Genomic DNA, 56,409 nt, shown 5'->3' with positions numbered 1-56,409 from the left:
TCTTTTGTTTTTGTCAAACCTTCATTTTGAAATTATATTTACCTCAGAAAGGTACGAGTAGGGTTGCAAATCCACTACATGGTTATTGAAGAATTCCGAATCTAAAAACAAGGAACTGGCTCGGATATTGGTCTGTTTGAGAATTTTTGCAATCAGATCATCCAAAATTTGTAATGACTTAACTTCGTAAAAAAAGGCGTTATCGAGATTGATTCTCAAATTGGTGAACGACCCTCTTCCTCCCAAGGACAACATAAACCGATCAAAGATTTCCTCTGTCGATTTTTTGCCGGGACATCCCTGAATGTCCAAAACCATTTGAGAAATGGAAAGTTCCGTAACATTGACCACTAACGGAAATGCTTTTTTATCAATGATGTTTTCGGGTTTTAGCTGCAAAACTTGCGCAATTTTTTCCAGCAAAGCTTGGTTTGCAATTGGTTTTAAAAGATATGCTGTGACGTGACTGAGAGCCGCTCTTCGCACTTGGTCTTTTTCGCCAACGGCAGTTAACATGATGACAGGGGTCATCTTCAACATGTCTTTTCCTTTCTCCAAAAAACTAATTCCGTCCAAATAGGGCATATTGACATCACTAATGACCAAATCATAACTATTGTTTCTAATTTTGGTGAGTCCCGACATTCCATCCACAACATGAGTGACGTCAAAGTTATATCTTTCCAAGGTATGTAATAGTAGTTTGGCGCTACTTTCATCATCTTCAAGTAATAGGACTTTATAAACTTTTGGTCGGTTCATCTGTATTAGGATTCCTTTATTGTTCTGGAATAGAATCTAAATTTGCATATTTCATAAACCATTTTGGTTGTAAGGCTCTTTGGTAAAGATAGGCATCCACGATTACAAGGTTTACGACAGCTTCCACAATTGGAACTGCTCTTGGAAGCACACATGCATCATGTCGGCCTTTTGCCTTTAAAATCGTTTCTTCATTTTTATCGTTAATTGTTTTTTGTTCTTTTTTAATGGTAGAAGTTGGTTTGAAAGCTGCACGAAGGATCAAATCCATTCCGTTAGAAATTCCGCCTTGAATACCACCAGAATTGTTAGTTCTTGTTTTGACTTTTCCAGTTCCCGGTTCGATATAAAATTCATCGTTGTGAACGCTTCCCGTTTGGCGAGTACCAGTAAATCCAGAACCCACTTCAAATCCTTTACATGCAGAAATTGACAAAATTGCCTTGGCCAAATCAGCATCTAACTTATCATATACGGGATCACCTAGGCCAGGTGGTAAGTTTCTCACAGCAATTTTTACAACTCCACCAACAGAATCTCCTTCATCTCTAAGTTTCCGAATAAGAGTCTCCATTTCGTCATTAGACGATTTTTTTGGACATCTCGTGGGGAAGTTGTCTACGATATCTCTAGAAATAGGATATTCTGATTCACTAATATTAGAATCGATTGGACCAATGGAATCCACCCAACCTACTGTTGAGATTCCCAACTCTCTTTCTAAAATCACTCGGGCAAGGCCTGCCGCAGCTACTCTTCCAATTGTTTCCCGAACGGATGACCTACCACCGCCCACATGAGCCCTGTGTCCGTATTTTTCTGAATATGTATAATCTGCATGGGAAGGCCGAAACACATGAGCCATTTCATCATAGTCACTTCCAATTGTGTTTTGGTTGTTCACTTTCATGAGAATGGGGCTACCCGTTGTTTTACCTTGGAACACTCCTGATTCCACAACCATACGATCCTTCTCATCCCGTGGAGTGGTGAGATCATTTTGGCCGGGTCTACGGCGTGTTAAATCCTTTTGGATTTCTTCCTCTGGAAATGGTAAGCCAGCAGGAACTCCATCCACGACAACTCCAACAGAAGTTCCGTGAGACTCACCAAATGTTGATACTCTGAAAATTTTTCCCCAACTTGAAGGCATATACGGACAATGAAAATGGAGATTGCATTCTCTCCAATAAAGTTTTTCATGAACTTGGAATGCACATCCTCTTTGAAGGTTCGAAATACAAGGCTCTTTCCATCACTTTTGGATTTCACCTCTTGTTAGTTTTCGCTCTATTCGGTTATAACCTTAAAAGGGACATAGATTCGCCATTTTTAAAATGGAAAGAGGGTAGTAGCTTATCCACCATACATTTACAATTTTCCACAGGATTCGGAAATACCACAACTTCCTCCTCCAAAAATCCATCAAAGGAAGAAGGAACAAAAACCGTTGAAGATGAGATCTCAGAATTCCAAAACTGCCTTAGTTATCCGCCACTAGCCTTAGAACAAAAATTGGAAGATGTTTGTGTGTACCGATTGACCGTCAAAGAAGATGGGTCTTTGGAAAAAATTGCAGTGGTCACCCCATGTAGGTATGGTGTCTTTGATTTACAGGTGCGTCGGCAACTCGCCGATTGGCAGTTCCAACATTCCAAAGGTAAAGAATTTGTTCTACCCATTAGGTTCCGTTTAGATGTCCGAGACTAATCCCTCCATAGAAGAAAGTGCTTGGTACATTGTGTATACAAAACCCAGAGCAGAAAAAAAACTCAGTGAACTTCTAAAAAAATATCATCTGGAAAACTATCTCCCCATCCGCAAAGAACGAAAAAAATGGACAGATCGATTTAAGTGGATCCATGTCCCTGTCCTACCTTCTTATATTTTTGTTAAAATTGTCTTCTGGAGAGATAAAAATAAAGTCCTCCAATTACCCGGTTCCCACCATTTTGTCTTTCATAAAGGCCAACCCGCAACGGTGTCCCAAGACGATTTGGATATTTTAGAACTTGGGTTGCAGAAATATGCAGATTCATTGACCACGAGCCCGGAATCCGTATTAGAGAAAGGGAAAAGGGTTCGTATCATTGGTGGTGCCTATGTTGGCAAAACTATGGAAGTTATAGAAATTAAAAATAAAACAAAAGTAATCCTCCGCATCCCGGAAATTAACACTGCTTTTGTTTACCAAGTCAATGTAGGTGATTTGGCCTGGGAGGAATTAATTATATGAAAGAAAAAGATACGATCGCAATCGTTAAACAAGCACTAGATGATGAAATTTCTTCATTGGTACACTTCCGCGACCAACTAGATCCTTCCGTTAAAGATTGTATTGATCTAATTTTAAAATCCACTGGTAAGGTAATTGTCACCGGAGTTGGTAAATCAGGTGATATTGCCAAAAAAATATCCCATACACTTTCTTCCACGGGAACCTCTGCTTACTTTTTACATCCAACAGATGCTTCACATGGGGATTCAGGTATTGTTGGGCCGGATGATGTGGTTCTAGCTATTGGCAAAAGCGGGGAATCCGAAGAACTCAATTATATTTTGCCTACACTCCGTAAAATTGGAGCAAAAATAGTAGGGATTACTGCAAACGCCAAATCAAAGTTAGCTTCTCTGTCAGATATCGTCATTATCACGCCTGTTCTAAAAGAAGCTTGTCCTTTGGATTTGGCTCCTACATCAAGTACCACAATTGCTTTAGTCCTCGGCGATGCCATTGCGGTAGCACTCATGGAATTAAAAAATTTCCAAGCCAATGATTTTGCTTTGTACCATCCGGCTGGAAGGTTAGGAAAACGCCTGTCCTTACATCTATCGGATGTAATGCGGAAAGGGGAAAGAAACGCTTCCATTCCGGTTGATGCCAATCTAGAAACAATTCTCAAAGAAATCACGGAGAAAGGGATTGGTGCCACTGGCGTCGTGGACTCAAATTCCAAATTAATTGGTTTGATTACAGATTATGACATCCGAAAGTTTTTGACTAAAAATACTCTTTCACCGACTGTCACTGCAAAGGAAATGATGAATGCAAATCCAAGTAGTTTCAGACCTGAAGAAAAAGCCTATGATGTTTTAATCAAAATGGAAGGTCGGGAGCGACCAATATCCGTTGCGCCCGTTGTGGACGAAAATGGTTTATTCGTAGGAATGATCTCCTTACACGATTTATTACAAAAAGGACTTTAAATCATTATGCCAGATTCATATAAAATCGTAGCTTCTGTTGGTGAAGATGACCTCCGCCATTTACAAAAAAAAGATGCAAAGGACGTCGATATCATCGAAGTCCGATTGGATCTTTTTTCCAGAAACTACATACAGAAAGAAATGAAAAAAAAGCTAAAAGCTTTAGGCCTTCCTGTTCTTTTTACTTATAGAAGAGCAGAAGATAGCAGTGTTCGCTCCTATGTAAAACTTTTCCATGAAGATGTAGAAGGGATATTAAAAGATTTTAATGATAATGCCAACTATCTAGACATCGAACTCAATCGGGAAGATACCATTTTTCGTAATTACGAAACATTAAACTATCGGATCATTTATTCCTATCATTCTTTTAAAAAGTCTATCCTTGCAAATGAAATGACCAATTTCATTAATAAAGCAAAACCCGTAAAAAAGAAAAACCCCATCTTCAAGTTTGCGATCACACCAGAAGATATAGAAGAAACTGCAGATTTTTTAAACGATATCAAACTACTATCCAAATCAAATACAATGATTGGAATTTGTATGGGCGAACTTGGACTCATCTCTCGAATCTTTGGAGATAAATTCCATTCTTCTTTTACCTACATGACATTAGGTGAACCAAAGGCACCTGGTCAAATTTCGGTGGAAACCTTTAAAAAACTTAGGGCTGATTTGTTTAAAAGTCCAGGTTCTGGAAAAGAATCTAAAGAAGATTAAATGTGATTACCTCGGAGGAATATACCCGAGGTAATTTAGTTTTTGTAACTTGTTTCACTCATCTCTGAATTTGATCAGTTTTGGGGAGTTACCGTTCCCGCCTTTGTTTGAATAAATTCTTTAAAAGAACTATCTTTCCAAATATCTTTAAAATCCTTCTCTAAAGATTCCGAAGTCCAATACTCAGGTTTTAAATCCGCAGCTAACTTAAATTGTTCTTTGGTTTTAGTAACGTCCCCTTTTTTAGAATAACATCGAGCAAGAAGATAATATCCGGAAGAAGAACCTGTTACTTTTTGTAAGATCGAAATGGCTAAATCCAGTTTTCCAGAATAAAAATAATTTCGCCCTCGATAAAATAAAAATTCTCGGGATTCGGACCTGGTTGGATCTTTTTCCAAAACAGAAAAGTAAGTTTCTGCTTTGTCAAATGCATTGGTTTCCGTATAACGTCTTGCAAGTTTAATAAAACCTATTTGGTATTTTTCGGGAGTTTGTTTTAAATCTGGAAATTTAGAATCAATGAATTCAGCATATTTTGCAAAACTAGTTTCAAACTTTTTAGTTCTTTTGCCAACTTCAAACATACAAACAAAACGAAACATATGAGATTCTATTTGGTTTGGATTTAAAGATAGTGCTTTGTCAGAATAAGAAATACAATTTTCCCAATCTGATTTTTGTTCGTACAACCTTGCCAAAGCCAAAAGGGGAGGATCTTTTTGTAATTGTTTGTAAGCTTGTTGGAAAGAAATTTCCGCTTTTTCAAGTTCAGCTAACTTTTGAAATGCAATTCCTTCATTCAAATAAACATAATACAAAAATACATTGGTGTCTTTTGAAAAAGGATTTTTTTTCGCACGTTCAAATGATTCAATCGCAGATTTGGGATCATCTTGTCTAAGTTTGACTATCCCTAATTTGTAATGGTATCTCGATCTGGAGGGATTTTTTTCGATTAGGATTTTGAGATTTGTTTCTGCTTTATCGTATTTTTTTTCTTCAAACAATGCTAGAACATAATCCCAACGAACATCTTCTAGATTCGGTTGGTTCGCCAAAAGTTGTTCATAATGTTCGCTTGGTTTAGTTGCTTCCGAATCATCTGAAACATCTTCATGTTTTTTAACAGAATCTTTTTTGACTTCTGATGGTTTCTGTTCTGCAGGTTTGGATTCTACTTTTGTTGGATGTGAATATGATTGTGATGAAGGATTCCCTTTGTTTCCCACAGCACGATTATAAATCTTTTGAACCTCTTCGTTTTTTGGATCATATTTCAAATATCGAGAAGAGTAAGTTGCTGATAAATTCCAATCCTGGTGATAATTAAAAAAAAGTGCGAGTTTCAGAAGGACAGTTCTTCTTTGGTCTTTGTCCAAATCCAGGTCGGCAGCTCTTCTAAAGTTTTGAATTGATTTAGGATAATCTTTTTTATACTCATAGATATATCCCAAATACATATAGGCCTCACCGTCTTGCGGGTGTGAGTCGGCATGTTTTGTAAATTTTTTAATCGCTTCGCCATAGGCTTTTTTTGAAAAAGCCTTTTTTCCTTCCTTCATCGCATCACTATCAATGGCGAAGAGTGTAGGTTGAAAGATTACAAAGATAAAAACTAAGGAAAGATATTTCCGCACGGATTCCAAACTAGTTGGAACCCATGGGAATGAAAGGGATTTTTGGAAAAAAGTTAGACCTTCGTTCTTTCTTCTTTTTGCGAAGCCAGATTTCTAGATGCTCTGAGAACGATACTCATGGTCGTTATTTGTGGGTTCACCGAAAGTCCTGTAGGATAAACTGAGGCATCCATGACAAATATGTTTTTATGGCCATAAATTTCCAAATTTAAATCAACTGCACCTTTTTCTGGATCATTTGCGGACTGGATGGAACCATGTGGATGCGCTGAACCAACAGTTAGATCCCCTGGTTTTGTACTTTCTTTCAAAATCCAATCAAAGTTGTCGTTTCCTGTCACTTTATATGGTTCTTTGAATCTGGTAAAAGGAAAAATCAATTCTTTAGCGCCAGCCGCCACGGTTACTTCTGCAAGGGCTTTCAAACCTCGTAACATATTGAGACCATCTGTTGGTGTTAGTTCAAAATACACTTTGCGTCTACCCAAACTATACTTCACACTGGCATTGGCTTCCCCGTCTGCACCATCACGAACAAGGACAATCCCAGCGTTGTATTTGGTATAATCTTTCATTACATCAAACTGTTGTTTTCCGTAAAATGGAACGAGTGAAGATGCCAAAGTGGGACGGTAAGGAGCTGCTTCCAACCAATAACCATAACCAGTTCCATTTTGGTTGTGACCATCTTTGATCACAATGGATTGAGGAGGGCCATGGAACATTTTGATTTCTGAATCAAACTTACCAAAAATAGTAGAAGTAGGATGAACTTTTAAATTTCGGCCTACCCAACCATTCCCAATCCCACTCCTCTGTAATAGAGCAGGGCCTTCAATGGCACCAGCACTGACAATCACAACTGGTGCTTTAATTTCCATTATCTGAATGACTTCCGCAGGAGCAGCTTCGTAAGCATCAGGTGTAAATTCGGCAATGACAGTTTTGATTTTGCCTTCTTTAATTTTTGCTGCTCGCATATTCGAAACCACAATGGCACCAGCTTCAATGGCATCTGGAATCCAAGTTAAAAATGCGGATTGTTTTGCATTGATAGGACAGCCCAAACCACAACGACCAAGTCCAATACAACCACGATTGTTATTGCGAAGTACCTGTGGAGTGAGACCTATTTTTTTTCCACCTACACGTAACACATTATTGTTCGCATTGACTAAGTTATCTGGTACTTCATGTACTCCCAATCTTTCGTGCACTTCAGAAACGTAAGGATCCATTTCTTCTCTTGAGTATCCTTGCCATCCAAAACGCTCACTCCATTCATTGGTTACATAGTCGGGTGGATAAAGTGATGTTTGCCAATTGACAGTTGTAGACCCCCCGATGGACTTCCCTTGTAAAATCGATAAAGTTTGTTCTTCTGTTACAATGAATCCAGCATCTCGATAAAGTCTTGCTTGCGAGATAAATTCATCGGAATTAAATTGCGCAGGTGTGAAGTAACTCCCCTCTTCAATGAGGACGACCTTCCAACCATTTTTTGCTAATTCACTCGCAGCAACTGCACCGCCTGCCCCTGACCCAATGACCACAACATCTGCAGTCAGTTCCCATTTTCCATTTTGGATTTTATTTTCTTGGATGATATTTGAATGATTTTTTGGAGTAATGATTTTTTGATTAAAAATAGAAATTCCCATAAATAGTCCGCCTTATTGAATATAACCGACAAATTTTTGGTATTCTTTGTCAGAACTTAAAAGGAAAAATGAAATTTGTCTTAGGATTGCATAAACTCCACGTTTGAGTCCGAGAGAGGAATGTTTCCATTCCTGCAATCGTTTGATTCTTTCTTCCATAGGAAGTTTCACAATCGGAGTAAAAGAAAAATCAAGAGCCATTGCTGTCAAAATGGAAGATGGAACACTGGCTAACAACTGTATGACGCTCTCTGTCTCAATGGGATAAGGGTGTCCATATACATAATTATCCAAAGCAAGACCCAAATCAAAATTCGGAATGGGATTGTCGCTTAGGAAGACTTCTTGCAAGCTACGAAAACTATGGTATTGTTCTGGAGAAATTCCCCGGAGAGCGGGTGTGTTCACTCCAGGACCACAATTCACTCCATGAATCGAAACTGCGGTTAGGGCAAAACATTTGAGAGAAAATTTTAAGAAACGATTTCGCGACAGAATAAAGGGTGTATACGGCTCCAAGTCTCTTTTCCTTGCTTTGATTTTGAACCCATTGTGTCAGAATCTTGTAAAATTATCACTCATTTTCCTTATTTTTACTGGTTGTATTGGTATTTTTCGAAGAGAACCTGACTATCCATCCATTGCTATCAAAGGTTTGGTGTCTTATAACGAACTTGAGTCGACAAGAAATGTAAAATGGAACTTACTTTCTAAAATTAGAGACCCTAAATCGATTTCTGCCATTGTCATACACAATTCTGGAAAACGAAAATTACCTGAACTGCTAAAGCTTTCTGTTGAGAATCAATTTATGTTTCACATCTACGTGGACTCTGAAGGCAATATTTATGGTGATCCAAATTTCTTAAATCACGAATGGTCAGCCGCTCCTGGTATTGATTTAGAATCTATACATTTAGTCTACGAAGGGACACAAGAGACTCTTTATAACAACCGGAAACAACGTGGAGTTTTAAATCAGATCATTTCTTATCTGACAGAGGAACTAAACATTCCCAAATCCAATTATGATGTTATCTCAAAAAAAGGAGTATTCACTCACAATCAAACCAAACGAAGGTTTGGTGGCTTTGTAGATTTTTCGCCTTGTGGAAGTGAACTCGCACTGAAACAAATCCTTTCTGAAATCGATGGTGAATTTTTCGAGGAAGATGATTGGAAAGATCGATTTGTTACAGGTTGGGTCTTAAAAAAAGAAAACAAAGAAATACTAAAAGATACCTTTAAACCCACCAATGGAAGAGGAATCACCAAAGCAGAAAAAATCAATATTACCAGTATAGAAAAAGATGAAAAGGGATTCCCTCCTGAAGAATATCGCGTTAAATACACATTCCGCGGAAAAATCAAACCAAGTTGTATTGTTTTGCATTATACAGCGATATCAGAATATTTTAAATCCTTACGCACACTTGAAGCACGTAACCTAACAGCATCGATAATGGTGGACAACAATGGAAAAGCCTACCAATTAGTCGATGTTTTAGAAGACCGAGCCGCTGCAGCGACCGGAACCAACGACAATTGTATCCAAATCGAAATTGTAGCGAAAGACACTGAAGAACTATTTAAACAACCTGACCAAATCAAAACAGTGAAGGAACTTGTCATCCAATTGGCTACCAAATACAAAATTCCTCTTTCGAATGAAAAATTAGAAGATTTAATGGGAATTTTTAGCCATACCCAAGCAAAAAAAAAATGGGGTGGTTCGATTTTCTTAAACGCAAAAGACTTTGATCCAGGCGAAGACTATATGGAAATGATTTTAAATTCGATTGGTGGCAAATACTATAGTGAACCAGAATGGAAAAATCGAAAGTCGATCGACTGGGCTATTTTATATCGCAATTTTCAACCATAACGAGACGGAGCTTCTATGAAAAAACTTTTACAAATTTTTACCTTAATTTCCCTTGTTTTGCTTTTGGATTGCCGTCTCAAAAAATCGGTTTACCATCTAACACAATCTGAGGCAGAAACTCGTTTTGAAATCATTGAAGACATTCATTATGAAATGGATGTTCATTTAACATCAGGAGATAGTTTTACGGGAAAGGTCAAAATCCAGTTTTTGGGAAAAAAACTCAACGATCTACGATTAGACTATTTCCAAGGAAAAATTAATAGTATTGTTTTAAATGAAGAAAGTCTAACTAACCTTACTTACGAAAATGGTCATATCCAATTGCCAGCTAACAATCTGATGATTGGTAACAACACACTCACGGTTGAATTTGAAACTCCTTATGCAAAAACGGGAAACGGTCTGCATAAATTCACAGATCCTGATGATAAAGAAGTGTATTTGTATTCTCAATTCGAAGCTTTCCATGCAAACAAAATGTTTCCATGTTTTGACCAGCCTGATTTAAAAGCGACTTTCAAACTAAATGTTACTGTTCCTAAAAATTGGAAGGTAATTTCCACAACTCTTCCCAATGGCCAATCCAAAGGAACCAACACAGACGAAATTTCTTATTCATTCCCTGAATCAGCAAAAATCTCAACTTATGTTTTTTCTCTCCATGCAGGTCCTTATCAAGTTTGGGAAGATCATTTTGAATCCATACCTTTACGGTTATTCGTAAGAAAGTCTCTAGCAAAATATGTAGATCCCAAAGACTGGTTTACCTTTACCAAAGAAGGATTTGCTTTTTTTAATTCTTATTTTGGAATTCCTTATCCGTTTTTAAAATATGATCAAATCATCGTTCCTGAGTTTAATTTTGGTGCCATGGAAAATGTTGGGGCCGTCACTTTTTCAGAACGTTTTGTATCTCGTGCCCCAATGACAAGATCCCAAAGAGAAAATCTTTCTGACGTTGTTTTACACGAGATGGCACATATGTGGTTTGGAAACTTGGTCACCATGCGTTGGTGGAATGGACTTTGGCTTAACGAAAGTTTTGCGACTTATATGGCGAGTTTGGCCCAAGCGAAGAATTCCGAATTCAAAGAAACCTGGATTAGTTTTTTTGAAAAAATGAAACAATGGGCCTATGAAGAAGATAGTTATATCACAAATCATCCTGTAGAAGCAAAGGTTTCTGATACTGAAGAAGCTTTCACACAATTCGATGGAATCACTTATGGAAAGGGTGCTTCTGTTCTTAAACAACTAGTTTATTTTATCGGAGAGGAGTCTTTTCAACGTGGAGTTCAAAATTATCTAAGAAAGTATTCTTATTCAAATTCTACACTCACTGACTTCTTAAAGGAGTTAGAATTTGCTAGTGGTTTCCCAATGAAGAAATGGTCCAAAGATTGGTTAGAAACCAAAGGAACCAACCAAGTGGAACTAACTACCATTTGTACTGAGAACCAATTCTATTGGAAAATTGTACAATCTGCACCAGGATTAGAAAATAAACTCCGTGATCATAAAACTATCTTAGGTCTTTACTTTTTTGATAAACCCAACAAACAACTTTCCTTTGAAGAAGTTCCTGTCGTTTATTCAGGCCGGTCCACAAATGCAATTTTTCCGGTAAAAGCCTGCCCCAATTATACTTTTATCAACGCAGAAGACCATGATTTTTCCATTTGGAAATGGACAGAATCAAACAAAGATAATTTAGAATACGTTTTAGAATTTGACACAGATCCAATGCGAAAACTCATCTTGTGGACTGATTACTTTAGACAAGTACAACTTGCAAATATTACCTTTGATGAATTTAAGGATACGACAATTCGTTTGTATTCCTCCGAAACTGATATCAAAATCAAACGTTGGATTTTATCTAGAATAGCTGGCGATAACGGTTCAACCTATTTCACCAGTCGTTTTTGGTTTCCTGAAGAAAAACGAATTCGTGATTTAAATTCCTTACAAACATTCATATGGGAAGAACTTCTAAAGGCAAAACCGGGAAGCGATGAACAAAGATATTTGTTTGTGTCACTTGTTGATTCAACTTATACCGCCCATGCAAAAAAAAGATTGTATGACTTTCTGGAAAACAAACTTTCTGTTAACGGACTAAAAATCGACCAAGATTTACGATGGAATCTCATCGTAAAATTGAGTTCTCTAGAAACAGACAGAACTCAAATCCAAAACATCATTGATCGTGAGAAAAAAACAGATCCTTCTAGTAGGGGGGTTAATTCTAGTTTGGCGGCAGAAGGTGCCGAACCCAATCGTTCGGTAAAAGAAAAATGGATTCAAATCTTACTCAATCCCAAATCGAGTCAATATTCCTCCTCTACTCTTCGAGTGGTTTCCTATTCTCTCTTTCCTGAACATCAAAAAGATATCCAACTAACTTTTTTAGATACCTATTTGGATGCGTTGGACAAGTTTAACAACGGAGAAGATGAAAACTATTTGGATGCGTTTGCCAAAAGTTTGGCACCTGATTTTTGTACAGATGAAACTCTTCTGATCATCAAGAAGTTTACAGGAAACCATCCCCGTCTTCCTGCCCCTGTCAAAAAAACTCTTTTGAAACAAATTGATTCGGAAAAAAAATGTGTCGAAATGAAGAATAAACATAAAGATCTAATCGCAAACTAAGGAACTTCATTGAATCGAACTTTGCATTTTTCTATTCCCTTTCTGATTTTTTTGAGTTTGTTTTTTGGAAACTGTGCTTCCCCCGGGTTTGGGCCAAGGGGGTTTTTATACACCAAAACAAAAATTGGAATTTTTGGAACGGGGGAATTTTCTAAAAGAAGGGCTACATCTTGCGTACACTCTGTACTTGGACTAATTTCTTTTGGAGATGCTTCTTTAGAGTTTTTGAAATCTAGATCTAAAATTCAAAATGTAACCGAAACCAATTGGACCACCTTTGCCCTTTTGGGAATGTATGCGAACCTTTGTGTAGAGATTTCAGGTAACGAATGAAAATAAATTCCAATTCAAAAGGGAAAAAATTCATAGCTGCGATCCTCGCAATTTTCTTCAGTCTTTGGATGAATAATTGTGCTAATTTTGGACAACCACAAGGAATTGGGCCTACAGGCCTTCTCTATGCATCCTATTCCTTAGGTTTATCAGAACGGAACCTACCCAAACTACCTTTAAAAAAAGGAAAGTCCTGCGTGAAACGATATGGATTCTTTTTTACTAGCGGAAATGCAAGCATTGGTTCTGCCGCTAACACTTCCGGGATTGTAGAGATCTATCGAATCGAAAAAGAGGCAACAAATTACCTCTCTCTTTATTCTTCACTCTGTACAGTAGTTTGGGGAATTTAAGGTTTGGGGCGAACAACAGAATCCAATAAATCTGGATAATCAGAAATAATTCCATCCACTCCGCATGAAACAAGTCGTTTCATTTCTTTTTCTGTATTCACTGTCCAAGGAATTACAAACATACCTCTTTCGTGCGACTCTTTTACAAACTTAGGTGTGACATACAAAAAATATGGAGAAATAATATCGGCTTGTTTGTCTTTTGCAGCTGACAGAATTGTTTCTCTGTACCCATTCCCAAGTCCAATCGTCATTAAAAAACCTTGGAAGTAAGTTGGAACAAACAATGCACTAGTTTTGATTTTTGCATTTTTTGTTTTGGAAAAAGTTAAGGTACGAAGATCAAAAGACTGGATAGTGGAACGTTCCACTACTTTATACTTTTCAATGATTTGAATCAATTTTTCTGTATGTTCTTTTACTAAATTATCTGGTGCAGAACCATCATCAGGAAATTTGGTTTCGATATTGAATTCAAAAGCCTCTTTTGATTTTTTTTCCGCAAATAATACTTTTTCAAAAAATTCTTCTAAGGAAAGAAGTTTGGTTCCAGGAACAGGAATTTGTTTTGGAAAATTTGGATTTTTTTTGGAACCACAATCGTAAGATTGTAATTCAGCCAAAGTTAATTCATAAAGGGATATTTTTTTTAATTCATTACCATTTGCATTTTGACAAATGATAGGATTGGTATCGGAATCATGATGAATGACAATTCTTTTGTCTTTGGTAAGAACCGTATCCAATTCCAAAGTGACCATCTTATATTTGATTGCCTCTTCAAAAGCTGGCCATGTATTTTCTGGTTTGAGTCCTCTCGCTCCGCGGTGCCCTTGTAAATCTATTGTCTTGCGCAAACGATTCGGTGCCTCCACTGAAGCACAGTTACTCAAAGTAAAAGTGATCATACTCATCAAGATTAAACTAATTCTAATTTTTTGGTTTTTGCTCATCAATGATTTCCTTCCAGGAGAATTCTATCTTATGATATTATTGCATCATAGAAGAAAATTTCTTAAAATTTGGATAAAAAACTGAATTTAAAGGAAGTCACTTCTACAGATTTTCGATAGAGCAAAATTAGAAAAGAGTGGAAAAAACGAGCACACCACCTAGGCTAACCTCGGTGGCGGGCTCCAGAAAGGAAATTTAGCGTAACCCGAGTCTAATTGTACTTTCCTTCTGTAAGTCAACAGAATCCATGAGGATCTTATTCTTCCAAACCGTTCAAAACGTTTTTGGGCCCATTTCAGACCGTTAATAACGGTAATTTTGAATTTTTTTTATAAAACATGGAAAAAGTAAATCATTTCAGAACCTACCGAGAGAAACGAAAGCTGACAAGGGTAGAACTATCAGAAAAATTGAATATACCTCGCTCTGCTATAGAACTTTTGGAATCAGAAGATTGGGTTCGATCTAAGTTTGATTATGTCGTTATAGTTGCAAAAGAACTCGGACTATCTCTCATTGATCTCATCAAACAAGAATTCGATTATGATTTGGAAAAAGAATTTTTTAATGAAGAAGAATTCGAAGAAATCGTAGCTCGTTATGCCAACGCTAGGGTCACATTAATTTTATCCGAACTCAAACTATTCTGTCGAAATGCAAAAGTGCGTTTGGATGATTTTGATATCACAGAACTTTCCTTTTCGATGGGAAACTTGCACAAACTCATCACTCTAAACCAAAAACTAGAGAGAAATGAAATTACAGCCAAAGATGCACTGGCAGAATTTCCTCCCAAATGGGGAAAATTCAGCAATCGCCACAAATAGATTTTTCCAATATTAGAATTTTCTAAAAACTAGAAAAGTAAAACTCGTGGATTAAACCACAAGTTCGTCTTCTCCTGCACGAGCCACAACGATCTCGCCTGCTTCTTCCAGTTTACGGATGATGTTTACAATCTTCTGCTGTGCATCTTCCACGTCTTTCAAACGAACAGGACCCATAAAGTCCATATCCTCACGGAGTAAGTTCGCCGCACGTTTCGACATGTTTTTAAAGATTTTATCTTGTACTTCGGAATCCACAGACTTTAATGCTTTCGCCAAATCTGTGTTATCCACTTCACGCATTACTTTTTGGATTGCACGGTCGTCGAGTAGAACGATATCTTCGAATACGAACATCCGTTTTTTGATCTCTTCTGCAAGTTCCGGGTCTTCTTCTTCTAAGGCTTCGATGATGGTTTTTTCTGTTCCCCGGTCGACTAGGTTTAGAATTTCAACCACAGAATCAATACCCCCAGCAGAAGTATAATCTTCAGATGCAAGAGTCGAAAGTTTACGCTCTAATACTCGTTCTACCTCACGTAGTACGTCCGGTGATACACGGTCCATAGTTGCAATTCGTTTTGCCACTTCCGCTTGGATTTGGTGAGGTAAGTTGGAAAGGATGTTGGATGCTTTTTGCGGATCCAAATAAGAAAGAATAAGAGCGATGGTCTGCGGATGTTCCCCCTGGATAAAGTTAAGGAGGTGAGCCGGGTCTGTTCTACGAATAAAGTCGAATGGCCGTACTTGCAGTGACGAAGTGAGTCGATTGATGATATCGATGGCTTTCTGGTTACCGAGTGCCTTTTCGAGTAGGCCACGGGCAAAGTCGATACCACCATTGGTGATAAATTCTTGGGCCATCATGAGTTCATTGAACTCAACAAGCACCTTCTCTTTGTCTTCTGGTGTGATTTTATCTAAACGAGCAATCTCGAACGTAATTTGTTCGATCTCGTCTTCCCGGAGGTGTTTGAAGATTTCGGAGGCCACTTCGTTTCCAACCGCAACCAAAAAGATGGCGGCCTTTTGTCTTCCTGTCAGCGATGGCTTCTTATTGATCATACTTCGTCCCGAAATCCGTACTACTTAGTTTATCGGCGGAGTCTTAAAAAAACAATGAGATTTATTCTCTTAGAAAAAACGATAGAGTCAGTCTCTCCGACCAAAATTTGGTTTCCTACCTCTTCCTCCCACACATTGGAATTTCAGAGAATCTTTCCCAAATCCCATTTTTATGTTGACCGGTCTATTATTTTCTAAACCAATGGATTTGTGGGTAAAAAAGGATTAGAAACCAAACAGAAAATGATCGAAATCATGTCCGGACTTTTGGAAGAGTCTGGCTATGAGGCAACAGGTCTTACCGAACTAGGGAAAGAAACAAATACTCCGAAAGGTTCTCTCTACTTCCATTTTCCCGGTGGAAAAGATGAACTCACAAGCCTTGCTCTTCTCCATTCAGGTGATCAATTGAATTTGTTTTTCCAATCAGTCCTCTCCGAAACAGAATCCCCGATTCAGGCCATTAAACAGGTGTTTCATGCTCTTGAAGAACGAATTGTTTCCAGTGATTACAAAAAAGGATGTCCCATAGCAATCACAGCAATGGAAACGGCAAAGTCGAATATATCTGTTTCCGAAACATGTAAACAGATATATTCGCTCTGGTTAAAAACATTTGAAACATATCTTGTAGGAAAGGGATATACTCCGCGAATCGCTAAAAATCTTTCTATATCCTTACTCTCATTATGGGAAGGTGCATTGTTACTTGCTAAACTACAAAAATCACCAGAGCCACTACGTGTGGCCGCAAAAACTGCTGAATTACTTTTCAAACCAAACTAAACTTAGATAGGAAATCAAAATGAGACTGTCATCCAAAACAAAAATATTTTTATCAATCAGTGTAACTTCTATCATTATTTTTTTTCTATATTTCCTTGGATATCCGAAGGAAGAGATTCCTTCCTACATCGCTGAAGAAAAAATAAATTCTTCTCGCATTCCAAAGCCGACGGAAAAATCAAATTTGGTTTTTTCGATTCTAAAAACAGGAGAAGCCAAAACTTTAGAAGGATTTGTCATAGAGGGTGGGTCCGTATTCAAAACAGTCACAGTAGCCCATTCCGCTTTTTATATCCAACATCCGAAAGGAAATTTTTTATTTGATACAGGGCTCGGAGCCAAAGTAAAAGAACAGTTTCAAGTTTTTCCTTTGTATTTAAAACTTTTAATGGATTACAAACCTAATCAAACAGCATACGAACAATTAGATTCCAATGGTGCTGTCCCAAATTCCATTCAGGATGTATTTTTTTCCCATCTTCATTGGGATCATGCAAGTGGATTAAAAGATTTTCCTACAGCAAAAATTCACAGTTTACCAGATGAGTTGAACCACCCTAAAATTGAATTAGGATACATTCCTTCTCAGTTTGATGGGGATTCTGTGAATTGGAGTTATTTGGAGTTCAAAAATAAACCTTATGCATCTTATGCGAAGAGTTTAGATTGGTATGGTGATGGAACAGTAGTTTTAGTTCCTATGAAAGGGCATAGTGAAGGGTCGGTGGGTTTATTTCTACATACAGCAAATGGAGATACCTTCTTTCTCACTGGAGATATAGTTTGGCGAAGAGAAGGTTTTAAAGAAAAAAAACACAAACCAAGAGGGGCAAGATGGATTGTTGACTTTGACACAAAAAGTCTTGGTGAAGAGATCGCTCGTGTTAATGATTTAATTCAAAACAATCCAGAATTACAAATCATTCCGGCTCATGATCATGATGTGCAAAGTAAACTTGGATTTTATCCGCAACTTGTTGGAAAGTAATAATTCCATTATTCCATCGATCGGAACAAAATGAATGAGACAACTCGCTAGATGTTTTGAAATTAAATATGAAAATCCTCTTTCTTGATTTTTTACTTTGGCTTCTTTCCTTAGCGAGTTTAATTATTTATTTCACTAAAAAAGTGAATCTCTTTCTTTTGTACGGAATTGTTTTTTTAGCTTTAATTTCCCTTTTCCGATTGGGTTGGATTTTTTTTATGATTACTTATAGAAGGAAAAAGGAAATTTCCTTCTATATCATTTCGATGATTTCTTTACTGATGAACGGAACCAATCTAAGTTTTTTATTGTTTTTATTTCTTTTAGCTTTAGGTTTTACTGGTACTCACTAGTTAGCCTGAATATTCCAATTTAGATTCTAGAATGTTCCGCCTTTTTCTAAGCAACACAAACTTAGTTTTCTTCTAGATTTTTGATTCCTGCCACTTTCTCTTTCAAAAGTAAAGATTTGATTCCCTGGATGGATTGTTCTAAACGTTCCATTTCTTCTAACAAACCGCTCCGATTTTCTTCAATTTTTCCATGATACAAATGGGCTTTCCCTACCAACTGATGGTAATCCAGAGAAAGTTGATGAAGTGCAGAGTCCCATTGAATAGGTGCGATTCTTCTTTTTTTCCAATAGACTTTTTGTCCAAGGCCATAAATCCACTGAATTAGGCCGAACGCATGTAAGGGAAAAAGGATATAGAGAGAAACCAGGAACACTCTTCCGTAAGAAACTTCTTTCGAAAACAATCCCCAAAAATAGATCCAAAGTACGGAAAGCAACAAAACGGCGATGGTAAGGTTGGCCTTTGGAGTTTTGGGAGAAACTGAATTGAAAATGGAAAGGAGGATGACAGAAAAGATCAGTAGAAGGAGAACTTCCCAAGGGACTAAAGTAAAAAACAAATCCCAAAACTTTTGAAAATTCTCCCAACTGGTTTTGATCTGGTTGATGGTAGTTTGGATTTCAAGAATTTGGTTTTGGATTTTTTGAAAGAAGTCTGTAATCGCCGACATGTTGCAAATACTAGCCAAAATCAAAAATCATGCAAGTGGTTTCTTTACCACATTCTTGGTTCCTAAAACCTCTAGAAACTTACTCTTACTCTATTCCATCATAGCCATTCCCTTTTTCATTTACCATGAATCTCATTTGCCTTGGCACTACATTTTTGTTCTTTGCCTCATTTCACTGATTGTTGGACTTTTCATAACTTATGGAAGTTTATATGTGATTCAACGATATTGGGCTGAGACGTTTCATCCTTTCATTGAATTAGGTGTCGTTGTATTATTTATATTTTCTCTATGGCTTGCAGAGGTTTTGGTTTTTGAGGCTGGAACTGTTTTTCTATTTTTATTAGTGGCGGTTGCATTTCTCATTCGTGTGTTACGCCTCGAAGAATATGCACGTCTTTTGGTGGCGGCATGCCTCATCGCAAGCAACGCCCTCATCGCCTTCAAAGCTTTACAAGGTGCAGAAGTTTTATCCGCTTATCTTCTTTTTAAGAATAAATACCAAATTGAAGAAAAAGATCTAAATGGTTGGGTAATCACAGACAACAATCAATATTGGAATGAAGAACTTCAGTTTGGATTTACACTTCCTCAAGGTTTTTATTTTTTTAAACCCGAAGACTTATCTTTGGAAAATAAAACGGGCGCAGGACAAATTGCGGGTCTTCTTGCTTTCAGTGACCAAGATGCGGAAAGATATCCTTTTGTAAGAATCTTTTACTTTCCTGACTACTTAGGTTTCCAAGAAAATCAAGCAATTGCCGAATTTTCTGAATTCCTCAAAATACAAGTGAGTAAAGGAGATATTGAGGACATTCAAGAAATCCAACAAAAAGAATTAGAACCTTCAATTGTCACTTCTAAGTTTTGGACTTTTTTTGATCTCCTAAGACCGCGTTATGCGAAAACTGGTTTTATCTTAGTGGAAACTTCCAATCATGATAAACTTTTGTTTCATATCACTGAAAATTTAGAGAAAGGCGAAATTCACGAACAAGGCATTCGTGAATTTTTGTCATCAATGCGATTCGGAAATCGACTGCAAAGCAATTAAAGAAAGTGGATCCACTAAAGTATCATTTACCTTAGCGCCTAAGTGTAGGTGAGGACCTGTCGACATTCCTGTTGAACCAACAGTGCCAATTTCTTGTCCCTGTTTTACAACATCTCCCACCTTCACCTTAATTTCATCTTGGTGCATATAAAAAGAAAATATTTTATTCCCATGATCGACGATTGTGAAGTTTCCTTCATAATAAGTTTTTCTAGCAAGTACAACTATCCCATCTTGGATCGCAAAAATTGGCGTACCTACTTTTCCACGAAAGTCTACACCACCATGAGGTCTGCCTTGTTTATTATTATAATCTCGCCTAACATAGAATTTACTGGTAATAAATATTTTATTCAATGGATTTTTGAAATTATTTACAAATTGTAATTGGCTTTGTTTTGCAAATGCTGCTTCTTTTGCAGATTTACATTCTTGAATAAAATCTAAAGTTTCTTTAGGCAATTCTTTGGTAACAAACTTTTCATCCACCTTGATCTGTTGATTTTTTTTGATTACTTGGAATTTGGTCGGTTCTAAAATGATTTGATACTGTTTTTGTCCACGTTTAACAAAAAAAATTTTTGAAACAATTTCTAGGGTCATTGCACCGGCAGGTGTGTCGGGAGAAACCGGTAAAAAAGCAATCATACTCTTTTCTCTTTTGGTAAGGATCACATCCTTTCCTAACCAACTAACTTTATATGATTCGTTGATCCACTTTTTATCTTTAGGAGTCAAACGCAGGAAGATGACTTCTCCTCTTCCAAATCGCCTTGCTTCCATTAATAGTGAAAAATTTTTTTCTTCTTTTTTGACAAAGTAATTAGTAGGAATTTCACGAGCGGCAGATTTTTTTTTGACCTCTCGGGATTCGGCAGGGACAGGACGTACAAATGATAAAATAAGAACCAATAAAGACAAAAACCGTATCATCATTTTCAATTTCGGCTATTTTGTTTGAGTAGATTCGTTAAATTTTTTAACGAATTCCACAAAATCATGAGCGGGGAGAGGTTTGCTATAAAGATATCCTTGGATCATATGACAGCCTAAATCATGGAGCAAATCCCTTTGAGCTAGATTTTCAACTCCTTCCGCAATCACTTCCATACCCAAGGAATGTGCCATATTGATAATTGCCTTGCAGATGGCTCGGTCGTCTTCATTGAGTTCCAGATCGATCACAAAAGACCTATCAATTTTTAAAACATCTGCATTGATTTTTTTAAGATAACTTAACGAACTATAACCAGTTCCAAAATCATCAATAGAAACTTTAATTCCAAGTCCTGATAAATATTCAAAGGCTTCTATACTTTTTTCAGGATTTTCCATGATAGAACTTTCAGTTAGTTCTAACTCAATTTCCTCTGGATTTATCTCGTATTGCAGGATAGTTGATTGTACACGATGAGACCAATTAGCCCGTGCTAGTTGCTTTCCACTGACATTGATGCTGACAGGAAAGGCAGGAAGATTTTGTTTTTTCCATTCTTTTTTTAACTGGCAGGCTTCTTCTAATACCCAATCTCCAATCCTTTCAATAATGCCAGAATCTTCTGCAACAGGAATAAATTCTACAGGAGGAACCCATCCTCGCTCCGGATGTTTCCAGCGGATGAGAGCCTCTGCTCCACAAACTTGATTTGTAACAGTGGAAATTTTGGGTTGGAAAAAGAGCACTAACTCTTCATTTTGAATGGCCTTCCGCAAAGAATTTTCAATGTACAAACGTTTTTCGGAACGAAGAATGAGTTCGTTTGTGTAGAATTTGTAGTTGTTTCGGCCTAATTCTTTGGCCTTGTACATTGCCATATCAGAATTTTTTAAGAGTTCCGAAGAAGAAATTCCATCATTGGGAGAAAGGGCGATTCCCATACTGATCGTTGTAAATAAATCCCGACCCATAATGTGAAATGGTTGGCTAAGAATATCTAAAATCTTTTGTGCAAATTCAGCGGCCGCACTTTTGTTGGGAACATCAACTTTTAAAATAGCAAATTCATCTCCACCAAATCGTGCAACGGTGTCAACTTCTGTCATCACTCGTTTGAGTCTTGCTCCAACCATTTGTAAAAGGATATCTCCTTTGGTATGACCCAGACTATCATTGATAAATTTAAAATTATCTATGTCAAAAAAATAGAAGGCTAGCAAAGATTCTGAAGATTTATGATTTTTTAAAGCCTGGTTTGCATGATCTATGAATAATGTACGATTTGAAAGGCCAGTGAGAGCATCATAATAAGCTAAGTAAGTAATTCTTTCTTCAGATAATTTTCGTTCGGTGATATCTACACCAAAACTAATGATCCTTTTTTGATCCGTCTCTGTATCATCGATAGGAATGTATTTTCTTAAAAGGTAAGTAACCTTATCGTTACTATCTTGGATGAGTTCTTCAAATTGAACAATTTCGTTTTCTTTAGCTGCTATTTCTAAATACTTTTTTCTTTTTTCATAAAAATCATTCGGTAAATCCAATCGTGCCGCTAATTCTTCATCGGTTTTTTTGAATATCCATTTGCGAATATCTTTGTTTGATAAAAATACGGGATTTGTATATTCATATTGAAAATTTGAATTCAACACTGCAATATCAGAATCAAGATTGTCTAGAATGAATTCATAAAACGCTTTTTGATTTTTGACTTGTTCTTGAGAGCGTTTTCGTTCTGTGATATCGCGAAACGTGGCCCAAATTGCCATTTTACCATTCACAGGAAACAACCGGAATGAAGATTCTGTAGGAATCAAATGACCTGATTTTGTTTTTAAAGCCGTACTTTCTATCAAATTCCCTTGGAACTCTTCATCTTCATCCACTTCCACGGGAGGCATAAAGAAAGAAAATTCTTTCCCTACAATTTCTTCCAATGGATATTCTAAAACAACCACTGCTTGTTTGTTTGCATTGATGATCTGTTTAGTACCTGGATCAATTTGCATTAGAATGTCCAAAGACTCTTCAAAGACATTCTGAAGGACAATGACCTTCTCTCTAATTTTGTCATAAGCAATCGAACGATTCATATCTTCTATCAATCGCTCTGCAAAATTTAGTACTAAATCTAAGATACCAACTGTATAAGTTTGTTCGGCAAGGTGTAAAAATGTTGGATGAGCAGCTCTTGCTAATTCCGTCGGCGATAAAGGAGCAATCGAAAGTAAGATATAAGGAGATTCAGGAAATTGTTCGAAGATAAATTTTTGTTTTTCTAAAACAGTAGAATCATTCCAAAAAAGAAAGACTGCCGACTCTTGGATTGTACCCGGTTTGATATCTAAAATAGAATGAAAACTATGTACGTTGCATGTCTCAATGTTTGTTATGTCACGAAGGATGCGATTATAAAAATCATTACCAGATTCTTCTATATAGATGGTAATTTGTTTGAGTGACATGACCTTGGCATAGTAGACGAAAAATCCTTTTCCTTACAATTGATTTTTTTGATCGTAGATTTCTCTCATTGATTGCGTTCAAAACGATTTGTATGTAATGAAATTCACCAGATTGGGTCTGCACCCGGAACATCTGTCATCCAATTGTCAGAGTTCGAAAAAAAAGGGAAAACTATAAAATGAATTTGATTCTCATTTCCAGTACACAAGTTTGGATAAAAAAGACCGAGGTTCTATGAAATCTTTCCAAAATAAGACAAAATTACTAATCGTTTTGAGTATAATCGCAGGATTTACCTTCCAGTGTGAGAAGAAAAAAGAGGATGATAACACAGCAACTCTCATTGCCCTTGCAGGACTCACGTCTTCTGCTGGTGATTGTTCTGTTTCCGCTTCTGGAAAAGCAACCATCAACACTTGGACAACAGATGTAACAGGAACCACTGCCGGTACTATCTCCAAATTGGGTTCCGTACCAATTGTGGGACATACGACAGCAGCAATTAAGTTAACTTCTGATGCAGGTACGACTCTCAACGTAAACGGAAGTGCATTTATCATCGTCTACAAATCTTCCGCTTGCCCTTTGACAACTTCCAATATTGCGGCAACTCCAGCCAATTTTTCCATCACTGGAGCGACTGATTCCAATAGTGAATTCCCAAGTTCCTATAAAATTACGAACCAAACAGCAGCGATTACTTTCAATGGTGCTCAAGGCGCTGGTGATTATTATGTGTTTATTTATGCGATTCCAAGAAACGGACAATCTGCTGCTGTAAACTATACTTTTGCTCCATAACAGTGATTCGATTCCTTAGCATTGGTTTTATTCTTTTATTAACGAGTTTCTGCGCAAGGCAAGAAAGTGCCTTGTCAGACCAGGAACTTTTTGTAAACCAATTGGTCACTAATTTGATCAATGCGGGGAATCCCAATGCTTTGGATAAAATTGTTTTTTCCCGCGCCAACGGTGACGGGAGTTATACAACCAGGTTCAATGCAACCAATTTAGATTTTTATATATACTTCCAATTTGAAGGGAACAAACAAATCCCATTTTCAGAAAAAGATAACTTAACTTGGGACATCGCATTTAACAGATACAAGGCGGCTACAAACTCAGGAGAAACTAATCGTTTCGGACTCGGTGGTGCTTGTACGAGTAATACCACAAATTTTGCTGTAGCAAGCTCTAATTCCGCTAGTAGCCAAGGTTGTAATAGTTTCACCGTAGATGTGGCTACAACCACACAAGGAATTGGTGGAGCCGGTGCTATTTATGTAGGTAATGCTCTTGTTACTGAATGGTACTATTATACAATTGGAAATTTAACTCCAAAACCTGATATCTTTCTCATCCGTTCTGGAACAGGCCTTGCAACTTATGCCATTCATATTGAAAATTATTATAGTGATGCGGGAACTTCAGGTTATCCGACCATCCGATGGAAAAAACTTCCCTAATGTATTTTTTTAACCCGTTTCTATTGCCTATCCTTTGCCTGTTTTTATTATTTATTGGCGAGGTCCATTCCCAAACTCGACCACGCGAAAACGGAAAAAATCCAAAAACCGTTGAAAAAACACCTAACATAACAACGGAAACAACTCCAGCAGATCCAAACCAACCAACTCAAAATCCGACCGCCGTTCCAGAAGAGGGAAATAAAGAAGAAACTCCTACGGAAGAAGTGGATCGTTTCAAAGATTTGGATAATAAAAATGGGATTGTGGTTACAGGATCGCGCGGTGAACGCAGACTCAAAGACTCTGCAGTTGCTACAGAGGTTATTTCTAGAAAACGAATTGAACAAACAGGTGCGCGTAACTTAGGTGAGGTGCTAGATACTCAAACAGGTATCAATGTAACTCCGTTTTTTGGTGGGTCACAGGTCCAAATGTTGGGCCTTGATTCCAAGTATGTACTGTTTCTTGTAGATGGACAACGGATTGCAGGCCGATTGAACAATACAATTGACCTCACTCGATTCAAAGTTCAAAATATTGAACGAGTTGAAATTGTAAAAGGCAGTTCCTCTTCTTTGTATGGTGCTGATGCCATTGGTGGGGTCATCAATATCATTACCAAACAAGCAGAAAAACCAGAACACTACCAATTCCGAACAACTTATGGAAATGGAAGACAAACCAATTTTGGAACCCAAGGCGAAAAAAATATGATCGCTGATGTTGGTTTTAAAAATGAATTTGTAGCTTCCAATTTTTTCGGTGGCTTCAACCAATCAGCCGCTTATGACTTAGATCCAAAAACTCCAGCCACAACAGGGAATGCATTCCAGGATAATAACGTTGGTGGGAATATGACTTTTAATCCCGATGGAAAATTTAAGGTCAAAACTGGAATCAATTATCTAAACCGTAATCAGGCCGGTGTTGATTCCAGAAGCAATGGTGGCGTCTTTGATAGAACCAATCTCACGAACGACTTTCTTGGATTAGGTGCGATTGAGTATGCTTATGGAAAACGAAATATGGTTTCTTTACGTGGAAATTTCTCTCGTTGGGAAAATCATTATAAATTAGACCAAAGAAATTCAAATGAATTGGACGTAAAAGAACTCACAAACGAATTCTCATCACAGGGTGTCGCACAAATCGATCATGAAATTAACAATGATCATATGATCACTGCAGGTGTAGAATCCTATTCAGAAGAATTACAATCAGACAGATTACAAAGAAGAAACGCATTCCGAACAAGAAGAGCCGCATTCATCCAAGATGAATGGGTTGTTTGGCGCCAAGGTTTTGTTTGGCGATTGGTTCCAGGAGTACGTCATGACGTGGATTCCCAATTTGGAGGACAAACCACACCAAAAATTGCAACCAAGGTTGATATTACAAGTAACCTCGTTTTCCGAGCCAGTTACGGAAAAGGATTTCGACCTCCTTCTTTTCGAGAACTTTATTTACGCTTTGAAAACCCAGGTGTGGGTTATGTTGTGGACGGAAATGACAAACTGAGACCTGAAAGATCCACAACAGTAAATGCAGATATTGAATATGCTCCTTTTAAATTTTGGACCCTATCTCTCAGTGTGTTTCGAAATGACATTACCGATCTCATCCAATATAGTTTCGGAACAAGAACCAGTGAATTTGCTAACTTCCAACTAAAAAACATCCAACGTGCCTATACAAGAGGGGTGGAAGCTGGGTCCCGGGTTCGATTCCTCAAATACTTTGCACTGGAGTTGGGTTACAACCAAACCGATACAAGGGACCTAACAACAGATAGACCTTTAGAAGGGAGAGCACTACACCAAGGAACAATGAACTTTTTTGTAAATGCTCCTGGCGGTTGGGAATTTGCCCTCCGTGCCAAACGATTGGACAAAAGGCCTTTTTATAGTACAACCAATGAATTTACTGCCGGTTCCAGTACCGCTCTTATTGACCAACAAACCAAAAGCGTGGAAGAAAATAACAAAGTTGTGTATGGAAAACCCTTCACGTTACTAAACGTACGGATGGAGAAAAAATTCTTTGATGGAAGGATGTCCCTGTTTTTAGGAGTAGACAACGTCCTGGACCAATACGAGCTTACTTACAATCCTATTCGGCCCAGGTTTTACTATGGTGGACTCCAAGCCACTTTTTGAACTCAATTCGTATAAAGCAGTTTTTATTGTTTTTGTTCTCTATTGGTTATCGGGAGTTCCTGTGTACTCCGATGAATCAAAGTTAAATGCAAAACAATCTAAAATTTTAAAAGAATCGTTTTCTTATTTAGAATCTCTCGAACCTAAACGAATCAAAATCGATAAATCAACGTACAATCACCTTACACAATTTGAATCCATTTTTAAATTTGGTTTCTCAGGGAAAAAGTTATCTCGTTGGATACAATCACGGATCAAAAAATATTCTTATGGATCCACCGGTGATTATGTTGCTATGTACCATGACGGTGATGTTTTACTTGGTCGTACTTTCTTTAATTTAAATCGATTGGATCGAGTTCTTGTTTTGTTACATGAAGCAAGACATGCTGATGGCAAAAATTATAGTCATGTGGTTTGCCCCGAAAATTTTCAGTTTTTAAACCCTCGTGATTGGAAAATTCATCCTGCGGGAAAAAAAGGGTGTGACTCTGTTTCAGATGGCGGTTACGGAATCACTGCAGCGTTTTTGTTTGAATTAGGTGCTTATGGTTATCTCAACCAAACAGAAGCGGCACATCGTTATAATTCCGAAATATCTCGGGTGTTACGCGATTAATACAAACAAGCTTGTTTTAATACAGAATCTTCAGCAATTTTTAACTTTAATCTAGATAAAATGATTTTAGATCGAACACTCGATTCAATGTTTTTTGAATGATCAAAAATAAAGGAATGTTTTTCTTTCATTAACTTCCCTAACTCAATGCTGTGTGTCGGACAACCTAACAAAGAAGCAATGGCCTGAATCCTTTCTCCATTTCCGCGAGTTGTTTCTAATTCCAAAGGTCGTTCATTATAAGTAACAAAAACTTCTTGGGCACGATCAGCCCTCACAATTCCATCTGTTGTACAATTGGATGTACCTGAAGTAATTCCAAACGTTTGCGAAGATAAACTTCCATTGGTTGTGGCAGCAAGAACTTGCCCAATATCATTTTTCCAAACTGGGACCATAGATCCAAGCCCACATCCTGCCATCCCATACGGCTCTGATAATACGGACACGGGTGCTGAAATCAGCGAAGCAAATAAACTAACAATCGTGAGTTGAGTTTTAGAATAGGAATGAAAACTTCGGGTGAACATAGACCCTCCGTAATTAAATTGAAAATAAAGAATCTGAATTACGATCTACTTGTGGCAACCGATTGCCCTGGGCTAAAATTTCTCCAGACATCGAAAGAACGGCCCAAGATCTTTCCTCTTTTGATTTAGTCTGTAGAGATTGGATCATTGTATTTGTGAATGATTCCAATTTATGATGAAGAACGGTATTTGGAAGTGAAGATGGTTTCTTTTCTTTTGCTTCAGTCGATCTCATGCAGTTTGTTTTCCCGGTTGTCTTTAGGATCGGCGAGGGGGCCGGAATGACTAAAGTTTAAAAACTCCAAAAAAGGAGTCAAGAAGAGACATAATTCCGGGAAGGAAAAATGAAAACTCTAACTTCTCCTTTTCCCGAACCATCCGAATGCCAAACTTGACCAAAAACCACGTGTTACGAGGACGACCTTGCTTACCCCTCAAATCAATCTTTTTAAAAAATCCAATCCCATCCTAGCCCAAGTCATTGCCAACACCCGTTTGACTCCTGAACCAGGAAAGGGAAAACGTCCAAAAAAAGAAGGTGATTCTGCCGTACACCGAATCACCATTGCCGTCGACCACAATACTTATCCCTATATGATTGGGCAAAGTGCTGGAATCATTCCTCCAGGAGTAGATCCAGAAAAACAAGCAAAGGGCTCGGCTGACCCATCGTATACCATCCGTTTGTATTCCATCGCCTCACCATCGTTCAGTTTTGGACAAACCAAGGACAATATTGAATTCGTTGTCAAAAGGGACAATGTATACGATGAAAATGGAAACCTTGTTCATAAAGGTGTTTGTTCCAATTACCTTTGTGATTTAAAACCAGGAGATACCGTAACCATGACTGGTCCTGCTGGTAAAAAATTTCTATTACCCCAAGTGGATTACGTAGGAGATATTTTCTTTTTTGCAACAGGAACTGGCATTAGTCCTTTTTTGGGAATGGTGGAAGAGCTCCTTGTTCAAAAGTTGATTTCATTCCAAGGTAATGTTTGGTTGGTTTACGGGGCCCCTTACTCTGACGAAATTGTACTACGTGATTATTTTGAAGATATGGCAAAAAATCATCCAAACTTTCATTTTTTAACAGCTATTAGTCGAGAGGAAAAAAATTCTTTTGACGGTGGGAAAATGTACATCACACACCGAGCAAAAGAAAATGCGGGAGCTATTAAAAATGCTGTCAATGGAAACGGTAAGTTTTATATTTGTGGCGGTCCGAAGGGAATGGAAAAAGGAGTGATACAAGAGATCATGTCAGCTTGCGGAACTGATCTTTCGTATGATGAATTTAAGAAAGACCTAGAAGAAAAAGAACAACTTTTTGTAGAGACGTATTAAAATGGCAAAAACAGGAATCATTCGAGACATTGACAAAGGCCGGGGAGAAGTCATACGAGTAGAAATCTCCGAATATAAGGGCCAAACTTTTTTTAACATTCGAGTTTGGTATACAGATCCCAATGGAGAATTGAAACCAACTCAAAAAGGAATCGCCATTGCTCCAGCACTTGTTGGTGATTTAAAAGAAGCAATCGAAGAAGCAGAACGCTGGTTGGCTTAAACTAACTAGGTTTTTTATCTCCTTCGTTTGCATAAATAATCCTCTGTAAAATTTCTTTAGCAGAGGAAAGACTTTCTGCCACGCGGATGTGGTTGTACAACCTTGTGATTTCGAATATCTTTTTTACAGAATCATGGATGTTGGCAACCACGAGTTCACCACCACGCCTTCTTAGCCAACCAACTATCTGGATCACCATTCCAATTGCTGAAGAGTCAATATGAGAAGTATTGGCAAAATCAAAAACCACATACCGAAACCCATCAGACATTTTTTGCTCTAAAAGAAGTTTAATTTCAGGGCACTTATACAAATCAATATCGCCCGTTGTACGATACTCAAAAATTTCATCGTGAAGGATAACATCCTTTAGATCCAACTTTTCTGGACCTTTCATCATAATTTGTGAATTCATAAATAAGTGTTTGTTTAAATCATCTGACTTCGTTGTGATTTTCGTATCCAAAACTTGGAGACGGTTTAGGACTGAACCAAGTGCATTGGGAGCAAAGTGTAAGTTATTTTTAATATCTTGAATAAGGCCGAATAACAGTGCCTTGGCGTCTTCTATATGACCTTTTTTAACAAAATCAGTAATTTCTTTAATCCCTGTCGTTGCATTGGCGATCAAAATCTCTACCAAAACATCTGGATCTTGTTTTCCTTTGTTATTTCCTTTGGGAAACTGGAAGAATTCTTTTACAGATTCTAAAGTATTTTGTTGTAATAAATTATAATAAGATACGTTTACTTCACAAAAAGGAGATTCCGTTTGATTCACACGATCATCTATTTCCAATCGTAGCACTAAGTTACGAATGTCATCGGCCCTAAGATCACCTAATTGGAGATTGATTTTTTGCCGGGAAATGGTTTTGGAATCTCCCAAAAACTCATCAAATTCTTCCAACACTTGGTGGGAAGTTTCTGACAAAACTTGTTTCAATCGAACTCCAGGAGCTAGTTGTAATTCCACATCGATGGCTTGTGCATACAATGCTCCAATGTCTCCAAATTCATCAAAGAAAATATCGGAAGCCTTTTCTGGGTTGTCGATATAATGAAAATTTCCCCCACCTGCTTTGGCAATTTCAACTAGGATCTCTTCATTAAAGTCATTACCAACGCCGATCGTTGTGGTAGAAATTCCCATAGCCAAATGATCTTCTGCAATTTTTACCAATGCTTCTTTTTCTTTGATTCCAGAAGTGGGATTTCCATCAGTGAGTAATAAAACTCGTTTGTAAGCATTTGGAATTTTTGATTGGGTCAGACTTTTTAATGCGGACAACCATCCACCACTTAAGTTTGTCGAAGTGGCTACTTGGATATTTCTAATTTTATCAGTAACAGAAACTTTTTCTGTTAGGTGAGTAACTGGTTGGATGATTTGTACATCAGCAGAATAGGCAATAATGGCAACGGCATCATGTCTTGTCAGCCAATTGACAAGAGCACAGGAAGCATCAATCACTGATTCCATCTTTTCTCCCTTCATGGACCAACTTTTATCGATGGTTAACCCAATAACCAATGGTTTACGTTCATTGATTTTAGGATTGGCCGGAGTCCGAAACCTCAATAAAAGATGGTTTTCCTGTACCTCTTTTTCGTGGATTAAAGGGAATTCCAATTTAGCGTCTACAAACATGACCATAAAAAGCAAATTCTGAATAAATGTTTTCGCAAGAACAATTTACTTTATTCTGACATAGAAGGAATCATCATTATGTTTGGAAAAATTCACGAAGTCTATTCTTCCATTTCTGGCGAAGGAATTTCGCAAGGAATCCCTACTGTCTTCATACGATTTGCAGGATGTTCCTTACGATGTGGCAAAACAGAATCAAGAGCCTTGTGGTGTGACACAGCATATGCTCTGGGGCCAAACCAAGGAACTGAAAAAAATTTAGACTCAATTTGGAACGAATTAGAAAGTTTAGATCCCCATCATGGATACCAAGTTTTACTTACCGGTGGGGAACCCTTAGAAGGGAAAAATCGAGACCTTTCCCTTTCAATCGCAAACAAGATCTACCAATATAGAACCAAAACCGGTTTGCCCTACCCTGCCTCGCGTGTAGAAACAAATGGAAGCGAACGAATCACTGAAGATGCATTTTTTATTTTTACAATGGATTACAAACTTCCTGGCTCGGGGATGGAAGACAGGATGGATGAGGAAAATTTCCAGATTCTAGAAAAGAGACATAATTCACTTGACGAAATCAAGTTCGTTGTGCGAGATAGAATCGACTTTGAAAGAAGTATCGAAGTCATTCGCGAAAAAAAATACACACAAATATATTATATTCGCCCGTCCACGGTGAAGTGGATGCCAAAGAACTGGTCGAATGGATCAAAGTAGACAATCCGCCTAAGTGTCGTTTGTCGCTTCAAATCCACAAAGTGCTTTGGGGAAATCAGAAAGGAGTTTGATGGAAGTCCCTACTCAATTAAGTTTAGATTTTGAAACAACGGTTGAACCAAAACAAACAAACGAGTATGGGTTTCTTATCGATGAACCAGAGTTAGGTCTTGCAAAAGTCACAAAAGAATCTCCAAACTCTGTAGAACTATTCTTTGAATCCAAAGAAATTTTTCGAACTGTAAACAAATCAAACAAAAATTTACAGTTTTTAAATCAATACCCAGAATCTCTTCGTGATTGGGAAGAATTTCCAAAGGCAATGGACTTAAGTCTAGATGCAAGCCAACTCAAACTTACATACAATTTTAATAAATTATCCTCTCTTTCTAATTCGAGAACTCGTTTGCTACCTCATCAAATTGAGTCCACCTTCATTGTTGCCAATAGTTTAAAACCTAGATTCATTTTAGCCGATGAAGTGGGACTTGGAAAAACCATTGAAGCTGGTCTTGCGGTCAAGGAACTTATGTTTCGCCGTGGTCTTAAACGTGTGCTTGTGGTTGCTCCTTCTCCTCTTCTTGTCCAATGGCAACAAGAGATGAAGAACAAGTTCAATGAAGAATTTGCGATAGTTCGTAGAAGAAATTTCGTTACAAACGGGGTCGACCATTGGAGAAATTTTAATAAAATCATTACCTCAATTGATTTTATTAAAAATCCAAGATATGCTGAAGAAATCCTGGGAACCAAGTGGGACATTGTGGTTTTTGATGAAGCGCACAGGCTTCGTCGTGACTATTCCAAAATCACCCGTGGATATTTGTTCGCTGAAAAAATAGCAAGAAAAACCGAATGCCTCTTGCTTCTCACTGCGACACCATTTCGCGGAAAACTAGAGGAACTTTTTTATCTAATGCATTTAGTCGATCCCAATATCCTTGGGCCGTATCATACATTCGTAAATGATTATGTGGTTGGTCAAAAAGGTGACTTAAAGGAAAAAATCTCAAAAGTTCTACTTCGTCGTCGAAAAGTAGAAGTAGGAGGATTTACTAAACGATTTGCAAAAACAGTTCGGATTGATCTTTCTCCCATAGAACGTGCGTTTTATGATGAAACCACGGACTATGTAAAACGAGAATACAATATGGCAATGGGAACCAAAAACCGTGCCATTGGTTTTGTGATGGTTGTATTCCAAAAACTTTTGGATTCATCAGTAATTGCACTTCTTTCTGCATTACAAAAACGTAAGTTTATGTTGGAATCCAAGTTCCATTATATGAAGGAACATGAATCCACTCTGGACGATTGGGATTTAGATGAAACAGAAGGTGTTGAAGACTTCATCACTGAATTAGAAGACGAAGAAATGTCAAGTTTCCAAAGGATCAAAAGAGAGCTCTTTACTCTCAACCGCCTCATCCATTTGGGAAAACAAATCAAAGAAGATAAAAAAACCCAAAAACTAAAAGAAACTCTCTACCGATTAAAGAAAGAAGGTCATAAAAAATTCATTATCTTCACTCAGTTTAGAACCACACAGGACCATTTACAATCAGTTCTCGAACCTGACTTCAAAGTATCGCCCTTCCATGGTTCTTTGAGTATGGATGAAAAAGAAGTTGCAATCCAAAAATTCAAAGAAGACTACGAAATCTTAATTTGTACAGAAGCTGGTGGGGAAGGCCGTAACTTACAGTTTGCTAATATACTTTTTAACTATGACTTACCGTGGAGTCCACTGAAGATCGAACAACGAATTGGAAGGATCCACCGTTTTGGTCAAAAAGACAATGTATATATCTTCAACTTTGCTTCCAAAGATACAGTGGCCGAAAGAATTTTAGAAGTACTCACAAATAAAATTCGTTTGTTTGAAGAATCCATTGGTGCTTCAGATGATTTACTCGGAACCATCGAAGAGGAACTTGATTTCAATTCAAGCCTCATGAAGTTTGTGACAGGAACCAAAACCAAAGAAGAATTAGAAACCGAATTTGATCTTCGCATCCAGGTCGCTCAAAAAGGATTTGAAAAGCTCAATGCTCTTGTTACTCCAAAAGTTTTAGATTTTAATCTAAAAGATTATTACGACCATACATTAGAAGAACGTGAATGGAATAACAGTCATCTCGAAGAAGTGGTTGCCCAAGGTTCAAAATTTTTCCAATCTCACCTACCAGGAACTCTGACTTCCATAGGCAAAGGATCTTACGAATATAAAAATACCGAAGGCAAAATCAAAAAAGCGACTTTTGATTCAGATTTAGCCCTTACGAATGATTCTCTCGAATTTATGGCTTTTGGACATCCCTTTGTTGAAAAAGTAACGGAATTACTCACACAAAGTGATGTAGGACGTAAAAAGAAATACCTACTCTCAAGTGCTTTAGGTCAAAAAATTCTTTTTGTTTTTCAAGTTGAATTTGATTTTTCGCTAAAACGAAAAGACCTTTTTTTCGTTGAATTTGATTTAAAGAAAAAGAAAACTTCAGTCCTGACTGAAAAACCGGCGGAATGGGCAGAAGCCAAAACATATGTTCCAGAAAAAGAACTTCCACTTTCAAAACTAGAAGAAGCATTTATTCATTGTTATCCGGTTGTCGAAACGGAAGCAGAAACTAAAAAAGAAATCCTAAGAAAGGAAACCTTGTCTATTTTTCAAAAAGAAGAATACAAAGTGGAACTTTCTCACCAAAAAACCATTCGTCAGTTAGAAGAAAAACTAATGCGCCAAGAGGCAGCTTATAAATGGGACAATCGTCCTGAAAAAAAAGCAGTCCTTCATAAAACAATGAAAGAAATTCAACGTGCAAAAGATGAATACACTGTAGAAATTCGAAAAATCAAAAACGGCGCAAAAATTTTCCACAAAATCCGACTCTTCCAAACCTACGTAATCATTTAATTTCATTTACATAGAATTTCCAAAAGATATAATTTGGGAATGTTCTTTCCCAAAATTCCTTTTTGGATCCAAATTCTCGTATCTTTATTGTTAGGTTTAGTTTTCGGAATTTTTTTGAATCCCGAATCTGGGTTTGTTTCTGCTCTTAATTTAAAACCTTATTTACCATGGATGAAACTACCTGGAGATATTTTTTTAAATCTACTACAAATGATTATGATTCCACTAGTAATTGTTTCAATTGCATTGGGAGTCTCTAGTCTAAGAAACTTAAAAGATCTTTGGAATTTAGGAAGTAAAACATTATTATACTTTATCTTTACAACAGTAGTGTCAGTAAACATTGGAATTTCCCTCACCCTCATCATCAAACCAGGAAATCAGATCCAGAATCAAACAATCACTTCAAACCAAAATAATCCGCCTGCTGCTTTAGACACGAAACAAGAATCCATACCGGAAATCATAGCCAATATTATACCAAAAAACTTAGTAAACGTTTGGTCCAAACAACAAATGTTATCTGTTGTTTTTTTCGGAATGATTTTAGGAATATTTTTTCTGACTTCCCGTGACTCAGGTGCTGCCTTAAAAGCATTCTGTCATTCTCTAGAGAGTTTTTGTTTATGGGTCGTTAAGGTGACAATGAAGTTAGCTCCTTTAGCTGTTTTAGGTCTTATGAGTTATGCTATGGTACAAATTGGGTTTTCATTAGTAATGGGCTTAGTTTCTTATATTGGAACCGTTCTCCTTGGACTTATTTGTATTTTAATTTTTTATGGAATCTTGGTGTTTCTCTTCACTAGGAAAAATCCGGCTCGTTTTCTGAACCAAGTTCGTGAAATCCCTTTGCTTGGTTTTTCGACTTCTAGTTCCAGCTCAGTCCTACCTTATTCCTTAAAAGTGGCGAAAGAAAAATTAAAATTAAAAGAAACAGTCGCTGACTTTGTTCTTCCTCTCGGTGCTACGATTAACATGGATGGAACTGCTTTGTACCAAGCAGTAGCCACGGTATTTCTTAGCCAAGTGTATCAAGTTGACTTAAATGGTTTAGACTTATTTTTGTTAGTTGGAACGGTAACGGCAGCTTCAATTGGAACGGCAGCTACGCCGGGTGTTGGCCTTGTTATTCTCGCATCCATCCTTTATACCTTTCAAATTCCAGTCGAAGGAATCACTATTCTTTTTGGAGTTGACCGGTTTTTAGATATGTGTAGAACTTCAGTAAATCTGACCGGCGATCTATCTTGCGCATTTATCATGGACCATATCTGGAAGGAAACAAAACCAAATGAAAAAACTTAAATACACACTTTTGTTAGGAATAACAGCATTCCTCATCCATTGTGATACAAAAAAGGATTACTTCGAAGATGTCGGTGCAAACCTTTTATGTACAACGTATGCCATTTGCAATGGAGAAACACCTGCAAAAACGGGAATCATTGGTGACAGTTGGACAGACATTCTTCTCGGATTCCCAATGGTTGAAACTCTAAGGCCACAACTGGAAAATCGATATCATTATAAATTTGCTGGTGCCACCTTGGGTGGAAAAACCTTACAAGGAGTCGTGAGCCAAGGCCTTCAATTCCAAGTGATTGATCAAGGTGGAGCCGATATGAAAGTAGTTCTTCTTTCATTGGGTGGAAATGATATCCAAGCAAACCTTTCTGAATATATTGGAAAGATCGATACGGTACAAGCGCAACGTTTTGCTACAATCAAAGCAAATCTCAAACAATTGATCATTACCGGGAACGCATATAAAATCGCTCGCTTTGGCGGTGCGCCAATAAAATGGATCATTCATGGTTATGATTATCCCAACCCATACATGCCACCTGTGATTGCCGGTTCTGAGGAAGGTTGTAAAACAAAGTTTGATAAAATTGGTTTAATTGTTCCTGATGCTGCTGTGTTTACTTCAAACCAAGTTGATGCATTCAACAATCTTCTCTTAGAAGTGACTCGCGAGGAACCTTCGTTGATCTATGTCGATTTGAGAAGTACACTGGGGGGAAGGCCAAATTCTCGTGCAGAATTAATGTTAGATTGTATTCATGCAAATAACTTAGGTTATACACTACTTGCTGATAAGTTGGCAAGAATTATCTACCCAATCACTAATATAGGATTGTAATATGAAAAATAAAATTATCGCTCTCTTTTTTCTTTTTGTAACTTCGTCTTTGTTCTCTCAAGCGGCAAACAATGGATTTGCACATCCGCTTCAAATTGAACCGGTTGCTGTTTATACAAAACTCAGAGGAAATCTCAGTTATTGGGACAAAGACTTCAACCAAGTCAAAGAAATAAACAAAAACCTAAATATAGAAGGGGAATATAAACTCACCGAGTCATTTTCAGTTGTTACTTCCATCGGCAGAAACCAATATTCGCAAACTGATACTGCAAAGGAAATCACTTGGGATCGTTGGAATGCTGGAATCAAATATGGCAAAATTTTTGAAAATGGTTCTTCCCAATTTTTAATCGGAGCGGGATTGAGACTCTATGATAAGAAAAGAAATACAGAATTCAGAGAAAGAGAAAATCCAGATTTCTATTTAGTCCGACCAAACTTCGGATTGGGTTATAAATATGGCATTTTTCAAATCATGTCAGAGTTTCGTTTTCAAACTGAAACAAACAGGCATGGGAAAGAATCTAGTTTGGAAGAATTCAAACGTTATTATCAAGTTGGAATTGCGCCATCTTTTGCTATTGCAGACTCAGTTCGAATTTTTACTGAACTTGAATATAGGGAACCTTTGGACAAAATTGCTGATAAAAACCTACGATATTTTAATCTTTATCCAGGAATCTCTATGAACACAGAAAGTTTTGGAACTTTTAGTTTTTCGGTTTTATTGGGTGTTCTGCCAAAAGCAGACAATGCGATGGATCGGGGAGTTCGTTTTTCCTATTTCTATTTTTTCGATACAAGTCAGTAGTATGAAACGTTTTTTGTTTTTCCCAATGGTTCTCTTTATACTCCAATGTTTGAGTATTCAAATTGGAAATCCTTCAATGACTATATTCAAAAACAAAGGTCAAGAAGGATGGTACTCTCCGGGAAAAGTGCCATTACCAACCGATACGTTTGTTGAATCCTGTATTACAAATTATTTCGGTTTGGTAAGCATTGGAAATGCAAGTTTAGATTTCATTCCTCGCCAAGCTCGCCCAAAAGAAATTCATAGTTTAGATCATTATTACAAAAACCAATATTTCTTTTTCCAAGAACTTTGTTTGCACATCGTAGGCCGATGAAACAGAATATTGATTCACTCAAAGAATTCGCAAAGAAAATAAAAAGCGGATTAATCTACGAAGAGATAGATTCCAAACTAAAAGAATTTCATTCCAAAAAAAACAATACTTCCAATAAATCATTGGATGCACTAACGGACAAGATTCGAAAAAAAGAAGAACAAATTGAAAAACTATATGACGACATCATCCTCTTACAAAACAAACTATCTAAAATTCTGGACCAGGAACTTAAAAAATAAAACCATCGAGCAAAGGATCTACGTTCTAATTCCATTCTTTTGTTCTTTTTTTTTACTCACGTGCGCTAGCTCAGGTTTTGGAACCCAAGGCCTCTTATACGAAGACCAAAGGATTGGGATGATGGAGACTGGCATCTCCGGAACGAAAGAAGGAACCTCTTGTGCCAAATCCTACCTTGGCCTTCTCGCCCTCGGTGATGCTTCTGTAGAAATGTCACAAAAGAATGGAAATATCAGAGAAATTACGTCTATTGAACTAGAAAGTTATAATTTCTTGGGGATTTACGCAAAACTATGCACAATAACCAAGGGAAATTAGTCGAAACTAAATCTAGAATCAATGAAAATGTGGAAGAAAATTCAAATTTCAATCTTGTTTGTTTTTTCCTCCCTGGCCTGTCTCCCTGAGCCACAACCTTCGCTATTGGGAGTTCTCGTGCTTCCACTAGTCACGCAAACCTCAGCCAACTTTACCATTGAATCAACAAACCCCAGTAATGGAGCCACAGGTGTTTCCTTAAACCCCACAATCACCATCGTGATGACCCAAGCCATTGAGTCCACCTCACTCAATACCAATATTAGTTGTTCCCCTTCTTGTCCAAGTCTTAGTGGTGGTGCTTCCAACAGAACCATTACACTAACACCGGCGAGTGCGCTAACAACAGGAACCACTTACACCATCACACTAAACCAAAACATCCAGTCGATCTTTGGGCTAACTCTAGGCACCAACACAAGTTTCAGTTTTACAACCCTATAAAAAAAGCCGACGTTTCCGCCGGCTCTATTTCATTTTCCATTTTGGAAAATCGAATCTAATGTTTGTGGAAAATTTCTAAAGAAATTCTCCACAAAATTTTTGTGTTCTCAAATTCAATTTCTTATCTAAAGAAATTTAAAATGATTCCGCCTTTTGTCACAAAAAACTCAGCAAACACAAGTGATGTGATCGCCATTAGTTTGATGAGAATGTTGATGGCAGGACCAGAAGTATCCTTGAACGGATCGCCTACTGTATCACCCACAACGGCAGCTTTGTGTTTTTCTGAACCTTTTCCACCAGCTGTTTTTTCGATGTACTTTTTAGCGTTGTCCCATGCTCCACCAGAGTTAGCAGATGAGATCGCAAGAACCACACCAGAAACTAGGGCACCAGCAAGAAGACCAGCAAGAGACTTCACACCAAACAAGTATCCAACGACAATTGGGCTAAGAAGAACGAGAAGGCCAGGAGGAATCATCTCACGAAGAGCAGCAGAAGTAGAAATATCTACACATTTTGCATACTCAGGTTTCGCTTTTCCTTCCATAAGGCCAGGGATCTCTTTGAATTGGCGACGAACTTCTTTTACCATATCAAGAGCAGCCTTTCCTACAGACTTCATAGTCATCGCAGAAAAGATAAATGGAAGCATGGCACCAAATAGAAGACCTCCAAAAACCAAAGGATCCAAAAGTTCAATCGAAGTGAGGTCAATCGCACCTTCTCCCAGTTCTTTAGAAGCATTTTGTGTTCTTGTGATAAAAGCAGCAAATAGTGCAAGGGAAGTTAAAGCCGCAGAACCAATCGCAAAACCTTTTCCAACGGCCGCAGTGGTGTTTCCCGCTGCATCCAAATTGTCAGTTCTGTCACGAACTTCTTTTCCGAGTTCCGCCATCTCAGCAATTCCACCAGCGTTGTCAGAAACTGGACCGTAAGCATCGATCGTAAGACCAATGGCAATGGTAGAAATCATACCAATAGCTGCGATTGCGATCCCATACATACCAGCAAGTATATTAGAAATTACAATTACGATCACAAGTAAAATCACTGGAACTACTGTTGATTTGTAACCAAGAGCAAGTCCGTAGATGATGTTCGTCGCAGCACCAGTATCACAAGCATCGGCCACTTCGCGCACAGGCTTGTAAGAATGAGAAGTATAAATCTCAGTGATCCAACCAATGAACATACCAGCAAACAAACCTAATGCGACTGAAGTGTAAACATTCCATTTGGTGATGGTTTTGTCTCCGATTTGGAAACTATCGATCATAAAGATGTCAGTTACAAAATAAAGAGCTGCAGCTACGATGAACGTAGAAATCCAAAGTTGGAGTTTGAGAGCTTTTTCTACATTTCCACCTTCTTTCACACGAGCAAAGAAAGTAGTGATAAGAGAAGCTGGAATTCCAATAGCAGAAATTAAAAGTGGATAGAGTAGAGCCGAGTTATTGTCAGCAAGAGCAGATGCTGTTGCACCTATGACTAGAGCCGCACAAGTTGCTTCCGCTGCCGAACCAAAAAGGTCAGCACCCATACCAGCAATATCACCGACGTTGTCTCCCACGTTATCAGCAATTGTTGCTGGGTTCCTTGGATCATCTTCTGGAATTCCTTTTTCTACCTTACCAACAAGGTCAGCACCAACATCAGCAGCTTTGGTGTAAATACCACCACCCACGCGACCAAAAAGTGCTACGGAAGATCCACCGAGACCAAAACCAGCAAGTGATTCCATAAGGATGTGTTTCGCAACTCCCACGTTTGTTCCTGTGAATAGAAGGAAAAGTCCAATCATTCCAAGAACCGCAAGACCTATAAGACCAAAACCCATTACAGCTCCAGAATCATAAGCCACGCGGAAAGCTTTCGAAAGCGAAGTTTTAGCAGCTTCTGCAGTGCGAACGTTACCAGCAGTCGCAATTTTCATTCCAATAAAACCAGAAAGGCAAGAAATGAGGGCACCGGAAACAAAAGCAACGGCAGTATAAATTCCTTCGTTGAACTCAGTTTTTGGATTATCCAAAAGTAAATAGATGAGAACCGTCATGAAACTGATAAATAGCAAAATGACTCGGTATTCTCTAAGAAGGAAGGCCATAGCCCCTTCTGCGATCGCTGCGGAGATTTCTTTCAATTTAGCGGTTTCTTTTTCGCTTCCACCGCCTGCGCCCACTTGGATGCGAACCACCCGAGCCGCGTAGAATATCGCCGTGACAATGGAAACTAGTGCCATGACGATGATGATTAACTCTACATTCATGAGATCCTCTTTGAGATTGTTTATTTGAATTTCTAAGATTATTTAGAAGATGACCGATGAGAATCCATAGATGATACTTCGGTCTAGGAGAATATGGCAATTTGGTGTTCTGGTAACAAGTCTATTTCTAGTTTCCAATCCAAATTTAGCAGAAACAGAGGTTCTGAACCCCGTTAAAGTTTTTTATGGATATGAAGATCTTTTGAGGATGGCAGAAGACAAAATTGTCCAAGAAACCCCAGCCAAAGCCTTCGATTTTCTCATCAAAGCCAAAGAATTAAATCCAGATCCGGACTTTCGGTACTATAATTTAGCAGCACGTGCCCATATGAAGCTTGGACAAATCTTCGATGGAATTCATGCCTATGAAGAATCCATCAAAAAGAAAAAAGACCAACTCGATTTGGTTCTTTATGTTGCTGATTTTTACGAAAAGGAAAGAAAACAAAAAGAAGCTTTGTTCTATACGAAATTGTATTTAGAACAAAAACCAAATGCAAAGTACAGATTGTTTACCGCTGCCATTTTATCCAGACAACTTGGATTGGAATCCGATTATGAATCCTATATCCAAATATTAGAATCAGACAAAACCTTTGTTTCGGAAAAAGAAGCCTTACAAACAAGCCTTTTGAAAAATATCAAAAACAAAAAATGGAAAGAAGCAGATGATTTAAGTTTGCGATACTTGGTGTACTTTCCTCGCGAAGAAACTATGTATGAAACTCTTATCTTGGCACGTAGGGGAAGAGAATCCGAACTTTTAGAACAAGCCTACCAATGGACAAGTACTGTTTTTTTAAATGAAACCAGATACTTCACGCGTTACGGAGTGTACCTCCAAGAAAAACAAAGATACCTAGAGGCTTTATCTTTATTTCGAAGAGGTTTTTACAATTTACTTAAATTTTTTCCCGATTCGGATGCAGGAGAAATTTTATTTCTCATTCGTCAAAGTTATGCGAATCTTGGAAAAGATAGAGACACCCTTGCCATCGATTCATTGGTAAAAGATTTTAAAAATCAAAACAAACTCACTGCCACTGAACTCGAAAACCACCAGTACACTTACCGCAAAAATAGAGAATATTTACTATTTTGTATCTCTTGGTTTTCCAATCGAGATGTGACAAAGGCTAACGAATACCGGCAGAAATTAAAAGAACGGGATATGGAATTTGAAGAATCAGAATTCCTGCGGGTAATGGGAGTGTTTTCTGCCCTCCCGCAGGATCTTTAAAATAAGAGACTAAAACCGGTCTTAACTATGGAACTTTTTCTTATCGTCAATTAACGACTGTACTACGGATGGATCGGCAAGTGTGCTAATATCCCCTAAAGTATCAAATTCGTTATTGGCAATTTTTCTTAAAATTCGGCGCATGATTTTCCCTGACCTGGTTTTCGGAAGTCCTGGTGCCCAGTGGATGACTTCTGGTCTTGCAATTTTACCAATCACTTTTTCTACCATAGCAATGAGTTCTTTTTTCAAAGCGTCATTGGTAGTGACACCATGTTTCACCGTTACATAGGCATAAATCCCTTGGCCTTTGATATCATGCGGAAAACCGACGACTGCAGCTTCGGCAACGGATTTATGTTCTACAAGAGCACTTTCCACTTCAGCAGAACCAATTCTGTGTCCCGAAACATTTAAGACATCATCGACTCGTCCTGTGATGCGAAAGTATCCATCTTTGTCTCTGTTGGCACCATCACCTGTGAAGTAATACCCTTTGAATTGAGAAAAGTATGTATCAAAGAACCGTTTTGGATCTCCGTACACTCCTCGCATCATGGAAGGCCAAGGTTTGGCGATGCATAGGTTTCCAGAAATTTCGCCTTTGTCTTTGATCTCCACACCTTCATTGTCCACAAGAACTGGTAGGATTCCATAAAATGGCCAACTTGCCGAACCTGGTTTTTGGGGGATGGCTCCTGGAACTCCAGAGATCATAATGGATCCAGTTTCAGTTTGCCACCAAGTATCCACAATTGGGCATTTTGATTTTCCAATATTCGTATGATACCACTCCCAAGCTTCTGGGTTAATGGGTTCACCCACGGATCCAAGGAGTCGTAAAGAAGCTAAAGATCTTTTTTTGATGGGTTCGATTCCCTCTCGCATAAGAGCTCGGATGGCCGTTGGTGCTGTATAAAACACAGTGACTTTGTATTTATCAATCACATCCCAAAACCTTCCTGCATCGGGGTAACTTGGCACTCCTTCAAACATCAGAGACGTGGCTCCATTCGACAAAGGCCCATAGAGAATGTAACTGTGACCCGTAATCCAACCAATGTCTGCCGTACACCAATAAGTATCCGTGTCCTTATAATCGAAGATGGTAGCAAAGGTAAGATTGGCACCGAGTAGATACCCAGCTGTGGTATGAAGAACTCCTTTTGGTTTTCCCGTCGAACCAGATGTATAAAGAAGGAAAAGTGGGTCTTCCGAATCCATCACGACAGGAGGGCATTCTTTTTTAATGTCGGGATCTTTCATCAGGTAGTGGTACCAGTGGTCTCTACCTTCTTTCCAATTTAAATTTCCTTCATCGCCTGTTCGCTTAACAACAATTACATCTTTAACTTTGTATTTACTTTCATCTAGAGCGATATCTACATTTTTTTTGAGTTCCACTGGTTTGCCACCACGATAGCCACCATCAGCAGTGATCACAATTGTGGGTTTACAATCTTCAATACGACCAAGAAGTGCTTCCGGAGAAAATCCTCCAAACACCACTGAATGGACGGCACCAATACGAGTACAAGCTAGCGTTGCAATGGCAAGTTCCGGAATCATGGGAAGGTAAATGAGAACTCTGTCTCCTTTTTTCACATGGAACTTTTTTAGAACGTTTGCAAAATGATTCACCTCGCGGTGGAGGTCATGATAAGTAAGAACTTTGGATTCGTCAGGGTTGTCCCCTTCCCAAATGAGAGCAGCTTTGTTTTTTAAAGGGGAATCTAAATGTCTGTCTAAACAATTATAAGAAACATTGAGTTTTCCACCTACAAACCATTCTGCTTTTGCCTTAGCAAAATCGTGTTTTAAAACTTTTGTCCATTTTTTAAACCATGTTAGGCGTTTTGCTTGTTCAGCCCAAAATTTTTCCGGTTTTTCTATGGACTCTTTGTATTTGGATTTGTATTCTTTTAAGCTAACGTTCGCTAACTTTGCGAAGTCTTTGGACGGTGCCACGATTCTTTCTTTCGGCATAGATTCCCTCTAGAGAAAGAATGCTGAACTTTTTTTGAAAAAAGTCCAGCATGAATCTGAAAATTTGAATTTAAAAATTGAACTTAATGGGAACCGGTTCGGATCAAATCTAAAAACTCACTCCGAGTAGTGGGATCTGTTTTGAATAGGCCAAGTAGACTAGAAGTAAATAGTTCTGAATTCTGTTTTTCCACACCACGCATCATCATACATAAATGTTTGGCCTTAATGACTACACCTACACCTAAAGGATCTAAGGTTTCTTGGATGGCTTGGGCAATTTGATCGGTGAGACGTTCTTGGACCTGCAGTCGACGTGCAAACACATCGACAATCCTTGGAATTTTACTAATTCCTATAATCTTTTTATTGGGAATATAAGCAACATGGGCTCTTCCATAAAAAGGAAGTAAATGATGTTCGCACAAGGAATACATCTCGATATCTCTTACCAAAACCATGCCGGTTGTGCTTTCTTCAAAGATCGCTCCATTCACAATTTGATTCAAATCAGCCTTATACCCACTGGTCAAAAAGTCATAAGCCTTTTTCACACGGTTGGGCGTTTTCACAAGACCCTCTCTTGAAGGATCTTCACCAATTTGTTTTAGGATTTCTTCGATTAAGTTTTCCATCCGATTCCTTTTTGAATGATATGTTCCACCTATTCTACATCCCAAATTATGAATGCAGAATAATTACTACTAATTTGACTAGACTTGACTTTAAAGGAAAAGATACATTTCCTTTTTTTAAATTAATTCTAAAGGACATAATCAATTACGGATGCGGCTAAAAATTGGATACGATGCACGGATGATCGAAAATTCTGGGATTGGGATTCGGATCCAACATATTTTAAAATTTTGGCCCATTTCGACTGAGAGTGCAGAATTGTTTATCTTTGGTGATCCTACCGTTTTAAAAAAATACAATCTTCCCAAACACGCAGAAATCATTGAATACAAATCTAGTATCTATTCCCCAAAAGAATTTTTAGGTCATCGCAGAATGGGTGAAATGGATCTTTTGGACATCCCTCATTTTAACATTCCCTTCCCATACATTCGGAAATGCATTGTTACCATTCACGATCTCATTCCTTATCATTTTAAGGCAGCACATAGTTCTCTCGTTAAACGTATATATATGCAAATTGTCTTTCGATGGATCAAATGGTTTGCTCGTAAAATCATTACAGTTTCCGAATACACCAAACAGGATTTGGTGCAATCTTTTGGGTATCTGGAAGATAAGATTTCTGTGGTGTATAACGGAATTGATAGAAAGATTTTTTTGAAAAAACCATTAGCGAATTTAAACGTTTTTTTAAAAAAACAATCCCTTCCAAAATCTTATCTTTTCACAGTTGGAATTGGAAAAGCTCACAAAAACTTTCCTTTTTTATTAGAAACCATAGAAGAATTATGGAAAGAAAAAAAAATAAATCTTCCGCTTGTGATTGGAGGAATCAGCAAAGAAATTCCAACAGAACTACGAGCATTTAAAGACAAATACCCAAATTTAATTTTTTTTCTTCCGCACTTGCCGTATGAAGAACTACCTCTTGCATATCAAGGAGCAAAACTTTTTATTTTCCCTTCTTTGTATGAAGGATTTGGATTTCCAGTATTGGAATCACAAAGTGTTGGCACAGTTGTCCTTTCTTCTAATGTTAGTGTCCTACCTGAAGTTTTAGGATCTACAGCAGAATACTTCGATCCCTACTCTAAAGAAAATTTAAAATCTAAAATTCTCTTTTTATTATCGAATGATAAAATACTAAAAGATTACCAAAAGAAAGGTCTAGTTAATGTAAACCGTTTCCTTTGGCACAATGCAATTCAATCGTTAGCTAACGTTTATAAATACTTTTCTATTTAAGTCCGTAAATATCTAGATTAGAACGGTCACACTGATACTGGTTGTGTCTTATAATAAAAAACATAAGAGACAGTCAATATACCAAATATAACGATAGGTGCAATTACTGTAGATACAGAATCTCCACTTCGCAAATGTGCAATCGCAGCCGAAATAAAAGTAATTCCAAACCCGACATATGCCCATTCCTTGAATCGGCGGGAAATTTGTGGAACAAGAATGATTAACGATCCAATCAGTTTCGCAATTCCTAATTCCACTCTAAAATAATCAGGGAAACCTAATCGATTAAAACCGACTGCGATTTCGGGATTCATAAAATAACTAACGGCACTGAAAAGCATTAGAAAAGAAAGGATCACTGTTGATACTCAATAGATGATTCGAAATAGATTCATGAGAAACTCCTAATTTAATGTTCATGTAACTATACTTTTTATAGTTACTATTATTTAGATATTAATTGTTGTGGCTTAGCTAATAAAAAATTTGGAAATATGAGAATTTTCGTTCAGTTGACGTGGCTTAATAGATCCAGGATCGTAGAATTGAACTGCAATGAAGGGAAAAGATCCAAAAAGCAATCTCGATCATAGTGAATGTGCTAATTTGATTTTACCACTTCGTGAGGCTCTAGAAATATTAAGCGGAAAATGGAAGTTGCCTATTATTATGTCTCTATCGTTTGGAAAGAAACGGTTTAAAGAAATTGCTGAGGAAATTCCAGGAATTACGGATAAAATGCTGTCGAAAGAACTCAAAGATTTAGAGAAAATTCAGTTAATTGAAAGAACTGTGATCGATTCCTTCCCTCCGGGAGTTGAATACTCAATCACAAAGCACGGAAAATCATTAGAAAAAGTGATTCATGAATTAACGCAATGGGCAGTTTCTCATTACCAAAAAAACCACTCGGACTCCATCACCTAATTACTAAAAAAATGCTTTAATAAGACAAAAAAAAATTCTTGTCGTACCGCTTGGAAAGCTAGAGACTGATTCTCAGAACCATGATCAAGTGTCACTGTGCAGAAGTTTTCTTTGAATCTATCTTAAATGTTGTCAAAGAATCCAATCGCCCTATACTAGAAGTCGCCCGCGAGATGGGAGCGGCTGATACTTGTACGGCTTGTGTTCCGGATATGTTAGCCTTCATTGAGCAGGAATTGGAAGGTCAACTTGCTGGAAATACAAGTCATTGATTCCGACTTAATCGGAACCCTAATTACAAAAGCCCAAAACGCCGAAAGAAAACGTACCAATTTTAACTTCCACGAACAACAGGAAGTGTACCAAAGGTTTCTAAACGTTCTTTCTAAAGATACGTACATTCCACCTCACAGACATTTGTCGGATCCTAAACCGGAAACCTTCATTATCCTAGAAGGGGAAATTGGTTTTTTGATTTTTGATGAAGACGGAGAAGTAAAGGAATCCCATAAACTTACAGCCAATGGGCCAAAACGTGGGATTGATTTACAGCCTGGTGTTTGGCATAGTTTGGTTTGTTTGTCCGAAACAGCAGTCTGTTTTGAAGGAAAGTCCGGACCTTATGACCCCACAGTCGATAAAGAATTTCATCCGAAATATCCACTGGAAGGTAACCCGAAGTTTATCGAAACCATCAAATCCTTTGAATCTTTATTTCTATGATTCGGTTTCTTGTTAGAATTCAGTCGTACCTACTTTTGATGATGGTTTCTTTTTCTTTTTTCTGTAAATCTCTGCCGTCCATTGTTCCAGTCAAAGAGCACAAACTACAATCAATCTCATCTGATGGATTATTACGCTCCTTTCGATATTACATCCCTAAACAAATGAAAGAAGATAAATTGCCCGTGGTTTTTTTATTACACGGAGGTGGTGGGACAGGTGAGGGTATGATTTACCTCACTCGGATGTCAGAAAAAGCAGAAGAATATGGATTCATCGCAGTTTATCCAGATGGTTATGCAAACCGATGGAATGATGGAAGGAAAATTCCTCATTCTATCACAGACAAAAGAAATACAAAAGATGTCGATTTTTTCCGGGATATCATTCGACATTTGGATTCTGAATACTCTATTGATTACAATCGAATTCATGCAGTGGGAATTTCCAATGGCGGATTTATGACACAACGTTTGTTATGCGAAGCACCTGATTTATTTAGTTCAGGTTATTCTGTGGCAGCAGTGACATCCCGAGGATTGAAAGAAATATGTTTTCCTCCGCCCCAAAAATCGATGGGTTTCATCATGGGAATGTCCGATGATGTAGTTCCTTTCCAAGGTGGAACTGTTTCAATCCCTGCAGATCCTAATAACCAATCGCAGAGAATTGCAGCAGGAGATGTTCTTTCCTATTTAGAATCATTAGAGTATTGGACCTCCAGTTTCTCCTGCAAAGAGGAGACAAAATCCAGCAAAAGACATTTGAACAAATTTTGGAAGAGGGACATCCAATACACTAAATTCACAGATTGTTTATCTGACCAAATTGTAGAAGGTTATTTGATCCCTGGCGGTGGCCATATTTGGCCAAATGGTTTTTATTACCAAAATGAAAAACAATACGGATACTTAAGTAAGGACTTGGATACAAGAGAGATTGTGTTACAATTCTTTCGAACAACGTATAAAAAAGAAAAGTTGGTAAATAACAATGCACCATTCGGAAATTAGAAATTCATCCACTGTATTTACCACCCTAGAAACGGGAAAAGGAGAACCTGTTCTTTTCCTTCATGGATTCCCGGATAACCATAAAACCTTTGCACCAATTATGGAAGTAATTGGGAAAAAAGGATTTCAATGTATTGCTCCAGTTATGCGAGGATACGAACCATCAACTATATCCCATGCTCATAAATTACATGTGGTGGATCTGGTAGATGATATTTTAGGTTGGATGGAAGACAGACAATGGGACAAAGTTCATCTAGTTGGACACAACTGGGGAGCAGTCATTGCTTATGCAGCAGGAATGTATTATCCCAACCGCATCAAATCAATCACAAGTCTTGGTGTACCTTTACTCCGAACTTACCAAGATTCCTTTCTTTGGGCTCCACAACAAACAATTCATTCGTGGTATGTTTTGTTATTCCAAATTCCTTTTTTAGCAGAACTTACGATTCGAACTAATGATTTTGCTTTGGTTGATTTTTTATGGAAAGATTGGTCTCCGGGTTATACACCAAACCAAGACCATTTAGCAGAGATTAAAGCTAATTTCCAAAATCCAGGAATTTTATCTTCTGCCCTGTCCTATTATAGAAACTTAAATGATCTTTTCACTGAATCTGGTCGGGAAAGTATTTTAGGAATTTTGGATTCTAAAATTACGGTTCCAACACAAATTCTCTATGGTTTAAACGATGGTTGTTTCCATAAAAATCTCTTCGAACATCTGTTGGATGAAACGGACTTTCCTTGTGGGTTTCGTAAAATTGGTTTCGATCATGCTGGACATTTCTTACATTGGGAAAAAAGAGATGAAGTGACTAAATTGATTTTAGAATGGTTACAAAAAAATAATTAAGAATCAATTCACTTTCTTTCGTCAAACGTTCTTTAAGGAGATTGAATATGTTTCAAAATATGGGTCTTTATGACAGAATCATTCGAGTAGTCGTCGGCTTGGTATTAGGTGGTCTTTATTTAGGCGGGGTTGTAGAAGGAACAACAGCAATCGTTTTGTTTGCTATCGGCCTTGTAATGATCGCAACTTCAGCCATCGGATTTTGCCCAGCTTACCTTCCATTTAAAATCACTACAAAAGAAAAATAATAATCACCAAAATTCGATTCTTCCAACTCACAAATTTAGGTTTGTGAGTTGTTTATTTTTTTTAAACTCACGAGAACTTCATAATGTTGAGTTCTTGGGAAAAAATCAAACAAACCTAAATATTCCAATCGATACCCTATCATTTCTAGTTTTGTAATGTCTCTCTTCAAAGTACTTGGATTACAGCTAGAATAAACAATTTGTTTTGGTGAAAATAAAGAAGCAGATTCAACAATTCCTTCAGAAAGACCTGCTCTCGGTGGATTCACAACCCAAATTGGAAACTTTGCCGTATGTTTTGGTAGATGTTTTTGATACAAATCACAGACTTCATATTCAAACTGCAACGCATTGTTTATCTTCGCATTTTCTCTTGCATAACGAATGCTTTTTTCATGTGATTCCATTCCATACAAAGATGCGATTTTTTCCCGAATTGAAATTCCAATGGTACCACAACCACAGAAAAGCTCTAAAATTTGAGCCGAATCTGGTAAGAGGAATTTGATTTTTTCAAGCCAAGGCTGCAATAGAAACCTATTAATTTGAAAGAAACCTCGTTCGGGAACTTTTAGTTTTGTATTAAAAATATTAACTTCTGTTTGGTCTCGTTCATAATTAACAACTGATTTGGAAGAAAGTCTAAGTTGGATCGATTTTTGTTTTGCTACAGATTTTTTAATTTCTTGCGGGACCCCTTCCCATAACAATCGTTTATCGACAGTTTTACAAACAAATTGAGATTCATTGACAACTCGGTGGCTATTTTTTGCGAAATATCCAATATCCTTCCCATTGTTTTGCCATTGCACATTGTTTCGATACTCGTTTTCTGGCCCGGTCACTATTTCTAGTTTCCCTTTCCATTCAGGAAACATGGCTTCTAAAAGAGTTGTTTTGATTTGGATTTCGTCCTGGTAGGAGATATGGCGGTAACTGCAACCACCGCATTCCATAAAAACGGAACAATCTGAGGGAATTCTCGCTTCAGAAGATTCAATGACCGCCGAAACAGTTCCAAACCATTCTTTTTTTCCTGTTTTGTAAAGACTTATGTCTACCAATTCTCCAGGAATTCCGCCCTCAACAAAGACAGCATGACCATCATGGTGGGCCAAACAAAAACCACCATTCACCCACTTTTCCAGTTTTATCCGCAACTTTTCCATTCTCTAGAACCATTCATTGAATATTCATTTGACACTGCACTCGCATTTAACATAACGGATAGGTACTCTTGGAGAAGTGGCTGAGTGGTCTAAAGCAGCGGTCTTGAAAACCGTCGTGGTAATCCCACCGTGGGTTCGAATCCTACCTTCTCCGAGTCGCTGGAGACGTGCCTGAGTGGCCGAAAGGAGCGGTTTGCTAAACCGTCGTACGAGCAATCGTACCCAGGGTTCGAATCCCTGCGTCTCCGTAGTTACTGTCATGAATACCGCCCAAATCAAAGAAAAAATCCAGACATTCAAAGCTTACTTACTTACCGATGAAGCTGCAAAAATTTTGGCTGTAATGCCTCTGTATTTTTCTTGGGTTCCCGTATTTACTTGGAAACGAAGTGTTCCGGAATTTGTGACTGTTTGTTTGTATTCCGCGGTTAATACTTGTTTGTTCTTGCTCATCCTTTTGTTCGCACAAGTAATCTCGGTTTTACCCTTCATTGGTCTTTATTTGGCAGCAACCATTCACTTACTTTCTGTACTACTTTATCTAGGAATTTCTGGATTTTTGATTTACTCCATCCGCTTGAAAAAAACCATAGAGATACCCGTTCTTTTGGACTGGGTAAAAATGCTTCAAGCATTCATTGCGCCCATAGCTCAACTGGATAGAGTATCTGACTACGGATCAGAAGGTTAGAGGTTCAAATCCTCTTGGGCGCGCGTGGAAGCTTTCGAATCGTTTCTTGGCCGCTATACAGAAGCCATTACTAACCACCCAGAAGAAATTCCCTCATATTCAGAAATCATCACTCGAGATGGAAACCTAGTTTCTTCTGCGTTTAATTCCGTCGAACAAACATTAAATCCAACAAAACACAGCGAAATTTTAGCAATCGAAGAAGCTCTTTCAAAAACAGAAGGTCGATATCTTTCTGATCATATTTTAATTACAGCTCTCGAACCTTGTTTACTTTGTGCAGGTGCCATATTGAGGGTAAAAATTCCAGAAGTGATTTATTTTGTTCCGGCAAAACCAGGGGAAGGAATTTCTTCTTATACCACCGAATCTATTTACTTGTTGAATCACTTTCCAAAGTGCACCCTCATCCCGAGATCCCACATAAAATTTGAATTTCTTAGTTTTTTCAAAGAGAAAAGGTAGAATTCTTTTGACCATTTCATTTTATGGAAGCCAGTAGAAACCATTGGAGAGATGTCAGAGTGGTCTATTGTGCATGCTTGGAAAGCATGTGTGCCAAAAGCACCCCGGGTTCGAATCCCGGTCTCTCCGCCAGGTTCTACACTGACTTTCTTTCCAATCCTAAGTTCAATTTCCACTCTGAATTGAACTCATTGGAAACCTCTCCAGATCCTTCCGCTAGACTTCGTATCCTGTCTTCCCCAGTTCCAGAAGAAAATATCCATAACCGTGATAAATATTTCATTGCCTCCAACATACGAATTCCCAAGATCAAAGTGATTCTCGAATTTTTTAATTCTCATCTTTTGAAACACGGACCTACATGAGCGAAAACCACCAAGTACTCTTTCGAAAATACAGACCCCAATTCTTTCGCGATGTAATTTACCAAGACCTTGCTGTCGGTTCCTTACAAAATGCATTTAAATCAAAAAAGATTGGTCATGCCTATATTTTCATTGGACCTCGTGGTGTTGGTAAAACAACCATTGCGAGAATTTTGGCCAAACGTCTGAATTGCGAACGCCCGGATGGAGTAGAACCTTGTAACGAATGTACATCTTGTTTAGAAATCACAAAAGGAAATTCTAACGATGTATTTGAAATTGATGCCGCATCCAATAGCGGGGTAGATAATATCCGCGAGTTACGTGAAAATGTAAAATTCAATGCGATGGGCGGAAAGTACCGTGTTTATATTTTGGACGAGGTCCATATGCTAAGCGGAGCTGCTTTTAATGCTCTGCTCAAAACATTAGAAGAACCACCGGCTCATGTTGTTTTTATTTTAGCAACTACCGAGTATCATAAAATTCCAGAAACAATCCTTTCACGCTGTCAAGATTTTCATTTTAGAAAAGTTCCTGTCACTGTTTTACAAAACTATATTGAATCTCTCTGTGAAAAAGAAAGTTTAAAGTATGATTCCGAAGGATTGTTTTGGATTGCTAAGAAAGGCGATGGTTCCGTTCGCGATACACTTTCCTTTATGGAACAAGCTGTTATTTTTACCGATGGAAATTTAACAGGCGTCAAACTAAGAAAAATGATTGGTTATCATGGAATTGATACCTTCACTGATTTTTTAAACCAAATACTAGATTTTTCCCAAAGTGCACAGATCTTTGAAACACTTGAAAATCTTTTCCAGGCAGGTATTGATCTTGGTAAGTTCGTTTGGGATTTTATTGAATTTTTAAATTCCCTCCTTCTCATCAAAGATAACTTAGCAGATCGAGAATCTATCAATATCCCTCAGGAAGATCTCCAAAAATTAAAACAAAATTATAGAGAATTAGATCGTGAGGTTTTAGTATTACTTGCCGAGCGGATTTTTGCTGTTCATGAAAAATTGAATCTAATGAAACTAAGAAGCTCCTACGAGATGAAAGTTTATTTAGAAATTCAATTTCGAAAATTAATTTTGGACAGAGAAAAACCGAGTGTATCGGGATTGTTGGCTAAAATATCAGAGCTCACCAAACTTGTCCAAGGTGATATCTCTCATATCCCTGACAGTTTAGAGACTCCCAAAAAAGCGGTTACCACAACTAATACTGAAGTTACACAAAAACAAGTTACTGTAACGAACACAGATCCAGGACCAACTAAAACCTTTTCTGATAAACCAGTAGAGAATCGGGAACCGGAAACAAAACAGCCTTCCCAACCAAATCCGAACTTGGATGTAGAAACAAAACGGACTTCGGAACCAAAGCCAAATCCTCCAAAACCCGCAGCTACAAGTCCATCTGCTCCAGAGGATATGGAAAAACTTTTGAAAGAAAAGTTTTCTGGGATGGAAGTTGATCCCAACCAATTTAAGAATTTATAAGTCCAAAGGTACGTATGGGAATTTTTGACCAAATGAAACAAATGCGAGAAGCTTTTTCGCAACTCGGCAATATCAAAGAAAAACAAGAAGAACTGTCTAAACGTCTCGCTCAGATTCGGGTTACTGCTTCTGCTGGTGCAGGTATGGTAGAAGTAACAGCATCTGCAGATGGCACACTCACTAATCTCAACATCAATCCCATTATGTTTAATGCAGATGATAAAAAGATGTTAGAAGATTTAATTCTTTCTGCCACCAATGAAGTACAAAGAAAAGCAAAAGAAACTATGGCACATGAAATGAAAAATGTTCTCGGCTTCAATCCCAGTGACTTCGAGGGAGTATTCAACCAAATCCAAAAGGATGGAGGATTTCCTCCTGTCTGATCCACAATTTCAAAAACTAATCCAATCCTTTTCTAGTCTTCCGGGAATTGGAAAAAAAAGTGCGACAAGAATCGGATTTCATATTTTACGAATGGATCCTACTACCTTTCGCGCTTGGTTGTCCAATATTGAAGAAGCAAAAAACAAACTTCGATTTTGTGATGAATGTGGTGGTCTTACTGAAGATTCTGTATGTTCCATTTGTCTATCGGACAGAAGAGACAACGGAATTCTCTGTGTCGTAGAACAACCAGAAGATATTTTCTTTATCGAAAACACAAAAGAATATGTTGGTAAGTACCACGTTCTCAATGGTGCCATTTCACCTTTAGATGGGATTGGTCCGGACCAATTACGAATTCGCCAACTAATGCAGAGGTTAGAGGATGGGGGAATCAAGGAAGTTCTGATCGCTACTAATCCGACACTTGAAGGTGACGCTACTGCATCCTATCTTTCCACTGTGATCAAACCAATGGAAATTAAAATTACAAGGATTGCTCATGGAATTACGATAGGTGGCACTTTGGAATATTCTGATCAATACACTTTGGGAAAAGCAATCAAATCCAGACTTACGCTTTAATTGTTATAATGCGAATATTGTATTAACTTTCTGCTAATTCTTTAATTTTTACTTTGGCCGTTTCCAACCATTCGATTGTACTTTCGTGGTAATCTTCAGCGTTAGGCAGTGGCGAAAAATCACCAATTTCAAATTTTAAAACGATATTTTCATTTTGTGTTAGAGTATATTGATAACTAACATCATATTCGGAAGGATCTAATTTGGCTTTTGGTAAAAATAAGTTAAGTTTCAGAGTTTTCAATTCATCAAACTCAGTGACTACCATCTTGGCGTGCCCTTCCCATTCTATAACCGAATTCAACCTTAAAAATTCTCCCGAATTATTTTCAGGAATATCGTCCCATTCTTTGATAAACTTTGGATTTGTGAGTATATCCCATATCTTATGTATCGGAGCGTTAATGGAAATTTGATCTGCTACTTTAAGCATAATTTTCTCCAGTAATTTTCAAAGATACACATCTATTAGAGAGATTTGAGAAATGAACCACTAATCTCATAAATACCCATTAGAATCTATGTTCGAATACAATAAATCCTTCCCGAAGGATTCTTCCGTATTTCGAATCTAACAATACAAAAAGTGCGTCTCCCGCAACAAAATACCCAGATCTAAAAATGATTTGGAAATCTGATGTTACGTTATAACGAATGTTAAAATTGTATTCCATCCCCATGTAGGTGGATGTTTTGTAACCATTGAGCTCACTAAATTCTCTATTGATGCGAATCTCAGGTGATTTTGTTGCCCAAAGTTGATAGTAACCTAAGGTGAATTGATAAGGACCAAAGGCAATGATATTGGAATATAATCCATATTCATTCAAACCAGAAAAACTCGATCCATTG

61 protein-coding genes, 4 tRNA genes and 1 pseudogene (1 of these 66 only partly in view) are annotated in these 56,409 nt (G+C 37.7%); 44 read left to right on the top strand and 22 right to left on the bottom strand.

Annotated features, from left to right (window positions below; genetic code table 11):
* Positions 1-21: 21 nt before the first annotated feature.
* Both CLV96_RS11405 and aroC read right to left on the bottom strand, forming a co-directional pair.
* Complete coding sequence (locus CLV96_RS11405; protein ID WP_004787004.1) at positions 22-762, bottom strand: response regulator; 741 nt, start codon at positions 760-762, stop codon at positions 22-24.
* Between the two features lie 16 nt (positions 763-778).
* Positions 779-1,915: a chorismate synthase gene (gene aroC, locus CLV96_RS11400; RefSeq protein WP_004784369.1), complete on the bottom strand. Its 1,137-nt coding sequence runs from the start codon at positions 1,913-1,915 to the stop codon at positions 779-781.
* Between aroC and CLV96_RS11395 the strand changes: the two genes are divergently transcribed.
* Genes CLV96_RS11395 through CLV96_RS11380 form a run of 4 tightly spaced genes read left to right on the top strand, consistent with a single transcriptional unit; the run spans position 1,906 to position 4,692 of the window.
* Positions 1,906-2,472, top strand: coding sequence for an LIC_10042 family TonB-like protein (locus CLV96_RS11395; RefSeq protein ID WP_004787399.1), 567 nt, complete (start codon positions 1,906-1,908; stop codon positions 2,470-2,472). The genes aroC and CLV96_RS11395 overlap by 10 nt on opposite strands.
* Positions 2,459-2,998 carry a UpxY family transcription antiterminator gene (locus tag CLV96_RS11390; protein ID WP_004787526.1) on the top strand — a complete coding sequence of 180 codons (540 nt, stop codon included), beginning with the start codon at positions 2,459-2,461 and terminating at the stop codon, positions 2,996-2,998. Before CLV96_RS11395 ends, CLV96_RS11390 begins: the two co-directional genes overlap by 14 nt.
* Complete coding sequence (locus CLV96_RS11385; RefSeq protein WP_004786732.1) at positions 2,995-3,969, top strand: KpsF/GutQ family sugar-phosphate isomerase; 975 nt, start codon at positions 2,995-2,997, stop codon at positions 3,967-3,969. Before CLV96_RS11390 ends, CLV96_RS11385 begins: the two co-directional genes overlap by 4 nt.
* Positions 3,970-3,975: 6 nt before the next feature.
* Positions 3,976-4,692, top strand: a complete 717-nt coding sequence (locus CLV96_RS11380) for a type I 3-dehydroquinate dehydratase (RefSeq protein WP_004787494.1) — start codon at positions 3,976-3,978, stop codon at positions 4,690-4,692.
* A gap of 74 nt (positions 4,693-4,766) precedes the next feature.
* Here CLV96_RS11380 and CLV96_RS11375 read toward each other — a convergent pair whose 3' ends face one another.
* From CLV96_RS11375 to CLV96_RS11365, 3 genes are read right to left on the bottom strand one after another with little or no spacing between them, the layout of a single operon-like run.
* Positions 4,767-6,341, bottom strand: coding sequence for a tetratricopeptide repeat protein (locus CLV96_RS11375; RefSeq protein ID WP_004786690.1), 1,575 nt, complete (start codon positions 6,339-6,341; stop codon positions 4,767-4,769).
* A 44-nt stretch (positions 6,342-6,385) separates the two neighbouring features.
* Entirely contained in the window at positions 6,386-7,993 is a 1,608-nt protein-coding gene (locus tag CLV96_RS11370; RefSeq protein ID WP_004785964.1) for a GMC family oxidoreductase N-terminal domain-containing protein, read from the bottom strand.
* A gap of 12 nt (positions 7,994-8,005) precedes the next feature.
* A complete protein-coding gene (locus tag CLV96_RS11365; RefSeq protein ID WP_208325393.1) occupies positions 8,006-8,512 on the bottom strand; it encodes a hypothetical protein in 507 nt (168 codons plus the stop codon).
* Between CLV96_RS11365 and CLV96_RS11360 the strand changes: the two genes are divergently transcribed.
* From CLV96_RS11360 to CLV96_RS11345, 4 genes are read left to right on the top strand one after another with little or no spacing between them, the layout of a single operon-like run.
* The gene (locus CLV96_RS11360; protein ID WP_004787390.1) at positions 8,454-9,878 is read left to right on the top strand and encodes a peptidoglycan recognition protein family protein; all 1,425 of its coding nucleotides are present in this window, start codon (positions 8,454-8,456) and stop codon (positions 9,876-9,878) included. The two genes, CLV96_RS11365 and CLV96_RS11360, sit on opposite strands and share 59 nt — an antisense overlap.
* 15 nt (positions 9,879-9,893) lie before the next feature.
* Positions 9,894-12,536 (top strand): aminopeptidase N, encoded by a 2,643-nt coding sequence (gene pepN, locus CLV96_RS11355; RefSeq protein ID WP_004787579.1) that lies wholly within the window; start codon positions 9,894-9,896, stop codon positions 12,534-12,536.
* A 9-nt stretch (positions 12,537-12,545) separates the two neighbouring features.
* Positions 12,546-12,869: a TRL-like family protein gene (locus CLV96_RS11350; RefSeq protein ID WP_004786543.1), complete on the top strand. Its 324-nt coding sequence runs from the start codon at positions 12,546-12,548 to the stop codon at positions 12,867-12,869.
* On the top strand, positions 12,866-13,222 hold the full coding sequence (locus CLV96_RS11345) for a TRL domain-containing protein (protein ID WP_004786427.1): 357 nt from the start codon (positions 12,866-12,868) through the stop codon (positions 13,220-13,222). The genes CLV96_RS11350 and CLV96_RS11345 overlap by 4 nt, the downstream gene beginning before the upstream one ends.
* Here CLV96_RS11345 and CLV96_RS11340 read toward each other — a convergent pair.
* Positions 13,219-14,175, bottom strand: coding sequence for a glycerophosphodiester phosphodiesterase (locus tag CLV96_RS11340; protein WP_004787137.1), 957 nt, complete (start codon positions 14,173-14,175; stop codon positions 13,219-13,221). The genes CLV96_RS11345 and CLV96_RS11340 overlap by 4 nt on opposite strands.
* Positions 14,176-14,514: 339 nt before the next feature.
* Here CLV96_RS11340 and CLV96_RS11335 point away from each other — a divergent pair, with 339 nt between their 5' ends.
* The gene (locus CLV96_RS11335; protein WP_004787131.1) at positions 14,515-15,003 is read left to right on the top strand and encodes a helix-turn-helix domain-containing protein; all 489 of its coding nucleotides are present in this window, start codon (positions 14,515-14,517) and stop codon (positions 15,001-15,003) included.
* A 51-nt stretch (positions 15,004-15,054) separates the two neighbouring features.
* On the opposite strand, the gene fliG is transcribed toward CLV96_RS11335, so the two are convergent.
* Entirely contained in the window at positions 15,055-16,068 is a 1,014-nt protein-coding gene (fliG, locus tag CLV96_RS11330) for a flagellar motor switch protein FliG (RefSeq protein WP_004785217.1), read from the bottom strand.
* Positions 16,069-16,278: 210 nt separating this feature from the next.
* On the opposite strand from fliG, the gene CLV96_RS11325 reads away from it, so the two are divergent.
* The 3 genes from CLV96_RS11325 (at position 16,279) to CLV96_RS11315 (ending at position 18,195) form a co-directional block, all read left to right on the top strand.
* On the top strand, positions 16,279-16,854 hold the full coding sequence (locus tag CLV96_RS11325; protein ID WP_004785723.1) for a TetR/AcrR family transcriptional regulator: 576 nt from the start codon (positions 16,279-16,281) through the stop codon (positions 16,852-16,854).
* 19 nt (positions 16,855-16,873) lie between these two features.
* Positions 16,874-17,842, top strand: a complete 969-nt coding sequence (locus CLV96_RS11320) for an MBL fold metallo-hydrolase (RefSeq protein ID WP_004786724.1) — start codon at positions 16,874-16,876, stop codon at positions 17,840-17,842.
* 68 nt (positions 17,843-17,910) lie between these two features.
* On the top strand, positions 17,911-18,195 hold the full coding sequence (locus tag CLV96_RS11315) for a hypothetical protein (RefSeq protein WP_004786498.1): 285 nt from the start codon (positions 17,911-17,913) through the stop codon (positions 18,193-18,195).
* A 61-nt stretch (positions 18,196-18,256) separates the two neighbouring features.
* On the opposite strand, the gene CLV96_RS11310 is transcribed toward CLV96_RS11315, so the two are convergent.
* Positions 18,257-18,868 carry a hypothetical protein gene (locus CLV96_RS11310; RefSeq protein ID WP_004787432.1) on the bottom strand — a complete coding sequence of 204 codons (612 nt, stop codon included), beginning with the start codon at positions 18,866-18,868 and terminating at the stop codon, positions 18,257-18,259.
* Between CLV96_RS11310 and CLV96_RS11305 the strand changes: the two genes are divergently transcribed.
* Complete coding sequence (locus tag CLV96_RS11305) at positions 18,867-19,922, top strand: hypothetical protein (protein WP_004785748.1); 1,056 nt, start codon at positions 18,867-18,869, stop codon at positions 19,920-19,922. The genes CLV96_RS11310 and CLV96_RS11305 overlap by 2 nt on opposite strands.
* Here the strand turns inward: CLV96_RS11305 and CLV96_RS11300 are convergent.
* Both CLV96_RS11300 and CLV96_RS11295 read right to left on the bottom strand, forming a co-directional pair.
* Positions 19,887-20,858, bottom strand: coding sequence for a M23 family metallopeptidase (locus CLV96_RS11300; RefSeq protein ID WP_040917196.1), 972 nt, complete (start codon positions 20,856-20,858; stop codon positions 19,887-19,889). The genes CLV96_RS11305 and CLV96_RS11300 overlap by 36 nt on opposite strands.
* A 12-nt stretch (positions 20,859-20,870) precedes the next feature.
* Complete coding sequence (locus tag CLV96_RS11295) at positions 20,871-23,327, bottom strand: sensor domain-containing protein (protein ID WP_004784807.1); 2,457 nt, start codon at positions 23,325-23,327, stop codon at positions 20,871-20,873.
* Between the two features lie 274 nt (positions 23,328-23,601).
* Between CLV96_RS11295 and CLV96_RS11290 the strand changes: the two genes are divergently transcribed.
* The 4 genes from CLV96_RS11290 to CLV96_RS11275 all read left to right on the top strand — a co-directional run bounded on the left by CLV96_RS11290 (position 23,602) and on the right by CLV96_RS11275 (position 27,572).
* Entirely contained in the window at positions 23,602-24,129 is a 528-nt protein-coding gene (locus CLV96_RS11290; protein ID WP_243836469.1) for an LIC20153 family lipoprotein, read from the top strand.
* A 71-nt stretch (positions 24,130-24,200) separates the two neighbouring features.
* Positions 24,201-24,794: an HmuY family protein gene (locus tag CLV96_RS11285; RefSeq protein WP_004786900.1), complete on the top strand. Its 594-nt coding sequence runs from the start codon at positions 24,201-24,203 to the stop codon at positions 24,792-24,794.
* Positions 24,794-26,953 carry a TonB-dependent receptor plug domain-containing protein gene (locus tag CLV96_RS11280; protein ID WP_004787654.1) on the top strand — a complete coding sequence of 720 codons (2,160 nt, stop codon included), beginning with the start codon at positions 24,794-24,796 and terminating at the stop codon, positions 26,951-26,953. The genes CLV96_RS11285 and CLV96_RS11280 overlap by 1 nt, the downstream gene beginning before the upstream one ends.
* Positions 26,928-27,572, top strand: coding sequence for a hypothetical protein (locus CLV96_RS11275; protein ID WP_004785248.1), 645 nt, complete (start codon positions 26,928-26,930; stop codon positions 27,570-27,572). The genes CLV96_RS11280 and CLV96_RS11275 overlap by 26 nt, the downstream gene beginning before the upstream one ends.
* Here CLV96_RS11275 and CLV96_RS11270 read toward each other — a convergent pair.
* Together CLV96_RS11270 and CLV96_RS11265 are read right to left on the bottom strand one after the other, a co-directional pair.
* Positions 27,569-28,102 (bottom strand): DUF3015 domain-containing protein, encoded by a 534-nt coding sequence (locus CLV96_RS11270; RefSeq protein WP_004786928.1) that lies wholly within the window; start codon positions 28,100-28,102, stop codon positions 27,569-27,571. The genes CLV96_RS11275 and CLV96_RS11270 overlap by 4 nt on opposite strands.
* Positions 28,103-28,115: 13 nt before the next feature.
* Positions 28,116-28,337 (bottom strand): hypothetical protein, encoded by a 222-nt coding sequence (locus CLV96_RS11265; RefSeq protein ID WP_004784271.1) that lies wholly within the window; start codon positions 28,335-28,337, stop codon positions 28,116-28,118.
* A 188-nt stretch (positions 28,338-28,525) separates the two neighbouring features.
* On the opposite strand from CLV96_RS11265, the gene CLV96_RS11255 reads away from it, so the two are divergent.
* Together CLV96_RS11255 and CLV96_RS11250 are read left to right on the top strand one after the other, a co-directional pair.
* Positions 28,526-29,449 carry an FAD-binding oxidoreductase gene (locus CLV96_RS11255; protein ID WP_004787496.1) on the top strand — a complete coding sequence of 308 codons (924 nt, stop codon included), beginning with the start codon at positions 28,526-28,528 and terminating at the stop codon, positions 29,447-29,449.
* A 1-nt stretch (position 29,450) separates the two neighbouring features.
* Entirely contained in the window at positions 29,451-29,672 is a 222-nt protein-coding gene (locus CLV96_RS11250) for a transcriptional coactivator p15/PC4 family protein (RefSeq protein WP_004785453.1), read from the top strand.
* A 1-nt stretch (position 29,673) separates the two neighbouring features.
* Here CLV96_RS11250 and CLV96_RS11245 read toward each other — a convergent pair whose 3' ends face one another.
* On the bottom strand, positions 29,674-31,329 hold the full coding sequence (locus CLV96_RS11245) for a VWA domain-containing protein (RefSeq protein WP_208325392.1): 1,656 nt from the start codon (positions 31,327-31,329) through the stop codon (positions 29,674-29,676).
* Between the two features lie 72 nt (positions 31,330-31,401).
* On the opposite strand from CLV96_RS11245, the pseudogene CLV96_RS11240 reads away from it, so the two are divergent.
* The 9 genes and pseudogenes from CLV96_RS11240 (at position 31,402) to CLV96_RS11200 (ending at position 39,235) form a co-directional block, all read left to right on the top strand.
* Positions 31,402-32,111 (top strand): annotated as a pseudogene (locus CLV96_RS11240) (7-carboxy-7-deazaguanine synthase QueE).
* Positions 32,111-34,954 (top strand): DEAD/DEAH box helicase, encoded by a 2,844-nt coding sequence (locus CLV96_RS11235; protein WP_004786571.1) that lies wholly within the window; start codon positions 32,111-32,113, stop codon positions 34,952-34,954. Before CLV96_RS11240 ends, CLV96_RS11235 begins: the two are co-directional and overlap by 1 nt.
* Before the next feature lie 39 nt (positions 34,955-34,993).
* Positions 34,994-36,259 carry a dicarboxylate/amino acid:cation symporter gene (locus tag CLV96_RS11230; protein WP_004787738.1) on the top strand — a complete coding sequence of 422 codons (1,266 nt, stop codon included), beginning with the start codon at positions 34,994-34,996 and terminating at the stop codon, positions 36,257-36,259.
* Complete coding sequence (locus CLV96_RS11225) at positions 36,246-37,097, top strand: SGNH/GDSL hydrolase family protein (RefSeq protein ID WP_004784297.1); 852 nt, start codon at positions 36,246-36,248, stop codon at positions 37,095-37,097. The genes CLV96_RS11230 and CLV96_RS11225 overlap by 14 nt, the downstream gene beginning before the upstream one ends.
* A 1-nt stretch (position 37,098) precedes the next feature.
* On the top strand, positions 37,099-37,911 hold the full coding sequence (locus CLV96_RS11220; RefSeq protein ID WP_004785639.1) for a hypothetical protein: 813 nt from the start codon (positions 37,099-37,101) through the stop codon (positions 37,909-37,911).
* 76 nt (positions 37,912-37,987) lie between these two features.
* Positions 37,988-38,230, top strand: a complete 243-nt coding sequence (locus CLV96_RS11215; protein WP_243836468.1) for a TRL domain-containing protein — start codon at positions 37,988-37,990, stop codon at positions 38,228-38,230.
* Positions 38,227-38,472, top strand: a complete 246-nt coding sequence (locus CLV96_RS11210; RefSeq protein ID WP_004786549.1) for a hypothetical protein — start codon at positions 38,227-38,229, stop codon at positions 38,470-38,472. Before CLV96_RS11215 ends, CLV96_RS11210 begins: the two co-directional genes overlap by 4 nt.
* On the top strand, positions 38,408-38,791 hold the full coding sequence (locus tag CLV96_RS20010) for a TRL-like family protein (protein WP_243836467.1): 384 nt from the start codon (positions 38,408-38,410) through the stop codon (positions 38,789-38,791). The genes CLV96_RS11210 and CLV96_RS20010 overlap by 65 nt, the downstream gene beginning before the upstream one ends.
* A 117-nt stretch (positions 38,792-38,908) precedes the next feature.
* Positions 38,909-39,235, top strand: coding sequence for an Ig-like domain-containing domain (locus CLV96_RS11200; RefSeq protein ID WP_004787663.1), 327 nt, complete (start codon positions 38,909-38,911; stop codon positions 39,233-39,235).
* A 121-nt stretch (positions 39,236-39,356) separates the two neighbouring features.
* Here the strand turns inward: CLV96_RS11200 and CLV96_RS11195 are convergent, their stop codons facing one another.
* A complete protein-coding gene (locus CLV96_RS11195; protein WP_004786870.1) occupies positions 39,357-41,504 on the bottom strand; it encodes a sodium-translocating pyrophosphatase in 2,148 nt (715 codons plus the stop codon).
* Between the two features lie 70 nt (positions 41,505-41,574).
* On the opposite strand from CLV96_RS11195, the gene CLV96_RS11190 reads away from it, so the two are divergent.
* Positions 41,575-42,744, top strand: a complete 1,170-nt coding sequence (locus CLV96_RS11190; protein WP_004785270.1) for a tetratricopeptide repeat protein — start codon at positions 41,575-41,577, stop codon at positions 42,742-42,744.
* Positions 42,745-42,765: 21 nt separating this feature from the next.
* Here CLV96_RS11190 and acs read toward each other — a convergent pair whose 3' ends face one another.
* The gene (acs, locus tag CLV96_RS11185) at positions 42,766-44,730 is read right to left on the bottom strand and encodes an acetate--CoA ligase (protein WP_004784190.1); all 1,965 of its coding nucleotides are present in this window, start codon (positions 44,728-44,730) and stop codon (positions 42,766-42,768) included.
* An 83-nt stretch (positions 44,731-44,813) separates the two neighbouring features.
* Positions 44,814-45,365, bottom strand: coding sequence for a GTP cyclohydrolase I FolE (gene folE / locus CLV96_RS11180; protein WP_004787276.1), 552 nt, complete (start codon positions 45,363-45,365; stop codon positions 44,814-44,816).
* A gap of 151 nt (positions 45,366-45,516) precedes the next feature.
* On the opposite strand from folE, the gene CLV96_RS11175 reads away from it, so the two are divergent.
* Positions 45,517-46,614 carry a glycosyltransferase family 4 protein gene (locus CLV96_RS11175; protein WP_004786517.1) on the top strand — a complete coding sequence of 366 codons (1,098 nt, stop codon included), beginning with the start codon at positions 45,517-45,519 and terminating at the stop codon, positions 46,612-46,614.
* Between the two features lie 26 nt (positions 46,615-46,640).
* Here CLV96_RS11175 and CLV96_RS11170 read toward each other — a convergent pair whose 3' ends face one another.
* Positions 46,641-46,976 carry a DoxX family protein gene (locus CLV96_RS11170; RefSeq protein ID WP_276325645.1) on the bottom strand — a complete coding sequence of 112 codons (336 nt, stop codon included), beginning with the start codon at positions 46,974-46,976 and terminating at the stop codon, positions 46,641-46,643.
* Positions 46,977-47,172: 196 nt separating this feature from the next.
* On the opposite strand from CLV96_RS11170, the gene CLV96_RS11165 reads away from it, so the two are divergent.
* From CLV96_RS11165 to CLV96_RS11140, 6 genes are all read left to right on the top strand, one after another.
* The gene (locus CLV96_RS11165; RefSeq protein WP_040917197.1) at positions 47,173-47,544 is read left to right on the top strand and encodes a winged helix-turn-helix transcriptional regulator; all 372 of its coding nucleotides are present in this window, start codon (positions 47,173-47,175) and stop codon (positions 47,542-47,544) included.
* Between the two features lie 80 nt (positions 47,545-47,624).
* A complete protein-coding gene (locus tag CLV96_RS11160; RefSeq protein WP_004786795.1) occupies positions 47,625-47,816 on the top strand; it encodes a (2Fe-2S)-binding protein in 192 nt (63 codons plus the stop codon).
* A complete protein-coding gene (locus CLV96_RS11155; protein ID WP_004786377.1) occupies positions 47,794-48,267 on the top strand; it encodes a WbuC family cupin fold metalloprotein in 474 nt (157 codons plus the stop codon). The genes CLV96_RS11160 and CLV96_RS11155 overlap by 23 nt, the downstream gene beginning before the upstream one ends.
* A complete protein-coding gene (locus tag CLV96_RS11150; protein ID WP_040917200.1) occupies positions 48,264-49,280 on the top strand; it encodes a CE1 family esterase in 1,017 nt (338 codons plus the stop codon). The genes CLV96_RS11155 and CLV96_RS11150 overlap by 4 nt, the downstream gene beginning before the upstream one ends.
* On the top strand, positions 49,261-50,139 hold the full coding sequence (locus tag CLV96_RS11145; RefSeq protein ID WP_004785105.1) for an alpha/beta fold hydrolase: 879 nt from the start codon (positions 49,261-49,263) through the stop codon (positions 50,137-50,139). The genes CLV96_RS11150 and CLV96_RS11145 overlap by 20 nt, the downstream gene beginning before the upstream one ends.
* 47 nt (positions 50,140-50,186) lie before the next feature.
* Positions 50,187-50,387 (top strand): YgaP family membrane protein, encoded by a 201-nt coding sequence (locus tag CLV96_RS11140; RefSeq protein WP_004785076.1) that lies wholly within the window; start codon positions 50,187-50,189, stop codon positions 50,385-50,387.
* Between the two features lie 35 nt (positions 50,388-50,422).
* Here the strand turns inward: CLV96_RS11140 and CLV96_RS11135 are convergent, their stop codons facing one another.
* Positions 50,423-51,556 carry a class I SAM-dependent RNA methyltransferase gene (locus CLV96_RS11135; protein WP_040917202.1) on the bottom strand — a complete coding sequence of 378 codons (1,134 nt, stop codon included), beginning with the start codon at positions 51,554-51,556 and terminating at the stop codon, positions 50,423-50,425.
* Positions 51,557-51,626: 70 nt separating this feature from the next.
* On the opposite strand from CLV96_RS11135, the gene CLV96_RS11130 reads away from it, so the two are divergent.
* Positions 51,627-51,710 (top strand) — tRNA-Ser (locus tag CLV96_RS11130).
* A gap of 7 nt (positions 51,711-51,717) precedes the next feature.
* Positions 51,718-51,804 (top strand) — tRNA-Ser (locus tag CLV96_RS11125).
* 55 nt (positions 51,805-51,859) lie between these two features.
* Here the strand turns inward: CLV96_RS11125 and CLV96_RS19825 are convergent.
* Positions 51,860-52,009: a hypothetical protein gene (locus CLV96_RS19825; RefSeq protein WP_155821181.1), complete on the bottom strand. Its 150-nt coding sequence runs from the start codon at positions 52,007-52,009 to the stop codon at positions 51,860-51,862.
* A gap of 187 nt (positions 52,010-52,196) precedes the next feature.
* On the opposite strand from CLV96_RS19825, the gene CLV96_RS11120 reads away from it, so the two are divergent.
* The 3 genes from CLV96_RS11120 to CLV96_RS11110 all read left to right on the top strand — a co-directional run bounded on the left by CLV96_RS11120 (position 52,197) and on the right by CLV96_RS11110 (position 52,844).
* A tRNA-Arg gene (locus CLV96_RS11120) sits at positions 52,197-52,270 on the top strand.
* A gap of 1 nt (position 52,271) precedes the next feature.
* Entirely contained in the window at positions 52,272-52,712 is a 441-nt protein-coding gene (locus tag CLV96_RS11115; RefSeq protein WP_004785357.1) for a nucleoside deaminase, read from the top strand.
* A gap of 45 nt (positions 52,713-52,757) precedes the next feature.
* Positions 52,758-52,844, top strand: a tRNA-Ser gene (locus tag CLV96_RS11110).
* A gap of 4 nt (positions 52,845-52,848) precedes the next feature.
* Here CLV96_RS11110 and CLV96_RS19820 read toward each other — a convergent pair.
* Complete coding sequence (locus CLV96_RS19820) at positions 52,849-52,995, bottom strand: hypothetical protein (protein WP_157188369.1); 147 nt, start codon at positions 52,993-52,995, stop codon at positions 52,849-52,851.
* 78 nt (positions 52,996-53,073) lie between these two features.
* On the opposite strand from CLV96_RS19820, the gene dnaX reads away from it, so the two are divergent.
* Genes dnaX through recR form a run of 3 tightly spaced genes read left to right on the top strand, consistent with a single transcriptional unit; the run spans position 53,074 to position 55,557 of the window.
* A complete protein-coding gene (dnaX, locus tag CLV96_RS11105; RefSeq protein WP_004784545.1) occupies positions 53,074-54,585 on the top strand; it encodes a DNA polymerase III subunit gamma/tau in 1,512 nt (503 codons plus the stop codon).
* A gap of 20 nt (positions 54,586-54,605) precedes the next feature.
* Positions 54,606-54,971 (top strand): YbaB/EbfC family nucleoid-associated protein, encoded by a 366-nt coding sequence (locus CLV96_RS11100; protein ID WP_196795741.1) that lies wholly within the window; start codon positions 54,606-54,608, stop codon positions 54,969-54,971.
* A complete protein-coding gene (gene recR, locus CLV96_RS11095; RefSeq protein ID WP_004786717.1) occupies positions 54,949-55,557 on the top strand; it encodes a recombination mediator RecR in 609 nt (202 codons plus the stop codon). The genes CLV96_RS11100 and recR overlap by 23 nt, the downstream gene beginning before the upstream one ends.
* Before the next feature lie 22 nt (positions 55,558-55,579).
* Here the strand turns inward: recR and CLV96_RS11090 are convergent, their stop codons facing one another.
* Both CLV96_RS11090 and CLV96_RS11085 read right to left on the bottom strand, forming a co-directional pair.
* On the bottom strand, positions 55,580-55,990 hold the full coding sequence (locus CLV96_RS11090; protein ID WP_004786545.1) for an SRPBCC family protein: 411 nt from the start codon (positions 55,988-55,990) through the stop codon (positions 55,580-55,582).
* 79 nt (positions 55,991-56,069) lie between these two features.
* A protein-coding gene (locus tag CLV96_RS11085) for a hypothetical protein (protein WP_134151964.1) crosses the window boundary here: on the bottom strand, positions 56,070-56,409 show its end. 1,211 nt of this gene lie beyond the right edge of the window; 340 of the gene's 1,551 nt are visible here — the last part of the coding sequence; the start codon falls outside the window, past its right edge — the gene reads right to left on this strand; the stop codon is at positions 56,070-56,072.

The organism is Leptospira meyeri (assembly GCF_004368965.1).
Lineage (GTDB): Bacteria > Spirochaetota > Leptospiria > Leptospirales > Leptospiraceae > Leptospira_A > Leptospira_A meyeri.
This window is presented reverse-complemented; position numbering and strand designations above follow the sequence as displayed.

Excerpts from the sequence above, each read along its gene's own strand:
- CLV96_RS11405 (WP_004787004.1), bottom strand. The coding sequence starts at position 762 with ATGAACCGACCAAAAGTTTATAAAGTCCTATTACTTGAAGATGATGAA.
- aroC (WP_004784369.1), bottom strand. The coding sequence starts at position 1,915 with ATGCCTTCAAGTTGGGGAAAAATTTTCAGAGTATCAACATTTGGTGAG.
- CLV96_RS11390 (WP_004787526.1), top strand. The coding sequence starts at position 2,459 with ATGTCCGAGACTAATCCCTCCATAGAAGAAAGTGCTTGGTACATTGTG.
- CLV96_RS11385 (WP_004786732.1), top strand. The coding sequence starts at position 2,995 with ATGAAAGAAAAAGATACGATCGCAATCGTTAAACAAGCACTAGATGAT.
- CLV96_RS11380 (WP_004787494.1), top strand. The coding sequence starts at position 3,976 with ATGCCAGATTCATATAAAATCGTAGCTTCTGTTGGTGAAGATGACCTC.
- CLV96_RS11370 (WP_004785964.1), bottom strand. The coding sequence starts at position 7,993 with ATGGGAATTTCTATTTTTAATCAAAAAATCATTACTCCAAAAAATCAT.
- pepN (WP_004787579.1), top strand. The coding sequence starts at position 9,894 with ATGAAAAAACTTTTACAAATTTTTACCTTAATTTCCCTTGTTTTGCTT.
- CLV96_RS11345 (WP_004786427.1), top strand. The coding sequence starts at position 12,866 with ATGAAAATAAATTCCAATTCAAAAGGGAAAAAATTCATAGCTGCGATC.
- CLV96_RS11340 (WP_004787137.1), bottom strand. The coding sequence starts at position 14,175 with ATGAGCAAAAACCAAAAAATTAGAATTAGTTTAATCTTGATGAGTATG.
- CLV96_RS11335 (WP_004787131.1), top strand. The coding sequence starts at position 14,515 with ATGGAAAAAGTAAATCATTTCAGAACCTACCGAGAGAAACGAAAGCTG.
- fliG (WP_004785217.1), bottom strand. The coding sequence starts at position 16,068 with ATGATCAATAAGAAGCCATCGCTGACAGGAAGACAAAAGGCCGCCATC.
- CLV96_RS11320 (WP_004786724.1), top strand. The coding sequence starts at position 16,874 with ATGAGACTGTCATCCAAAACAAAAATATTTTTATCAATCAGTGTAACT.
- CLV96_RS11315 (WP_004786498.1), top strand. The coding sequence starts at position 17,911 with ATGAAAATCCTCTTTCTTGATTTTTTACTTTGGCTTCTTTCCTTAGCG.
- CLV96_RS11305 (WP_004785748.1), top strand. The coding sequence starts at position 18,867 with ATGTTGCAAATACTAGCCAAAATCAAAAATCATGCAAGTGGTTTCTTT.
- CLV96_RS11310 (WP_004787432.1), bottom strand. The coding sequence starts at position 18,868 with ATGTCGGCGATTACAGACTTCTTTCAAAAAATCCAAAACCAAATTCTT.
- CLV96_RS11300 (WP_040917196.1), bottom strand. The coding sequence starts at position 20,858 with ATGATGATACGGTTTTTGTCTTTATTGGTTCTTATTTTATCATTTGTA.
- CLV96_RS11295 (WP_004784807.1), bottom strand. The coding sequence starts at position 23,327 with ATGTCACTCAAACAAATTACCATCTATATAGAAGAATCTGGTAATGAT.
- CLV96_RS11280 (WP_004787654.1), top strand. The coding sequence starts at position 24,794 with ATGTATTTTTTTAACCCGTTTCTATTGCCTATCCTTTGCCTGTTTTTA.
- CLV96_RS11275 (WP_004785248.1), top strand. The coding sequence starts at position 26,928 with ATGGTGGACTCCAAGCCACTTTTTGAACTCAATTCGTATAAAGCAGTT.
- CLV96_RS11270 (WP_004786928.1), bottom strand. The coding sequence starts at position 28,102 with ATGTTCACCCGAAGTTTTCATTCCTATTCTAAAACTCAACTCACGATT.
- CLV96_RS11265 (WP_004784271.1), bottom strand. The coding sequence starts at position 28,337 with ATGAGATCGACTGAAGCAAAAGAAAAGAAACCATCTTCACTTCCAAAT.
- CLV96_RS11250 (WP_004785453.1), top strand. The coding sequence starts at position 29,451 with ATGGCAAAAACAGGAATCATTCGAGACATTGACAAAGGCCGGGGAGAA.
- CLV96_RS11245 (WP_208325392.1), bottom strand. The coding sequence starts at position 31,329 with ATGGTCATGTTTGTAGACGCTAAATTGGAATTCCCTTTAATCCACGAA.
- CLV96_RS11235 (WP_004786571.1), top strand. The coding sequence starts at position 32,111 with ATGGAAGTCCCTACTCAATTAAGTTTAGATTTTGAAACAACGGTTGAA.
- CLV96_RS11230 (WP_004787738.1), top strand. The coding sequence starts at position 34,994 with ATGTTCTTTCCCAAAATTCCTTTTTGGATCCAAATTCTCGTATCTTTA.
- CLV96_RS11225 (WP_004784297.1), top strand. The coding sequence starts at position 36,246 with ATGAAAAAACTTAAATACACACTTTTGTTAGGAATAACAGCATTCCTC.
- CLV96_RS11220 (WP_004785639.1), top strand. The coding sequence starts at position 37,099 with ATGAAAAATAAAATTATCGCTCTCTTTTTTCTTTTTGTAACTTCGTCT.
- CLV96_RS11215 (WP_243836468.1), top strand. The coding sequence starts at position 37,988 with ATGACTATATTCAAAAACAAAGGTCAAGAAGGATGGTACTCTCCGGGA.
- CLV96_RS11210 (WP_004786549.1), top strand. The coding sequence starts at position 38,227 with ATGAAACAGAATATTGATTCACTCAAAGAATTCGCAAAGAAAATAAAA.
- CLV96_RS20010 (WP_243836467.1), top strand. The coding sequence starts at position 38,408 with ATGACGACATCATCCTCTTACAAAACAAACTATCTAAAATTCTGGACC.
- CLV96_RS11195 (WP_004786870.1), bottom strand. The coding sequence starts at position 41,504 with ATGAATGTAGAGTTAATCATCATCGTCATGGCACTAGTTTCCATTGTC.
- CLV96_RS11190 (WP_004785270.1), top strand. The coding sequence starts at position 41,575 with ATGATACTTCGGTCTAGGAGAATATGGCAATTTGGTGTTCTGGTAACA.
- acs (WP_004784190.1), bottom strand. The coding sequence starts at position 44,730 with ATGCCGAAAGAAAGAATCGTGGCACCGTCCAAAGACTTCGCAAAGTTA.
- folE (WP_004787276.1), bottom strand. The coding sequence starts at position 45,365 with ATGGAAAACTTAATCGAAGAAATCCTAAAACAAATTGGTGAAGATCCT.
- CLV96_RS11175 (WP_004786517.1), top strand. The coding sequence starts at position 45,517 with ATGCGGCTAAAAATTGGATACGATGCACGGATGATCGAAAATTCTGGG.
- CLV96_RS11165 (WP_040917197.1), top strand. The coding sequence starts at position 47,173 with ATGAAGGGAAAAGATCCAAAAAGCAATCTCGATCATAGTGAATGTGCT.
- CLV96_RS11160 (WP_004786795.1), top strand. The coding sequence starts at position 47,625 with ATGATCAAGTGTCACTGTGCAGAAGTTTTCTTTGAATCTATCTTAAAT.
- CLV96_RS11150 (WP_040917200.1), top strand. The coding sequence starts at position 48,264 with ATGATTCGGTTTCTTGTTAGAATTCAGTCGTACCTACTTTTGATGATG.
- CLV96_RS11145 (WP_004785105.1), top strand. The coding sequence starts at position 49,261 with ATGCACCATTCGGAAATTAGAAATTCATCCACTGTATTTACCACCCTA.
- CLV96_RS11140 (WP_004785076.1), top strand. The coding sequence starts at position 50,187 with ATGTTTCAAAATATGGGTCTTTATGACAGAATCATTCGAGTAGTCGTC.
- CLV96_RS11135 (WP_040917202.1), bottom strand. The coding sequence starts at position 51,556 with ATGGAAAAGTTGCGGATAAAACTGGAAAAGTGGGTGAATGGTGGTTTT.
- CLV96_RS19825 (WP_155821181.1), bottom strand. The coding sequence starts at position 52,009 with ATGAGCAAGAACAAACAAGTATTAACCGCGGAATACAAACAAACAGTC.
- CLV96_RS19820 (WP_157188369.1), bottom strand. The coding sequence starts at position 52,995 with ATGAAATATTTATCACGGTTATGGATATTTTCTTCTGGAACTGGGGAA.
- dnaX (WP_004784545.1), top strand. The coding sequence starts at position 53,074 with ATGAGCGAAAACCACCAAGTACTCTTTCGAAAATACAGACCCCAATTC.
- recR (WP_004786717.1), top strand. The coding sequence starts at position 54,949 with ATGGAGGATTTCCTCCTGTCTGATCCACAATTTCAAAAACTAATCCAA.
- CLV96_RS11090 (WP_004786545.1), bottom strand. The coding sequence starts at position 55,990 with ATGCTTAAAGTAGCAGATCAAATTTCCATTAACGCTCCGATACATAAG.